This window comes from Gemmobacter fulvus, from assembly GCF_018798885.1.
Lineage (GTDB): Bacteria > Pseudomonadota > Alphaproteobacteria > Rhodobacterales > Rhodobacteraceae > Gemmobacter > Gemmobacter fulvus.
On sequence record NZ_CP076361.1, the window covers coordinates 3293369 to 3350463 of the forward strand.

Consider the following 57095-nt stretch of genomic DNA (forward strand, 5'->3'; position numbering starts at 1 on the left):
CCTATGCCTGGCACCAGCTCAACGCTTCGCTGAAAGACTGACCCATGCCCGATTTGCTGATTGAACTCTTCTCCGAGGAAATTCCGGCGCGGATGCAGGGCCGGGCGCGCGAGGATCTGAAGAAACTGGTGACGGATGGTCTGGTCGAGGCCGGGCTGACCTATGACTCGGCTGGCGCCTTCTCGACGCCGCGCCGTCTGGTGCTCAGCCTCACCGGCCTGACCGCCGAAAGCCGCCCCGTGCGCGAAGAGCGCAAGGGCCCGAAAACCGATGCCCCCGCTGCGGCGATTGACGGCTTCCTGCGCGCCACCGGGCTGACGCTGGATCAGCTTGAGGCGCGCGACGAAAAAAAGGGCCAGACCTATTACGCCGTGGTCGAAAAGCCGGGCCGCAAGGCGGCAGAGATCGTGGCCGAGGTGCTGGACCGCACCATCCGCAGCTTCCCCTGGCCGAAATCCATGCGCTGGGGCACGGGCAGCCTGCGCTGGGTGCGCCCGCTGCATTCGATCCTCTGCCTGCTGTCGGACGAAGGCGGGGCCGAGGTCGTGCCGCTCACAGTCGACGGCATCGTGGCGGGCAACAGCACCGGCGGCCACCGCTTCATGGCCCCCGCCCGGTTCAGCGTGACCGGCTTTGACGATTACGCCGCCAAGCTGCGCCGCGCCTTCGTGATGCTCGACAGCGCCGAACGCGAGGCACATATCTGGAATGACGCGCAAAATCAGGCCTTTGCACGGGGTCTTGAGGTCGTGCCCGACGCAGGCCTGCTGACCGAAGTGGCCGGACTGGTCGAATGGCCGGTGGTACTGCTGGGCGCGATTGGCGAGGCCTTCCTCGGCCTGCCGCCCGAGGTGCTGCAAACCTCGATGCGCGAACATCAGAAGTTCTTCTCGGTGAAAAACCCGAAAACCGGCCGGATCGAAGGCTTCGTGACCGTCGCCAACCGCGAAACCGCCGACCACGGCGCGACCATCCTGAAGGGCAACCTCAAGGTGCTGTCGGCCCGGCTTTCAGATGCGAAATTCTTCTGGGAGAATGACCTGCGCGAGGCGAAAACCGGCATGGCGGCCTGGGAGGACGGGCTGAAAGCCGTGACCTTCCACAACAAGCTGGGCAGCCAGTCCGACCGCATCGCCCGCATTGCCGCTCTGGCGCGCGACATTGCGCCGCTGGTCGGCGCGGAGGCGGACCAGGCCGAACGCGCCGCGAAACTGGCAAAGCTCGACCTGCGCTCGGCCATGGTCGGTGAATTCCCCGAACTGCAAGGCACCATGGGCCGCTATTACGCGCTGGAGGCGGGCGAACCCGAAGCCATCGCCAACGCCGCCCGCGACCATTACTCGCCGCTCGGCCCCTCGGATGCCGTGCCCAGCGATCCCGTCTCGGTCGCCGTGGCGCTGGCCGACAAGATCGACACGCTGACCGGCTTCTGGGCCATCGACGAGAAACCCACCGGCAGCAAAGACCCCTTCGCCCTGCGCCGCGCGGCGTTGGGCGTGATCCGGCTGGTGCTGGGGAATGGGGTGCGGGTTGGGTTTGAGTCAGTATTTGCGAAAGCAATTCTCGACCTCTTGGATCGAGCGTTCGACAAGTTGGCGTCTGGCACACAAGAGGAATGGATTGCTCGTTGGTCCAATCGGGAAGGCGGTAGCATCGAGCACGCTGCCGCAATGCTCAGGAACTTCAAGAAATTCCTTGTCGTAGATTTGGCCTCACGTTCCCTAGAGGCACAGGGCAAATTTGATGAAGCGTCGGCGCTCAAAGAAACGCATAAGATCAATTTTGAAGCCGAGCGCGATGAAGTTAGCCTCCTCTCATTCTTCCATGACCGCCTCAAAGTCTTCCTCCGCGACCAGGGCATCCGCCACGATGTGATCGACGCCTGCCTCGCCATGCCCGGCAATGACGATCTCACCCTCTTGGTGAAACGCGCCGAAGCCCTGCAAACCTTCCTCAAGACCGAGGATGGCACCAACCTGCTGCAAGGCTTCAAACGCGCCAACAACATCCTGACCCAGGCCGAGGCCAGGGATGGCGTGGAATATTCCTTCGGCGCCGATCCGAAATTCGCCGAAACCGACGCAGAACGCGCCCTCTTCTCCGCCCTCGACGCAGGCGAGGCCGCAATCAAACCGGCAATGGCCCAGGAAGATTTCGCCGCCGCCATGGCCGCCATGGCCCAACTGCGCGCCCCGATCGACGCCTTCTTCACCGCCGTTCAGGTGAACAGCGACAATCAGATCGTGCGCCGCAACCGGCTCAACCTGCTGCACCGCATCCGCACGCTGGTGGCCCAGGTGGCCGATCTGACCAAAGTCGAAGGCTGACCGCCCCGGCGGGCTTTCATCTTGGTCCAAATATCCTGGGGGTCCGGGGGCAAAGCCCCCGGCCTTTCCGTAAAAACCTACCGGTCGTTCCCGCCACGGCCCTTGGCAAACCACCGGACCTTGTGCAAATGACGCCTCGCCCCCACTATCGCTTGCACCACCTTGCGATAAGCGTATTCTGCCCGCGAACCAAAGGGTGCCGCAGTGCAGAAACACGATCTTCTTACCGATTTCACCACCATCACCCCCTCGGCCCGGATCACCACGCCCAGCCACGGCTGGCGCGCGAAATGTCTGCAACGGCTGGTTCGCCTTGATCTTCCGGTGCCGGGCACGGTGGCGCTGCCTGCGGCAACCGTGCGGGCCATCGCCTCGGGGCAGATGGTGGATTGCCCGGCGATCCTCGCGCATTTCGGCAGCGACCCGCTGATTTCGGTGCGCCCTTCGCCGGAGAACCCCGATTGGGGCGGCCCCGCCACCATTTTAAACATCGGCTTCAACGCCGCGCGCCATGCGCGGCTGGCTGAAACCCATGGGCAGGCGGCGGCAGATGCGCTGTATCTGCGTTTCGTGCAGGGCTATGCGATCCATGTGGCGCGGCTGGACCCGGACATGTTCGAAGGGGTGGAGCCCTCTGCCCAGTCGCTGCGCGATGCGCTGCGCAGCTATCAGTCTGAAATGGATGAGGCCTTTCCCGAAGATCCGGCCCGGCAACTGGCCGATGTGCTGCGCTCCATGGCCCGCGCCTGGGAAGGCACGACCGCCCGCCTGCTGCGTCAGGCAAAGGGTGCGCCTGCCGAAGCGGCGCTGGGGCTGGTGGTGCAACAGATGGCGCAGGGCATCGGGCAGGGCATTTCCGGCTCGGGTGTCATGCAGTTTGTCGATCCGGTCACGGGTGATCCGCTGATCAAGGGGCGCTATCTGGGGCAAAGTCAGGGCCGCGATGCGCTGTCGAAAACCGAAGCGATCTATCTGACGCGTGACAAGCGCGGCCCGTCGCTGGAGGATCTCGCGCCCGAGATTTTTGCCGCGCTGACCCGCCACGGCGCAATCTGCCGCCAGAAGCTGCGCGAAGAGATGCAGATCGAATTCACCATCGAGGACGGGCATCTGTCGGTTCTGGATGCGGTCAAGGTGGCGCGCTCGTCGCGGGCCGGGCTGAAAATCGCGGTGGCTCTGGCCAAGGATGGCGTGATCACCCCCGAAGAGGCGGTGCTGCGGGTGGAACCGCGCGCGCTGTCGGAACTGCTTCACCCGCAGGTCGATCCGCGCGGCGCAAGGGATGTGTTCGTGCGCGGCATTGCGGCGTCGCCGGGCGCGGCCACCGGGCGGATCGCGTTTTCGTCGCAGGCGGCGCAGGCCTTTGCCGCGCGGGGTGAGCCCTGCGTGCTGGTGCGGCGTGAAACCGCGCCCGAGGATATTCGCGGCATGCATTCGGCAGTGGCCGTGCTGACCGAGCGCGGCGGCATGACCAGCCACGCGGCGGTGATCGGGCGGGGGCTGGGCCTGCCCTGTATCGTGGGTGCATCCGATATCCGTCTGGATACAAAGGATAAAAAGCTCGTCGCCCGCGATGGCCGCCTGTTTCGCGAAGGTGATATCATCACCGTGGATGGCACCACCGGCGAGGCGCTGGTGGGGGCCACCGACATGCTGCCCCCGGCGCAGGATGATGCGTTCCGGCAATTGCTGGCCTGGGCCGATGGCTTTCGTGACATCGGCATCCGCGCCAATGCCGACACCCCGACCGATGCGCAGACGGCGCGCGATTTCGGCGCGCAGGGCATTGGCCTCTGCCGCACCGAACATATGTTCTTTGACGAAGACCGTCTGGTCGCCATGCGCGAGATGATCTTTGCCGATACGCCCGCCGACCGGGCCGCCGCCCTGACGCGCCTGCTGCCGATGCAGCGCGCGGATTTCGGGCAGCTGTTCGAGATCATGTCGGGCCTGCCGGTCTGCATCCGGCTGTTCGACCCGCCGCTGCATGAATTCCTGCCACATTCCCGCGAAGGTCTGCGTGAGTTGGCCGAGGCGCTGGACCGTCCGCTGTCCGAGGTGACGCGCCGGGCCGAGGCGCTGGCCGAGTTCAACCCGATGCTTGGGATGCGCGGGGTGCGGCTTGGCGTGGTGCTGCCGGAAATCTATGACATGCAGGCCCGCGCGATTTTCGAGGCCACGGTGGAATCGGTGCGCAAGGGCGCGCCGGTGGTGCCCGAGATCATGATCCCGCTGGTTTCGGCGCGGCGCGAGGTGGAGCTGGTCAAGGGCCGCATCGACGCGCTGGCCGCCGCCGTGCGCAGCAAGACCGGGGTGGCCTTCGACTATCGGCTGGGTGTGATGGTGGAAACACCGCGCGCGGCGCTGCGCGCGGGCGAGATTGCGCAACATGCCGCCTTCCTGTCATTCGGGACCAATGACCTGACGCAGATGACCTATGGTCTGAGCCGGGATGATGCGGGACGTTTCATGAACACCTACGTTCAGCAAGGTGTCTTTCCCGAAGATCCGTTCCATATTCTGGACGTGGACGGGGTGGGGGAATTGCTGCTGATCGGGGCGGAACGGGGCCGTGCGACTCGGGCAGACCTGACCCTCTCAATTTGTGGTGAACATGGCGGAAATCCCGAATCAATCGCCTTCTGCCGTAAGGCCGGCTTCGATTATGTGAGCTGTTCGCCCTACCGTGTGCCCTTGGCCCGGCTGGCGGCGGCGCATCTGGCGCTAACTGACCCAAGGTAACAATTTTATGTGCAATATCAACGCGCAGCCTTGTATCGGTGCAAGATTCCACTTGCAGTTTTTAAAAGTGCTTCGGCTGATTTCCGCGCAAAATTAACCGATTCATTGTGGCAATTTTGCCACAAGACTGGACTCACAGGGTATTTCTGGTCTAAGCCCCGCGACTGTTGCCGGTGACAGGGGTGTTTTTCCCGTCGCGGGCGGCGCTGAAATAGACCGGGAACACACGTTAATGCGCTTGCTACAAAGCTGGACGGCGGCCGCTGCGGCCTCGCTTGTCCTGGGAGGAGCGGCCTTCGCCGATGTCACGGTGAGCCAGTCGAACGATCCAACAGCCTCTTTGGGGGGGAGGATGACCTCGCTTCTGGGGGTGGAACGGACGGCACTGGATCAGGTTGCGCCGATGCGGCTTGCCGCGCTGGCCGATGGGGTGGCGACACCCCGCAAAGTGAAAAAGACAGCTCTGCCAGAGATTTCCGAGCCGAAGCTCATCCGCTACGATTCGTCGTTTGTGGATACCGCGCCGACGGCTTCGGGGGATGCACAATGGCAGTGCCTGACCAACGCGCTGTATCACGAGGCGCGGGGGGAAACCATCAAGGGGCAGTTCGCGGTCGCCGAAGTGATCCTGAACCGGGTCGACAGCCCGGCCTATCCGCGCTCCGTCTGTGGCGTGGTCAATCAGGGCGGCGGCGGCGGGTGCCAGTTTTCTTTCACCTGTGATGGCAAATCCGACCGGGTGAGCGAAAAGGCCGCCTGGACCCGGGCGGGCAAGATTGCCCGGCTGATGCTGGACGGCGCGCCGCGCGCGCTGACCCAGGGGGCCACGCATTTTCACACCGTGGGCGTGCGGCCCAGTTGGTCGCGCAGCTTTGCGCGCACGGCGGCCATTGGCGCGCATCTGTTCTATCGGCCCTGAGCGGGTCAGAACCGCCGCAATGTCGGGTCTTGGGCCTTGCCTGCCGCTGGCGGGCAGGGCATAGCGCGGCGGATGCGGCTAGAGTCGCCTCAGTTCTGCGGCCCGGAGGGCGACCATGACCAGCGATATCCGCCTTGCTTTTGCACATCCCGAAGAGCGCGCCGCCGCCTCGGCCAGTGCCGATCCGCGCGACCGCATTTCCTTGCGCGACCATATTGTCGAGGCCGATATCGGTGCCTTCCAGCAAGAGCGCGGCCATAAGCAGCGGCTGCGCTTTGATGTGGTTGTCGAGGTGCGCCCGCATCCGGCCCCGGTCGATGACGATGTGGACCGGATCCTGTCGTATGACCGGATCACCGAGGCCATCGCCGCCGAACTGGCCGAAGAACGGCTCAACCTGCTGGAAACGCTGGCCGAAAAGGTGGCAGAGCGGGTGCTGGACGAACCGCAGGCAATGCGCGCCTTCGTGCGGATCGAAAAGCTGGATCGCGGTCCGGGGGCGCTTGGGGTGGAAATCGTGCGTTCGCGTGCCGCTGCACCGCTGAACGCGCTGGGGCAGGATGGCGACATGACGGCGCTGCATCCGCTGGTGGCCTATTTTGATAATGCGACGATTGCCGCCGCCGATCTGGCAGCGCGGCTGGATGCCTTGCAGGCGCGGGGCCTGCCGGTGATCCTGACAGTGGGCCTGCCCGATTTTCCGCGCGCGACCACAGGGCACAAACCGACGCAGCGCCGCATCGACCTGCTGGCCATCGAACAGAACGCCTGGACCCTGGCTGCGCGCGATGACCGCTGCGTTGTGGTGGCGACCCGGACCGAGATCGACTGGGCGATGAAACATGGCAAGATGATCGTCTGGGCGCCTTCGAAGCTGGTGCTGGACGCGGTGGACGGTCCGCATTCGCGCGAGCCGGTGGCGCTGGCGCTGTGGCTGGCCGAGTTGACGGCGGCCGAGCGGATGGTTGTTCACGGCGATGTAACACTTCCGGCAGGAAGCCGCGTGAGGGTTGAGCGCGGCTGAGCAGCGGGCTTGCCTGATCTGCGCCTTGGGCCTAATCGAATGCGCATGACCTATTATCGCCCCATCCCGATGCATGATGCCGCCCGGCCCGCCGATGCCCTGACATTGGCGGGGGGCTGGCTGTGGTTCAGCTTTGTCGAAGTGCTGGAACGCGGGGCAGCACCCCGTCTGATGCCCGCGCGCGATCTGCCCGAGGTCGTGCGCCAGCGGCTGACCACGCCGCGCGCCGCCTTTGCCGGGTTGACGCTGGACCGGCCGCGCCTGATGGGCATCCTGAATGTGACTCCCGACAGCTTTTCGGATGGCGGGCAGTTCCTTGCGCCCGAGGCGGCGGTGGCGCAGGGCCGCATGATGGCCGGGGCCGGGGCCGAGATCATCGACGTGGGCGGCGAAAGCACACGGCCCGGTGCGGCCGAGGTGGCAGTGGCCGAAGAAACCGCCCGCACTGCGCCGGTGATTGCCGCGCTCAGGGCCGGCGGGATCGACACCGCCATTTCGATCGACACACGCAAGGCGGCGGTGGCCCGGGCGGCGCTGGCGGCGGGGGCGAGCTTCGTCAACGATGTGTCGGCCTTCACCTATGATGCGGCGATGGCGGCAACGGTGGCCGGGGCGCAGGCGCCCGTTTGCCTGATGCATGCGCAGGGCACGCCGCAGACCATGCAGGCGGATCCGCAGTATGAGGATGTGCTGCTGGATGTGTATGATTTTCTGGCGGCCAAGGTCGCCGAGGCCGAGGCGGCGGGCATTCCGCGCGATAGGATCATGGTCGATCCCGGCATCGGTTTTGGCAAGACGCTGGATCATAACCTGACGCTGATCCGAGGTCTGAGCCTGTTTCACGGGCTTGGCTGCCCGATCCTGCTTGGGGTCAGCCGCAAGAAATTCATCGGCACTCTGGGCGGTGAGGCGGATGCCGCCCGGCGCGCGCCGGGGTCAGTCGCCGTGGCGCTGGCCGGGGTGGCGCAGGGCGCGCAGGTGTTGCGCGTGCATGATGTCTGGGAAACCCGGCAGGCCATGACCTTGTGGCGGTCGGTCACGGGCGAAATTCTGGAAGGAGCGCGGGCATGAGCCGCAAACTGTTTGGCACCGATGGCGTGCGGGGCCGCGCCAATACCTATCCGATGACCGCCGAAATGGCGCTGCGCCTTGGCGCGGCGGCGGGGCGGTTTTTCCGCCGTGACGGCAGTTCCGCGCATCGGGTGGTGATCGGCAAGGACACGCGCCTGTCGGGCTATATGCTCGAAAACGCGCTGACGGCGGGGCTGACCTCGACCGGCATGAATGTGCTGCTGCTGGGCCCGGTGCCGACGCCGGCGGTCGGCTTTCTCACCCGCTCCATGCGGGCGGATCTGGGTGTGATGATTTCCGCCAGCCACAATCCGCATCAGGACAATGGCATCAAGTTCTTTGGCCCCGACGGGTTCAAACTGTCGGACGAGGCCGAGGCCGAAATCGAGGCCATTCTGGCCGGGGATGTGCCGCCGGCCAAGCCGGAGAACATCGGCCGGGCCAAGCGGATCGAGGATGGGCGCGGGCGGTATCAGGAATATGCCAAGACCACCTTCCCGGCAGGGCTTCGGCTGGACGGGCTGAAAGTGGTGATCGACTGCGCCAATGGTGCCGCCTACAAGGCCGCCCCCGAAGTGCTGTGGGAACTGGGCGCCGAGGTGATCCCGGTGGGGGTCACGCCCAATGGCACCAATATCAACGACCGGTGCGGATCGACCTATACCCAGACCGCAGCCGAGGCCGTGGTGGCGCATGGCGCGGATGTGGGGATCTGTCTGGATGGCGATGCCGACCGGGTGATGATCCTTGATCAGGCCGGGCGCGTGGCCGACGGCGATCAGATCATGGCGCTGCTGGCGGGCCGCTGGGCCGAAGAGGGGCGGCTGGCCGGGGGTACGCTGGTCGCCACCGTGATGTCGAACCTCGGGCTGGAGCGGTATCTGAACGGACGTGGCCTGCATCTGGAGCGGACGGCGGTGGGTGACCGTTATGTGGTCGAGGCGATGCGGCGCGGCGGCTTCAATCTGGGCGGCGAACAGTCGGGCCATATCGTGATGACCGATTACGCCACCACCGGCGACGGCCTGATTGCCGGGCTGCAATTCCTGTCGGAAATGGCGCGCACCGGCGTGGCTGCATCGGAACTGGCGCAGACCTTTGAAACCGTGCCCCAGCTTCTGAAGAACGTGCGCTATGGCGCGGACAAGGCACCGCTGTCCGAAGTGTCGGTGAAGGCCCGCATTGCCGAGGCCGAGGCGCGGCTGAACGGCAAGGGGCGGCTGCTGATCCGCAAATCCGGCACCGAGCCACTGATCCGCGTGATGGCGGAATGCGAGGACGAGGCGCTGCTGCGGCAAGAGGTGGATGGCATCGTGGCGGCGGTCGAGGCGGCGGTTCTGGTATGATGGCGCCGGATGTCACGCTGGTCTTTGACCGGGGGTTTCTGCGCCCGTCGCTGATTGCCGCCTATTCGGTGCTGAAACACCGGCCAAAGGATGTGACGCTGCGCTTTCTGGTGACAGAACCGGTGCCAGACCTGATCCCGGCGCTGACCCGTCTGCGCGCGGCCTTTCCGGGGGCCGAGATCCTGTCGCAGCAGGTCGATGTGCCGCCGCTGGAAGTGGGCGGGCATGTGTCGCCCGCCACGCTGGCCCGGCTCGCCCTGCCACGGTTGCTGGAGCGGCCGACGCTTTATATCGACGGTGATACGATGATCCGCCGCGATATCGGCCCGGTCTTTGCCACCGATCTGAAGGGGCTGCCGGTCGCGGCCTGTCTGGATACCGGCATCCGCAAGGCGCTGTGGCATCGCAAGCGCGGCAGCCGCCTGATCTCGCGCAAATCGGCGCGGCATCTGGCCGATCTCGACAAGATCGCCGGACTGGTTGACCCCGAAACCTATATCAACGCCGGGGTGTTCCTGTTCGATCTGCCGCGCATCCGCGCGCTTGGGCTGGATGTGCCGATGGGAGATGCGGCAGGGGCGGTGGCGCTGCGCAAGCAATATGGGCTGCGGTTCAACGATCAGAACTGGCTGAACAAGGTGTTCAAGGGACAGATCGCGCCGCTGGACCCGATCTGGAACGCGCTCTGGGGCAATCGCGCCACTGGGCGGTCACCGTTTCCGCCGGAAGAGCAGGCTCGCTTTGCCGAGTCGCGCCGCGATCCTGGGCTGGTGCATTTTACCGGACGGCTGCGGCCCTGGGATATCCGCTATCCGATCTTTTACCCCAAGCGGCGGCCCTGGCTGGCCGAATACAAGGTCTTGCAGGCCGAGGCCGAGCCGGTTCTGGGCCTGTGACGCGCCGCCGATGAAATCGAAAAAGGCCGGGGATTACCCCGGCCTTTCTTGTCATGGGTGCGCAGATCAGTTGCGCGAACGGTCGACCATCTTGCCCTTGGAGATCCAGGGCATCATGTCGCGCAGTTTCTTGCCGACCAACTCGATCTGATGCTCGTCGTTCGAACGGCGCGACGCCTTGATCGTCGGCTGACCCACCGAGTTTTCCACCATGAAGTCACGCACGAACTTGCCGGTCTGGATGTCGGTCAGCACGGCTTTCATGCGGGCCTTGGTTTCCTCGTAGGGCAGGATGCGCGGGCCAGAGACGTATTGGCCATATTCGGCGGTGTTGGAGATCGAGTAATCCATGTTGGCGATGCCGCCTTCATAGATCAGGTCGACGATCAGCTTCACTTCGTGCAGGCATTCGAAATAGGCCATTTCCGGCTCGTAGCCCGCTTCGACCAGGGTTTCAAAGCCCATGCGGATCAGTTCAACAAGGCCACCGCAGAGCACGGCCTGTTCACCGAACAGGTCGGTTTCGCATTCCTGACGGAAGTTGGTCTCGATGATGCCCGAACGCCCGCCACCGATGGCCGAGCAATAGGACAGCGCGATTTCCTGCGCCTTGCCGGTCGCATCATTGTGCACCGCGAACAGGCAGGGCACGCCGCCGCCCTTGGTGTATTCGCCACGCACGGTGTGGCCCGGGCCTTTGGGGGCCATCATGATGACGTCGATGCCGGGTTTCGTCTCGATCAGGCCGAAATGCACGTTCAGGCCGTGGGCAAAGGCAATCGCCGAGCCTTCTTTCAGGTTGTCATGCACATATTTCTTGTAGGTTTCGGCCTGAAGTTCATCGGGCATGGTGAACATGATCACGTCACACCAGGCTGCCGCTTCGGCAATGCCCATCACCTTCAGGCCTTCGCCTTCGGCTTTCTTGGCCGAGGGCGAGCCGTCGCGCAGGGCAACCACAAGGTTTTTCGCGCCGCTGTCGCGCAGGTTCAGCGCATGGGCATGGCCCTGGCTGCCATAGCCGAGGATGGCGACCTTCTTGTCCTTGATCAGGTTGATGTCGCAGTCACGATCATAATAGACGCGCATTGGGGCGTTCCTTGTTTTGCCGTTATGCTGGGCAGAATACGGAAAGCGCCTTGTCGTTCAGTGCAAAAATCTCTGAATGATCGTGTTGTGTCGAAAAATCATGCGTTATATTGTTTAATATAGAAATTTTCATTCACGCCGCGATGCGATGGGCGCAGAGATCGTGCAGGCTCAGCCTCTGGGGCAGCTGGCCCGGCCGCCGCATCAGCCGGGCTTCGGTGGGCAGCGGGATTGACGATATTTCACGCATGATGCAAAATTCATGTGCGGTTGTGGCGCTTGGTGGAATGGTCATGCTTGATGATACGGATCGGCGGCTGTTGCGCCAGCTTCTGGCGGAACCCAGTCTGGGCACATCGGATCTGGCCGAACGGGCCGGGCTGACCACCGCAACCTGCTGGCGGCGGCTGGAAAAACTGCAGGCGGCAGGGGTCATCACGGCGCGGCAAGCGGTGATCGACTGGCGCGCGCTGGGATATGCGGTCGAGGTGTCGCTGCGCTTCACGCTGGACAAGACCGAACCGCGCGCCTTTGACGAATTTCTGGAGGCGGCGCGGCAGGTGCCCGAGGTGATCGGGATCGAGACGTTTCTGGGGCGCGTCGATGTCCGGCTGAACGTGATTGCCCGCGACATGGCGCAGTATCAGGAGATTTATCGCCGCCGCATCCTCACCCTGCCGCATATCGCCGATATCGAGGCGCTGATGCTGATTGCCACCATCAAGGATTCCGCGGGGTTGCCGCTGTGATCGACCTGGACGATATCGACCGGGCGTTTCTGCGCGATCTGGCGCGCGATGGCACGTTGGCCGCAGGCGAGCTCGGCCGTCGCCACGGGCTGAGCCAGCCTGCCGCCTGGCGGCGGGTGAAGCGGATGGAAGAGGCCGGGGTTCTGGCCGGGCAGCGGGTACTGGTCGACCGCGCGGCGCTGGGGTTCGGGGTCACGGTGTTTCTGGGCATCAAGCTGGCCACCAAGGGCCGGGTCAGCCTTGAGGATTTTGAACGCGCCGTCACCGCCATCCCCGAGGTGCAGGTGGTGCAGCATGTGCTGGGCCTGTTCGATTACCGGCTGCGGGTGGTGGCTCGCGACATTGCCGATTTTGAACGGGTGCTGCGGCGGCGGATCATGACGCTGCCGGGGGTGGGGCAGGTGGAGGCCAATGTGGTGCTGACCGAAGAGGCCCGACCCGGCCCCTTGGGCTGACCCGGTGGCGGCGCGATAAACAGCTTTGCGGTTTTCCGTATAATCCGTGTCGGAAACCGGGGGACTGGCGCCGCGCTTCTGCGCTAGGATCGGCGCAATCAGCATGGGAGGCTTTGATGCCCGGACTTCGCCCCGACGTGGATCCAGATGGTTTGCAGGAATTCTCGGTCGTGTTCACCGACCGCTCGCTCAACCATATGTCTGCGAAATTTCAGACAGTTATGCGCGAAATTTCATCCATGCTGCGCGAGGTTTATCACGCCGAGGCGGTGGCTCTGGTGCCCGGTGGCGGCTCTTATGCGATGGAGGCGGTGGCGCGGCAGTTCGGCAGTGGGGCCCATGCGCTGATCGTGCGCAACGGCTGGTTTTCCTATCGCTGGACCCAGATTTTCGAGGCGGGCGGCTTTGCCGGGCAGACCACGGTGGTGATGGCGCGGCCTGCGGGCAATGGCGCGCGCGCGCCCTTTGCACCGCCGCCGATCGACGAGGTGGTGGCCCGGATCCGGTCGGAAAAGCCGGATGTGATCTTTGCGCCGCATGTCGAAACCTCGGCCGGGTTGATCCTGCCCGATGACTACATCACTGCCATGGCCGCCGCCGCGCATGAGGTCGGCGCGCTGATGGTGCTGGATTGCATCGCCTCCGGCGCGATCTGGGTGGATATGCAGGCGACCGGCGTGGATGTGCTGATCTCGGCCCCGCAAAAGGGCTGGTCGGCGTCGCCTTCGGCCGGGCTGGTGATGATGTCCGCCGCGGCGGTGGCGCGGCTGGAGGCGACGAGTTCCAGCAGTTTCGCACTGGATCTGAAGAAATGGCGCGCGATCATGGCCGCCTATGAGGGGGGCGGCCATGCCTATCACGCCACCCTGCCGACCGATGCCTTGCTGGGCTTCCGCGATGCGATGGCCGAAACGCAGGCGCTTGGCTTTGACAGCCTGAAGGCCGCGCAATGGCAGCTTGGTCACGGCGTGCGGGCGATGCTGGCGGCCAAAGGGGTGCAATCGGTGGCCGCTGACGGCTTTGGCGCGCCGGGTGTGGTGGTGAGCTATACCGATGACCCGGAGATCCAGACCGGCCGTAAATTTCTGGCCGAAGGCTTGCAGATCGCGGCGGGCGTGCCGTTGCAGGTGGGCGAGGGCAGCGCGTTCCAGACCTTCCGCCTCGGCCTGTTCGGCCTTGATAAACTGACAGATGTAGAGGGCACGCTGGCCCGTCTGCGCCCGGTCGTCGACAAACTGCTGTAAGCCGAAGCCCGGCCTTTTGATAGCGTGTCAAAAGGCCGGGATCTGATCCGGATGCCGCCCTGTTCTGCGGTGCAGCACCATGTCGCAAAAACCCATATCTGCGGTGTGCCATTGTATACCTGACAGGCGTGGCCGCGTTGTGCCCACCAGCGCCACCGGATCTTCTGCATGGCGCGAATGGCGGATGGAATGCCGGTCCTGCGCAAGATCACGGTGCTGGCGGCCTGATTCCCGGCCTCAGGGCCGATCCGCCGAAAGATGCCCGATTGCTGGGCGCTCGCGCCCCGAAATGCCCGGATCCTGTGCAGATTCGCGGTAATTGACCCCCATAGACACCTGATTCTGCGGGCACTTTGGCGAAGGCGGCCCGGTGTGATCCATGCGGTTAGCGCTATCGGAAACGAAAAGCGCCGCTTTGCAGCGTCCAAGTGTCGTTTTATTTCCCGTAGCAAAGCTTTGACGCAACGACACTAAGGCCAGTGACAAGCCCGTTGCAATGCGGCGTCGGTTTCGCTTAAGTCGAATGAATACAAAAGCGCAGGACGACCTGCCGGATACACAGGGAGACAGGGGTGGCCACAGTGACCCTCAGCGACGATTTCGTCGTATTCGACCATGTTCAAAAAAGTTATGATGGCGTTTCGCTGGTCGTCAAAGATCTTAATCTGAAGATCGGCAAAGGCGAATTTCTGACGATGCTCGGGCCGTCCGGCTCTGGCAAGACCACCTGCCTGATGATGCTGGCGGGGTTCGAGACGGCCACGAATGGCGAGATCCGCCTCGATGGCCGCAACATCAACCTCGTGCCGCCGCACAAGCGCGGCATCGGCATGGTGTTCCAGAACTACGCGCTGTTCCCGCATATGACCGTGGGCGAAAACCTGTCCTTCCCGCTGGAAGTGCGCGGCATGGGCAAGGATGAACGCGAAGCCAAGGTCAAGCGCGCGCTCGACATGGTGCAGATGTATTCCTTCATTAACCGCCGTCCGGCCCAGCTTTCGGGCGGGCAACAGCAGCGGATCGCGCTGGCACGGGCCCTGGTGTTCGACCCGTCGCTGGTGCTGATGGACGAACCGCTGGGCGCGCTGGATAAACAGCTGCGCGAACATATGCAGTTTGAAATCAAGCACCTGCACGAAAGCCTCGGCATCACCGTCGTCTATGTCACCCATGATCAGGGCGAGGCGCTGACGATGAGCGACCGCGTGGCGGTGTTCAACGATGGCAAGATCCAGCAGCTTGCCCCGCCCGCCGACCTGTATGAACGCCCCGAGAACAGCTTTGTTGCGCAGTTCATCGGTGAAAACAACAAGCTGCCCGGCACCATCGAAGAGCTGAGCGGCGACAAGGCACTGGTGCGCCTGTCCACCGGCGAGCTGATCGACGCGACACCGGTCAATGTGACGGCGAAAGGCCAAAAGACCCTCGTGTCGATCCGGCCGGAGCGGGTGGAGTTCAAGCCCGAAATGATGCCGCCCGGCGCGCATATGATCGGCGCGGATGTGATCGAGGTCATCTATATGGGCGACATCCTGCGCGCCCGCCTCAAGGTGGCCGGGTCCGATGATTTCGTGATGAAGATGCGCAACACGCTGGGGCAGACCAAGCTGGAGGCTGGCCAGAAGATCAGCATCGGCTGGCACCCGCAGGACGCGCGTGCGCTGGAACCAATGTGAGATTTCTGGCGGATCTTCCGCCGGAATGCCGCAAGGACGCGGCCCGATAAAAAGTCCTGTCAACCTGGGAGACAACGAATGAAGAAACTTCTTGCCCTGTCCACTGCCCTGACCGCTGTGGCCGTATCGGCCTCTGCGGATGTCACGGTCATGTCCTGGGGCGGCTCCTACGGCACCAGCCAGATGGAAGCCTATATCAAGCCCTATATCGCCGAAACCGGCGTCAAGGTCACTATGGTGGATGCCGACAACCCGGCAACCCCGGTGAAGGCGATGGTCGAGGCGAACAACGTCACCGTCGATGTGGCCGACGTGGAATATGCCGATGCGATCCGCCTGTGCGATGAAGGCATGCTGGAAGAAATTGATCCGGCCATCCTGCCCGCCGCCCCCGATGGCACCCCGGCGACCGAAGACTTCCTGCCGGGCGCGCTGACCGATTGCGCCGTGGCAACCATCGTGTTTTCGACCGTGTTCGCCTATGACAGCTCCAAATTCCCGGAAGGCCCGAAAGCCATTTCCGACTTCTTCGATCTGGAGAAGTTCCCGGGCAAACGCGCGATGCGCAAGGGTGCGAAAGCCAACCTTGAAATGGCGCTGATGGCAGATGGTGTGCCGGCGGCGGATGTCTATGCCACGCTGGAAACCCCCGAAGGCGTGGACCGCGCCTTTGCCATGCTCGACAAGATCAAGAAAGACACGATCTGGTGGGAAGCCGGTGCCCAGCCGCCGCAACTGCTCGCCGATGGCGAAGTGGCGATGACCACCGCCTATAACGGCCGGATCTTTGCCGCCGCCGTGTCGGAAAACAAACCGTTCAACGTGGTCTGGGATGGCCAGGTCTATGAATATGACCTGTTCGTGATTCCGAAGGGCGCGCCCAATCTGGAAGACGCGAAAAAGTTCCTGGCCTATGCCACGGATACCCAGCGCCTTGCCGATCAGGCCAAATGGATCAGCTATGGCCCGGCGCGCAAATCCTCCGGCCCGCTGGTCGGCATGTTCATGGATGGCAAGACCGAAATGGCGCCGCATATGCCCACTTCGGCGGCCAACCTGACCAATGCGCTGGCCTCGTCCTATGAATTCTGGGTCGACCGCGATTCCGAGCTGAACGAGAAGTTCAACGCCTGGCTCGCCGCCAACTGATGGCCTTTCGGGCCGGGGCTTGCCCCGGCCCGCGTTTTGCCCCGGCCCGCAGCTTTCGCGCATGTCTTGCGCCTGTCCGGTGACATTTCAGCCTTCCCCGCATCAGCCTTCCACAAGGACTGACAATGACCGATATTTCCGCATCTCTTACCACCGCAGATGGCCGCCCGCTGAAGGCGGCGCTGGCCGCAGCGCAAGGCCGCGCCCGCCGCAAGGCATTTTTCCTGGTGGCCCCGCTGTTGCTGTTCGTGGTGATCACCTTCATCCTGCCCATCGGCCAGATGCTGCAACGCTCGGTCTATCACGATGGCTTTTCCAAAGCGGCCCCCAACCTCGCGGCCTGGTTCGAGGCCAATGCCTCGGATGTGGCACCCGATGAGGCCGCCTTTGCCGCACTCGCCGCCGATCTGGCGCAGATGAAGGCCGACAAGACCGCAGGCGAGGCGGGCACCCGCATCAACTATACCGTGCCGGGCACCCGCTCGCTCTTCACCTCGGCGGCGCGGGGAGCAGACAAGCTGACCCCGCCGTTCAAGGAGGCGCTGCTGGCACAGGATGCGAAATGGGGCCAGCCGATCATCTGGCAGGCGATGCGCGCCGCCGCCTCGCCCTATACCACCGATTTCTACCTGATCGCGACCGACCGCGCCCGCGCCGATGATGGCTCCATCGTGCAGGTGCCGGAAAATGAACGGATCTATCTCTGGCTCTTTGGCAAGACCTTCATCCTGTCGGGCCTGATCACCTTCATCTGCCTCCTGCTCGCCTTCCCGATCGCCCATCTGCTGGCAACCCTGCCGATGGCGAAATCCAACCTGCTGATGATCCTCGTGCTGCTGCCGTTCTGGACCTCGCTTCTGGTGCGCACCACCTCCTGGATCGTGCTGCTGCAAGGGCAGGGCGTGGTGAACAATGTGCTGGTCTCGCTGGGCGTGGTCGGCGACGATGGCCGCCTGTCGATGATCTACAACCAGACCGGCACGATCATCGTGATGACACATATCCTGCTGCCCTTCATGGTGCTGCCGCTCTATTCGGTGATGCGCACGATCAAACCGGCCTATGCCCGCGCCGCACGCAGTCTGGGCGCAACCAGCTGGACCACCTTCCGCCGCATCTACCTGCCGCAAACCCTGCCCGGCATCGGGGCGGGCGCGCTGTTGGTGTTCATCCTGGCCGTCGGCTATTACATCACCCCGGCACTGGTCGGCGGCGCCAGCGGTCAGCTGATCTCGAACCTGATCGACTTCCACATGGACAAATCGAACTGGTCGCTGGCGGCCGCCCTCTCGGCCATGCTGCTGGCCGGGGTGCTGGTGCTCTACTGGCTTTATGATCGCCTTGTTGGCATCGACAAACTGAAACTCGGGTAAGACGCGCCCGCGCCTGCCTTTCATCTTGGCCCAAATATCCTGGGGGTGCGGGGGCCAGCCCCCGTCGCCGCCCACCACAGGAGATCCCGATGGCTCTTCCCGCCTATGCCGATCCGCTGGAGCGCATCTGGTATTACACCTATCATGCGATCTGCATCACGATCTTCGTGTTCCTCATCGCACCGATCCTGATAGTGATGCCGCTCAGCTTCAACGCCGAGCCGTATTTCACCTTTACCGAAAAGATGCTGACGCTCGATCCCGACGGCTATTCGCTGCGCTGGTATGATCTGCTGCTGACCTTCGGCATGTCCGCCCCCGATCTGCCGCGCGATGGCACCTGGTGGTCGGATGTCTGGCAGAATGCCACCTGGGTGAAGGCGGCCAAGAACTCGATCATCATCGGCTTCTGGTCCACCATCGTGGCCACCGTGCTGGGCACGCTGGCAGCGCTTGGCCTGTCGCGGCCGGAGATGCCCTATCGGCGGCTGATCATGGCCATCCTGATCTCGCCGATGATCGTGCCGATCATCATCATCGCGACCGGGTTGTTCTTCTATTACTCGGATCCCTGCGCGCCGCTGGGCTGGGTGGGGATTGACCTGAACTGTGGTCGCCTGACCTCGACCTATACCGGCGTGATCCTCGCCCATGCCACGCTGGGGATCCCCTTCGTGATCATCACAGTGACGGCGACGCTGATCGGTTTCGATCAGTCGCTGAGCCGAGCCGCGGCCTCGCTCGGGGCCTCGCCGCAGCGGACCTTCTTCAAGATCATCCTGCCGCTGATCCTGCCGGGCGTGGTGTCGGGCGCGTTGTTTGCTTTCGTCACCTCGTTTGACGAGGTGGTGGCCGTGCTGTTCATCGCCGGGCCGGAACAGCAAACCATCCCGCGCCAGATGTGGAACGGTATCCGCGAGGCGATCAGCCCGGCGATCCTGTCAGTCGCCACGATCCTCGTGCTGATTTCGATCTGCCTGCTGGCCACCGTCGAAGTCCTGCGCCGCCGGTCTGAACGGTTGCGCGGTGTGACACCGCAGTAAGCGGGGTCACAGGGATGTCCTGAAAACGCCCGGTCCGAATGGACCGGGCGTTTTCAGGACTGAAGGGCACGGGGCAGCCCCGTGCGGACGCATCACAGGGCGCGGTTGTGTGGGCTGGCGGCGGGGCTGTGAGTATTTATGCAAAATGCAAGTTATGGCCGCAAAGCGGGGCGGCTCAGGGCAGGATGGTGAGCCAGAGCCAGATGGTGCCGATGGAGCCTGCGGTGGCCAGCAGCACGCTGGAGGCGGTAACCCGTTTGGCGACGCCATACATATGGGCAAACAGATAGGCATTGACCCCGGGTGCCATCGCCCCGGTCAGAACGGCAGAGCGGAGTTGATCGGTGTCGAGGCCGAAGACCCGTGTGCCCAGAAGATAGGTGAGGCCCGGGTGCAGCAGCAGCGACAGGGCCATGACCATGGCGATGGCGCGGCCATCGCCTTCGGGGCGGTAGCGCAGCAGCACGCCGCCGAGGCCGAACAGCGCCGTGGGAATGGCCGCCCCGCCGACCATTTTCAGCGCATCCCAGGCAAAGCCGGGCAGGGGCAGGCCGCTCAGGTTCACCGCAAAACCGGCGCTGATGCCCAGCACCATCGGTTGCGTGAAGATGGCGCGCAGGACCTGACGGGCCAGCCGATGCGCGGGCAGGCCCTGACCGTGGCTGCGTGCCAGTTCCATTGCCATGATGCCAGTCGCATAAAGCAGCGGCGAATGGATGGAGATGATCGCAAAGTTGCCCGCCAGCGCCGCACTGCCATAGGCGCGTTCGGTGATCGGCACGCCGAGCAGCAGTGAGTTCGAGAACATGCAGGCAAAGCCGATGGCCACGGCATCGGTGGCGGGCCGACCGAGCAGGCGCGCGCCAAGAAAGCCGAGGCCGAAGCCCGCAAAGGCCCCGGCGTAAAAGCTGGCAAACAGCGCCGGATCATAGGCGGCCACCAGATCGAGCCGCGAAATCGACAGGAACAGCAGCACCGGCACGGCGATGCTTTGCGCGAACCGCATCAGCGCATCCACCGCCGCATCGGACAGAAGGCCGGTGCGCGCCGCGATCCAGCCGCCGCCGATGACCAGAAACACCGGCATGATGACATCCAGCAGGGCGTTCATGGCGCAGGCAGTTCCAGGATCATGCCGTCATAGGCGGGGCAGATATGGTCGGGCAGTTCGGCGGCGAGCGTCGCATAATCCAGATCGAGGTGCATATTGGTCAGCACGCCGCGGGTGGGTTTGGCCCGGGACATCCATTCCAGCGACAGTGCCAGATGCGCATGGGTCGGATGCGGTTTGCGGCGCAGCGCATCCAGCACCCAGATCTCCAGCCCGATCAGCAGGGGCCAACTCGTCTCGGGGATCGCCACCACATCGGGCAGATAGGCCAGACCGCCGATGCGGAACCCCAGCGCGTCGATGGAGCCGTGATCGGCCAGAAACGGCGTCAGCGTCACCGGCCCCCCGGCGCCCTGAATGGTGAAGGGGCCGTCGATCGTGTGCAGGTCGAGGATTGGCGGATAGGGCGAGCCTTCGGGTTGGACAAAGGCATAGGCAAACCGGTCCAGCAGCGCGCCCTGCGTCGGGCCGTCTGCCCAGACCGGCAGGCGGCGGCGCAAGTTGAACACGATCTGTCGCAGATCGTCGATACCATGCACATGATCGGCATGGCTATGGGTATAGGCCACGGCATCCAGCGTGCCGATCCCGGCATCCAGAAGCTGGTCGCGCATGTCGGGCGAGGTGTCGATCAGCACGCGGGTGATGCCCTCGGCCCCGATCCGTTCCACCAGCATCGAACAGCGGCGGCGGCGGTTTTTGGCATTGGTCGGATCGCAATCGCCCCAATCGCCGCCCAGCCGGGGCACGCCACCGGAGGAGCCGCAGCCAAGAATGGTGAAACGATACATCAGGCGGCCTGTGCCCGGTCAGCGGCCTTGGTGAACAGCCGGTCGAAATTGGCGGTGGTGGCGGCTGCGAACTCCTCGACGCTCAGCCCGAACAGGGCTGCTCCGGCCTTGGCGGTGAAGGCGGTATAGGCGGGTTCGTTGCGTTTGCCGCGATGGGGCACGGGGGCAAGATAGGGGCTGTCGGTTTCCAGCAGGATCCGGTCCAGTGGTGCAGCGGCGAAAATGTCGCGCAGCTCCTGGCTTTTGGGAAAGGACGCGATGCCGGACATCGACAGATAGAAGCCCAGATCCAGCGCCGCGCGCGCCAGTTCGGCAGAGGAGGAGAAGCAGTGCATCACACAGGCATAGGGCTGGTGTCGCCAGCCTTCGGTCAGGATGCGCGCCATGTCGTCATCGGCGGCGCGGGCATGGATGATCAGCGGCAGGCCGGTGTCCTGCGCCGCCTCGATATGCAGGCGGAGCGAGGCTTTCTGCACCTCGGCGCTCTCGGCGGTATAGTGGTAGTCGAGGCCGGTTTCGCCGATGCCCACGAATTTCGGGTGTTTGGCCAGCGCCACCAGCTGATCCACCGTGACCAGCGGGTCTTCATGCGCCCGCATCGGATGGATGCCTGCGGCGTAGAACACGCCTTCGTAGGCCTCGGCAATGGCGCGCACGGCGGGTTCGCTGTGCAGCCTGGTGCAGATGGTCACCATGCGGCGCACCCCGGCGGCCCGGGCGGCGGCGATGATACGCGGCAATTCCCCGTCAAAATCCGGGAAGTCGAGATGGCAATGGCTGTCAACGAGGTCGGGCAGGGTCATGCGGGCTCACCTTGAGGCGAGCGTGCCCGCCGTCTCTTCGATCCTGAGAAGCATATCCATCAGAAGCGCGGCAGGGTCAAGGTTGACCGCCTTGCCCCGACGCGCCCGCGCCGACAGGCTTTGCGCCAGATCGGCCCATTGGCGGGCGGCCCAAGGGTCGGGGGACAGCCGCGCCAGCAGTGCCGCCTCGCCTTGGCAGGCCTCGGGTGGGGTGGTGCCAAGCGTGCCTGCGCGGGCCAGACGGGCCAGCAGCAGATCCATCAGCGTCAGTGCCAGATCAAAGCGCGGCTCGTTGCCCTTGCCGCTGCCGGTTTCGGCAAAGGCCAGCAAGCGGGGCCGATCCATGCGGGGCAGGCCGCCGAACAGCGCGATCAGAGTGCGGTAAAGCGCCATGCCCTCCAGATTGGTGATGCGCATGGCCTCGCCGACCGAGCCGCCCGCCAGTTCGGCCATCGCTTCGGGGGCGTCGATCACGGCCCCGGCCTGCGCCAGCGCCTCGGCCATCGGGCGCGCGGGCAGGGCGGTCAGCCGCAATTCGCGGCAGCGCGAGCGGATGGTGGGCAGCAGGCGGAAGGGCTGGTGCGAGATCAGGAAGAACGTGACGCCGGCAGGCGGTTCCTCCAGCAGCTTCAGCAGCGCATTGGCGGCATTGGTGTTCAGCTCGTCGGCGCTGTCGACAATCGCCACCCGGCGACCGCCATCGGCGGCGGCCATGGTGAAGAATTCCTTCAGCTTGCGGACCTCTTTCACCAGAATGTCCTGCGCCGGGGCCTTTTCTGTTTCGTTCAGGCCGCGTCGCAGCAGATAGGCACGCGGATCCGACAGGGCGGCCAGACGGCGGGTGACGGGGTGATCGGCGGGCACGTCCAGCGTGGCGGGCGGCGGTGGGGCGAACATGCCGCCATCATGTTCGGGCGTGGCCAGCAAAAACCGCGCCAGCCGCCAGGCCAGCGTCGCCTTGCCCACGCCGCGTGGCCCGGTGATCAGCCAGCCGTGATGCAGCCGCCCGGCATTGAAGCTGTGCAGAAAATCGGCCTGTGCCGCCTCGTGCCCGATCAACTGCGCGGTTTCGCGCGGATGCGGCGCGCCTTCGATCCGGTCGGGTTCCGGGAAATCGCCAAGATAGACGGACGGCATCCTAGAGCCCCAGATGCGCGCGGGCGCAGGCCAGCACATCCGCCGCCACCGCCTCGGGCGGGCGGGCGCCATCAATCACGCGGAACCGTGCGGGATGGGCCTTTGCCAGCGCCAGAAAGCCGCTGCGCATCGCGCGTTGCAGATCCAGCCCCATATCCTCGAACCGCTGTTCCGGGCCAGACCGGGCCACGGCGCGCGACAGGCCCAACGCGGGATCAATGTCGATCAACAGCGTCAGATCCGGCTCCAGCCCGATCATCAGCGCATGCAGCTGATCGACGGTCGCCGCCAGATCGCCGCGCGAAATGCCCTGATACATGCGGGTGCTGTCGGCAAAACGGTCGGTGATGACCACATCGCCCCGGTCCAGCGCCGGGCGGATGGTCTTTTCCATATGGTCGCGCCGGGCGGCGGTGAACAGCAGGATCTCGGTTTCTGCCGACCAGCGGGCGGGATCACCCTCCAGCACCAGACGGCGGATCTCTTCGGCCCCCGGACTGCCACCGGGTTCGCGGGTCAGCGCCACGCTTTGCCCCATGTCACGCAAAGACGCGGCCAGAAGCCGCGCCTGAGTGCTTTTGCCCGAACCGTCGATGCCCTCGAAACTGAGGAAACGCCCTTGCACCATTCAGCTCGCCGGGGTTTCGGCGGGGAAGAAGCGCGCCATCAGCACCTGTGCCGCCGTGACCAGCTTCTTGCCAAAGCCACCCTTGGGCACATCGGCCTCGGCCACCAGCGGGATGCGGGCATCCGGCAGATCGGGGATATGCACCAGCAGTTCCGCAATCTGTTGCCCCTTGGTGATCGGGGCGTTGATAGGGCCTTTATAGACCACTTCGGCGGTCATCTGATCCTGCGCCAAGGCGGGCAACAGCCGGGTCACGTCCGTCGCGGGCACCAGACCCACGCGGTCGGCATCGCCCAGCCAGACATCGGCCTCGGCCACGCGGGTGCCACCCTTGACGATGGTTTTCAGCGAAAACTGCCGAAAGGCCCAGTTGACGATCCGCTCGCTTTCTTCGGCGCGGGCCTTTTCGGACGGCAGGCCGGTGATGGCAAACACCACGCGGCGGTCGCCCTGCACGGCCGAGCCGACAAGCCCGTAGCCCGCTTCCTGCGTATGGCCGGTTTTCAGGCCATCTGCGCCGATATTCAGCTTCAGCAAGGGGTTGCGGTTGAAGCGGTTGGCTTCGGAGCGGTTGGCATAGTTGAATTCGGTCTGCGCGAAGATCGGGTAATATTCGGGGAATTCGGTGATCAGGCGGGCGGCGAGGATGCCCAGATCCTCCATGCTCATCCGCTGGGCCGGATCGGGCCAGCCCGAGGCATTGGCGAAGGTCGAGCTTTCCATGCCCAAAGCGCGGGCGCGTTCGGTCATCTGGCGGGCAAAGGCCTCTTCTGTGCCCGCCAGCCCTTCGGCCACCACCACACAGGCATCATTGCCGGAGTTCACGATCATGCCATGGATCAGGTCATTGACGGTCGGGCGGTCCAGCTCGTTCAGGAACATGGTCGAGCCACCCATCGCCTTGGCGCGGGACGAGACGGCAAAGGTGGTGTCCATCGTCACGCGGCCATCGCGCAGCGCCTCGAACAGCATGTTGATGGTCATCAGCTTGGACATCGAGGCGGGGGGCAGCGGCTGATCCGCGTTCTTGTCCATCAAGACGGTGCCCGTGGTGATGTCATAGACCCAGGCGCCGGTGGCCTGGGTTTCAAAGGCATGGGCAGGGCCGAACGCCGGAAGGCACAGGGCAAAAACGAGGCTGAGGCGCTTGAACATGGGGATTCCCGTATCTTGTGAGGGCCGCACCTCTGCGCGGCCCCATGCGGTCATTTCGAGATGACATAGGCGTCGGTAAAGCCGAGCCCTTTCACTTTTGCGAGAAGGGCCGCCTTGTCACTGCCGGATGCAACAACGGACCAATGCGATTTGCCCTGGGTCTGACCGGGGCGGATGCTGGCCTGAACCCCAGCCTTGCCCAGCGTATCGGCAGCACGTTTGGCATTGGCCTCGACCGAGAAAATCCCGATCTGCAACAGATGCGCGCCCGCTGCGGCTTTTGCAGCCGGTTTTGCGGCGGGGGCCTGCGGCGCTGCGGCGGCCAGCGGGGCCGCGCTGACCTCGGGGCCGGTGATCGAGGCGCTGGCATTCGCCGTCGGGCTGGCCGGTGTCTTGGTGCTGTCTGCCGCAGCGAGCGTGCCGGGAACGGTGGTGTTCACGGTTTCGGCGGCATCGAGGATCGGCTTCTTGGCATCGGTTGCTGCCGGGGCCTCTTCGCGGCGCAGTGCGGTCACGTTCACCTTGCCGGGCTGGCCCGCCAGCAGGCCAAGCGCCGCCGCCGCATCGGACGAGATCTGCAGCTTCGGCCCCGGATTGTCGCGTTCCCGCCGGAACAGCGCCCCGATCACGAATTTGCCATTGGCGGTATTGCGCAGGATCACGCGTTCGGGATCTTTCGCATCGGGCGAGGCCACCCAGACGCCACCCAGCGACGGCCGCCCATCCCAGAGCGCCTGATCGGTGACCTGAAACACCTCCGGCGCCTCGACATCGCGGTCAACCAGCCGAACCGATGTTGCGCTTTTCTCGGGCGCGGACCCGGTGGTCTGCGCGCCCTCCGGTTTGTCCTTCGCCGCGAAAAGCCCGGCCCCTTCCTGACAGGCAGCGAGTGTGCCTGCCGCCATTGCCGCCAAGATCAGATGTCTGACCGCTGCTCTTGCCATTCCAAGCCCCCGTATCGCGCGCCTTCTGTCGTGCCGCGCTTGCCCTTGCCCCGCCGGTGGCGGGTGATCCTGCCCGTATCGCCTCGCGGCGCTGCCGCATCATACAGGCAGGACGCACCCGAGAAAAGGGTGCAGGCGCGCTTCGGCGGAAATCGCCAGTCAGGCCTGATCCGCCTCACCGGCACGGCGTCGGGCAAAGGCCCGGCGCACCACCACATAGAAGGCGGGCACCATGAAAATCCCCACCACGGCAGACGAGGTCATGCCGCCCAGAACACCGATGCCGATGGCGCGCTGCGCCGCTGCACCCGCCCCGGTGGCGATGGCCAGCGGCAGCACGCCCAGCATGAAGGCGAAGGTTGTCATCAGGATCGGGCGCAGACGCTGCCGGGCGGCGGTTGCGGCGGCCTCGGCCAGGTCCATCCCCTGATGGTGCAGGGTTTGGGCGAATTCCACGATCAGGATGGCATTTCGGGCGGCAAGGCCGATGGTCGTCAGCAGACCGACCTTGAAATACACATCATTGGATTGCCCGAAGATCAGCGCTGCCCCCAGCGCGCCCAGAATACCGACCGGCACTGACAGCATCACCGCAAAGGGCACGGTCCAGCTTTCATACAAAGCGGCAAGGCACAGGAACACCACCAGCGCCGACATGGCGAACAGCAGTGGGGCCTGATTGCCCGACAGGCGTTCCTGATAGGACAGGCCGGTCCAGGCCACGCCAAACCCGCCCGGCAGATCGGCGGCCAGGGTTTCCATCACCTCCATCGCGTCGCCGGAACTGGTGCCTTCGATCGGCGCGCCCGAAAGCTCCAGCGCGCGCGCGCCGCCAAAACGGTCCAGACTGGGCGAGCTTTCATCCCAGACCTGCGTCATGAAGGCGGCAAAGGGCACCATCTCGCCACTGGAATTGCGGGCATACCAGCCGTCGATATGTTCGGGCTGCATCCGCCATTCCGCCTCGCCCTGCACGATCACCGGCTTCAGCTCTGCCCCCAGCGGGAAGTCATTGACCTCGCGCCCCGAGAAGATCACCGCCAGCATGGAATTGACCTCGGACAGGCTCAGCCCCATGGCGCGGGCCTTCTGCTGGTCAATGTCCAGCCGCAGGGCCGGGCGGAAGGTGGTCTCATGCCCCCGGAACGATCCGGTGCGGCCATCCTCGGTGGCTTTCGCCACCAGATCCACAGCTGCAGCCTGCAAGGCGGCCTGGCCATTGCCCGCCTGATCCAGAAGATACATGGTAAAGCCGGAGCTGTTGCCAAGCCCCTGAATGGCGGGGGGCTGGGTGAACACGATCCGCCCGGCGCGGTGCGTGGCAAACCGCGCATTGGCATCCTGCGCCAGCTGTGCCGCCGTGACGCCCGGCCGTTCGGAGAACTCTTTCAGCTTGATGAACAGCATGGCGGTGTTCTGGCCGCTGGACCCGAACGAAAAACCAAGCGCGCCATAGGCCGAGTCGATGGCATCGGCGCGCTCTTCCAGCAGATATTGCTCCACCTCCTGCACCACGGCCTCGGTCTGGGCGGTGGTTGATCCTTCCGACAGGCGCACCTGTGCCATCAGCACGCCCTGATCCTCTTGCGGAAGGAAGGACGAGGGCAGATGCTGATAGAGCCAGCCCGCCCCCGCACCGATGCCGACCAGCAGCACGATCATGCGGAACGGGCGGCGCAGCAGGCGGGTGACCACCGCAGCATAGCCATTGGTCGAGGCATCGAGACCGCGGTTGAACCAGCGCGCCGGGGCAATGCCGCCGCCATGTTGGCGCGGGCGCAGCAGGCTGGCGCACATCGCGGGGGTCAGGATCAGCGCCACCGCCAAGGACAGCATCATGGCCGAGATGATGGTGACGGAAAACTGCCGGTAGATCACCCCGGTGGAGCCGGACATGAAGGCCATCGGCAAAAACACCGCCGACAGCACCAGCGCGATGCCGACCAGAGCAGGCGTGATCTGCCCCATGGATTTCGATGTGGCGGCGCGGGCATCCAGCCCTTCCTCCTCCATCACCCGTTCGACGTTTTCCACCACCACGATGGCGTCATCCACCAGCAGGCCGATGGCCAGCACCAATGCGAACATGGTCAGCGTGTTGATGGTCAGCCCGGCGGCGGCCAGAATGCCAAAGGTGCCCAGCAGCACCACCGGCACGGCGATGGTGGGGATGATCGTCGCGCGCCAGCTTTGCAGGAACACAAGGATCACAAGGAACACCAGCACCACCGCCTCGGCCAGCGTGTGATAGACCTTTTCGATGGAGCTTTCGACAAAGGGCGAGGTGTCATAGGGATAGGCGACCTCCACCCCTTCGGGCAAAGCCGCGCTGACGCGGGTGAGGGTGGCGCGCACCGCCTCGGCGGTATCCACCGCATTGGCCCCTGTGGCGAGGTTGATGCCAAAGCCCGCCGCCGGAAGCCCGTTGAACCGCGAGACGGAGCCATAGGTTTCCTGACCGATCTCCACCCGCGCCACATCGCCCAGAAACACCGTCGATCCGTCTTCGGTGGTGCGCAGGATGATCCGCTCGAATTCCTCGACGGAGGCGAGCTGCGATTGCGCCGACAGCGCCACGGTCAGTTGCTGGCCCGGCGTCACCGGCAGGCTGCCAAGGCTGCCCACGGTCACAGTGCTGTTCTGTTCCGACACCGCCGAGGTGATATCGGCCGCCGTCACCTGATATTGCGCCATCTTCAGCGGATCGAGCCAGATCCGCATCGCATAACCCGATCCGAAGGCGTTGATCGAGCCTACGCCCTCGGTGCGCAGCACGGCATCCTCGACCACCTGAGTCATCAGATCGCCCAGTTGCAATGAGGTATAGCGCCCGTCGCGCGACACCAGCGCCCCCACCATCAGGATTGACGAGCTGGAGCGGGTGACGCTGATCCCGCGGCTGACCACGGTATCGGGCAGGCCATTGGTGATCAGCTGCAATTTGTTCTGCACCTGGATCTGCGCCATATCCGGGTCCACACTGTCATCAAAGGTCAGCGAGACCGAGCCGCGCCCCGAGGCGGAGGAGGACGAGGTCATGAACAGCAGCCCGTCCAGCCCGGTCAGCCCGTCTTCGATCACCGTCGTCACCGAATTCTCGGTCGTTTCTGCCGAGGCACCGGGATAGGTGGCGGTGATGCGGATCGTGGTCGGCGCGATGTCGGGATATTGAGAGATCGGCAGCGTGGTCAGGCCCCAGGCCCCGGCCAGCATGGTGATGATGGCCAGCACCCAGGCAAACACCGGGCGGTTGATGAAAAATTCGGCCATGATTATTCAGACCCCGCCGCCGCTTTGGGATCGGCAGACCCCGTATCGGCGGGGGCGACATCGCGCACCACGCCATTCGCGTCGATGGTCACCGGCACCGGGGCCACATCGGCGCCCTCGCGCAGGTTGCTCAGCCCGTCGATGATCAGCTGATCCCCCGGCTCCAGCCCCGCCGTCACGATCCAGGCATTGGCATGGGTGCCGTTGGCTTCCAGCTTGCGCTGCACCGCCTTGTTGTCGGGGCCCGCAATCCAGGCCGTCAGCGCGCCGTCCCGCCCGCGTGTGGTGGCGCGTTGCGGCACCAGAAAGGCCTCGACCGTGCCCAGAACCACCTCGCCGCGCAGGAACATGCCCGGCAGGATGCGGCGGTCGGGGTTGTCAAAGCGAAAGCGGATATCCTGCGTGCCGGTGCTGGGCGACACAGTGACAGAGGGCGCGATCAGGGTGCCGCCGCTGTTGTGCGACTGGCCGTTTTCCAGCGTCAGCGTCACTTCCAGCGTCTCGTTCGGTTTCAGCTCGCCACGTTCGATCTGGTCCTGAATCGACAGGATACGCGCCGAAGGCTCGAACATATCGACATAGATCGGGTCCAGCCGCGTGACGATGGCCATGGCATCGGCTTGCCCCGCCGTCACCAGATCCCCCACCGAAATCTGCGCCACGCCTGCGATGCCTTCGATCGGGCTGGCCACTTCGGTCCAGGATAATTCGGTTTCCGCGATCTTCAACGCCGCCTCTGCGCTGAGCACATCGGCGCGGGCCTGCGCGGCGGTGGCCTCGGCGCTTTCCACCGTAGCGCGGGTGGAGCCGGACCCTTCCAGCTTTTTCGCCCGGTCCAGCGCCGCCTCGGCCACCGGCACCGCCGCTTGTGCGCGGGCAAGCGCGGCGCGGGCCGATTGCGTGGCGGCCTCATAGCTGGTGCGGTCCAGCCGGAACATCGGCGTGCCGGGCGAGATCGGCTGGCCGGGGGAATAGAGAATGTCGGTCACCACACCGCCGACCCGGGGGCGGATCTCGGTCTGCTCAAAGGCGACGGCACGACCGGGCAGGGTGTAGCTGCGTTTGACGGCGGCGCGCTGCATGTCGATTACGCCCACCTTGGCAGGGCCACGCGCCGCCCCGGCGGGGGGTGTTTGCGCCTGCACGGCGGATGCGGCCAAGGCCAGCAGGACTGCCACGATTTTCAGGCCGGGCCTGTAAAACTGCTTCATTGGTCTTTTTCCCCGTTCCTGTCCGTTCTGTGCCGCGCGCTGGCCGCCAACCCCGTGCAACAGCTAGGCTTCGCTGCGGGCTTCGGCAATGCGCGCAGGCGACAATCCCGCGAAACCGCAGGCCACCAAGGCGATGAACGCCGCAGGCGGGCGGTTCCGTCGTTATAATCCGACCAATCTGCGAATATCTTGTGGCGTGGCCCCCTCGGCGCGAAAGGTGGCCAGCGCGCGGGCGTCATCGCGCTTGGCCAGCCGCTTGCCCTGCGCATCGCGGATCAGCCGGTGATGGTGATACTGCGGCAGCGGCAGGCCCAGCAGGCGCTGCAACAGCACATGGATCGCCGTCGCCTCGAACAGATCCGCGCCGCGCACCACTTCGGTCACGCCCTGCGCCGCATCATCCACGACCACGGCAATGTGATAGGATGTGCCGATGTCGCGCCGGGCCAGAACGATGTCACCCACCGTTTCCACCATCTGATCGCGGTTCCGGTGATGCGGGCCCGCATGGTCCGACCCGGTTTCGGCAAAGGTCAGCGGCCCGGCCAAAGCCATCGCCGCCGCCATATCCAGCCGGATCGCGACCCCTGTAGGCGGCTGATGCCGCCCGCGGCAGGTGCCCGGATAGACCGGGCCATCCGGCCCGATCACGATGGCTCCTTCCTGCGGCGCCGACAGCGCGGCCTTGATATCGCCCCGCGTACAGGTGCAGGCATAGGTGACGCCAAGCGCCGTCAGGCGGTGGATCGCCCCGGCATAGTCCGCCAGCCGGTCGGATTGCCGCAGCACGGGGCGGGGCCAGTCCAGCCCCAACCAGCGCAGATCATCATAAATCGCCGCCTCATAACCGGCGCGGCAGCGTGCCCGGTCGATATCCTCGATCCTCAGCAGCATCTGCCCCCGCGCCGCCGCAGTCAGCGCTGAAAACGCATGGCCCAGATGCAGCGGGCCGGTGGGCGACGGGGCAAAGCGGGTTACGACGCCAGCCATTGGGTGAACGACTCTTTGGCGCGGTCGGTATAGGCCTTGTAGCGGTCCTTGCGGCCCCGGCGCCCGCCCTTGGCGTCAATCGGCGGGAACAGCCCGAAATTGACGTTCATCGGCTGGAAGGTCTTCGCGTCAGCCCCGCCGGTGATATGGGTGATCAGCGCGCCCATTGCCGTATCGGGCGGCGGCGGCGGCAGCTCGCGGCCGAGGATCTGTGCGGCGGCCATCCGCCCCGCCAGAAGCCCCATCGCGGCGCTTTCCACATACCCCTCGACCCCAGTCACCTGACCGGCAAAGCGGATATTGGGGCGGCTTTTCAGCCGCATCTGCGCATCCAGCAATCTGGGTGAATTGAGGAAGGTGTTGCGGTGAATACCGCCAAGCCGCGCAAAGGATGCCTCGTGCAGGCCCGGAATCATTTTGAAAACAGCGGTTTGCGCGCCATATTTCATCTTGGTCTGGAAGCCCACGATATTATAAAGCGTGCCCAGCTGGTTGTCGCGGCGCAGCTGCACCACGGCATAGGGCTTCACCCCCGGCGTATGCGGATTGGTCAGCCCCACCGGCTTCATCGGGCCAAATCGCAGCGTTTCGCGCCCGCGTTCGGCCATCACCTCGATCGGCAGGCAGCCGTCAAAATAGCCCGCCGTCTCGCCCTCGTGGAACTCGGTCTTGTCGGCGGCCAGCAGCGCATCAATGAAGGCCTCATACTGCGCCTTGTCCATCGGGCAGTTCATATAGGCGGTCTGCTCTTCCAGCGTCTCGCCCTTGTCATAGCGCGACTGCATCCAGGCGACCGACATATCCACGCTTTCGGCATAGACAATCGGCGCGATGGCATCGAAGAACGCGAGGCTCTCGGCTCCGGTTTCGGCGCGGATGCTTTCGGCCAACGCGCCCGAGGTCAGCGGGCCGGTGGCAATGATCCAGTGGCCGTCCTGCGGCAGGTCGCGCACCTCGCCATAGGCGATGGAAATCAGCGGATGCGCCCGCAGCCGGGCCGTCACCGCCTCGGCAAAGGGATCGCGGTCCACGGCCAACGCGCCGCCCGCAGGCAGCCGGTGCAGGCGGGCGGTTTCCATGATCAGCCCCTGCGCCGCGCCCATTTCCCAATGCAGCAGGCCCACGGCGTTGCGTTCGTCATCGTCCGAGCGGAACGAGTTGGAACAGACCATTTCGGCAAACATGCCGGTGCGATGGGCAAAGGTGCCGACCTCTGGCCGCATTTCATGCAGCACCACCGGCACGCCCATCTGGGCGGCCTGCCAGGCTGCTTCTGATCCGGCCATTCCGCCGCCGATGATATGGAGTTTCTCTTGCATCCCGGCGATGTAGCCCCGTCAGCGGTTCAGATCAAGGCAATGCGTTCCCGTTGCGCCGGATCGGGGTAGGGACGATACAACCCGACATCCAGCCGGACAATCATCTGATGCATCTGGTCATAGCGCCTGAGCGCGGTGTCATCACTGCCACCAAGGGCGGCAAAGGCGGCATCCAGTTGCGCAAAGCCCTCCACCTCGATCTCCAGCAGGAAATCGGTGTGCAGCCCCGAGGCCAGCCCGAATTTGCGCCGCATCAGCCGCCAGCCGCCGATCAGACCCGCCGTCTGAAGATGGCCCAGCCAGGCGTCCACCGCCACGGCAAAGGCCAGCGCCCGCGCGTCCGACTTCAGTTCGATCATGCAATGATACAGGTTCATGCCAGCCCTCCTGCCAGAAGGTCAGAACAGCATGGCCAGATTGCCAAAGCGTAAATGCCGCAAAGAAAAAGGGCCGTCCCAACAGGGACGGCCAAGGTTGGCCCTGATGCGCAGCGGAGTGCGCGCACCGGGCCCTGAGCAGCGCAGACTGCGCGATAATCGTTACAGAACCTCTTTCCAGCCGGCGCGATACAGCGCAAAGCGCCCCCCGCCCAGCAGGATCAGCGGCAGCGCCATCAGCACGACGGCCAGGACTTCTGCCATAGCCACCTCGGCCACAAGCGAGGCGCGCAGATGGAGGAACATTGCGGCAAGGTAGAGTGTCAGCCCGATCAGGGTGACAACCCGCGTCCGCACGCCGAAGGCCAGCCAGATGGCAATGGTCACCAGCACGGCATTGAGCGCGACCAGCAGGCTGCCACTGATGCCGATGAACGGATCAAGCGGGGTGCCTGCCTGCGCGACCAGAATGGAAACCTGTGATAAACCCTGTGCACCGAATACTGCCGCCAACACAAGCCTGAGCGCACATTGCCCAAGCGCGATCATATTCGCCATTGATTTGCCCTCGGTGGGTTGCCTGTTGCGATCTTTCGCCGCTTCGGCAAGCTCTACCTAAAGGAGAGTTTTGGGAATGCTCAAAAATGCGAAACTATGGTTTGCATTTTTGCAAAGCTCTTATGACAGGGCGCGGAAACAGCCCACAATCCAGTCTGCGGCGCGGTGGATTGCCAGATCGCCGCGCCGGGATTCATGGAATTTCAACCATAGATCAGCCTGATAGACCTGGCTGTGCGGGATCGGCTCCAGATCCGGGCGGGTGCTGGCCAGCACATCGGGCAGGGGGCCGGACTGGCGCAGCTTCACCATGGCGTCGGCGGCGTGTTCCAGCTTGGGCAGGCGCATCACAGGTGGCACGCCGAAATGTGTCCAGCCGATCTGGATGCCGCCAAAGCCATCGACCGCCGGTTCCAGCGCCACCCAGCCACTGCCGGGGGCGGCCTCGCGGTGGCGATACAGCCGATAGGTCAGATGCCCGGCGCGGCGGGCGATCAGGCGGCCTTGCTCCGGGCGGCCATAGGACAGCACGATGTCACAGGGGCCAAGCCCGGTTTCAAAGGCACGCGACAGGAAATTGAGCTCGGTCCGGGCAGGCAGGTCACCGTCACCGCGCAGGCCGGGCAGCAGAACATGGCTGGTCACCACATCCGGGCAGCCGATGGTGATGCGCGCCACCTGATCGCTGCGGCCTGCGCGCAGATTGTTGCTTTCGACATGCAGCTTGCGCTCGAACTCATCGACGATGCCCAGCAGGGGCAGCATGTCGGGGTTCGCCTCCCAGCCATCCGCGCGTTTGAAGAACACGGGGAAGCCATAGGCCTCGCTGATCTTTTCAATCCGGCGCGAGACGGTCGCCACATTGCTGCCCAGCACCCGCGCCACCGCCGACATGGTGCGGTGCCGATGCAGGTGGATCATGTAGCGATAGTCATCCCAGGAATTCATGCGCAGCCTTTTGGTCAGGCTACATGACCTAGGATATTCAACCCGAGGGTGAAAGGGGCTGTGCAGACAAGAAGATGTGAGTGGCGAGACTTCGCCACCCACCTCGGCAATTATGCGCCGGTGGCCTGATCGTCGGCTTGGTCCGGCCCCTGATCGGCCACACGCGCGACCGAAACCACCTCTTCGTCGCCGCCGGTGTTGAACACCCGCACCCCGCCCGCCGAGCGGGAGCGGAAGCTGATCTGCGCCACCGGCACCCGGATGGATTGCCCCGTCGAGGTGGCCAGCATGATCTGATCGGCCAGTTCAACCGGGAAGGAGGCGACCAGCCGACCGCCGCGCATCGCCCCGTCCATCGCCTTGACGCCGACACCGCCGCGCCCGCGCACCGGGTAATCATGGCTGGACGACAGCTTGCCCGCGCCCATCGCGGTGATGGTCAGGATGAGATCCTCATTCGCCGACATTTCGGCAAATTCTTCCAGGGACAGCGATCCGGCCTCGACGCTTTCGTCATCTTCGCTGGCCGACTCGTCCTCGACCAGACCCTCTTGCGCCCGGCGCATCTTGAGGAAGGCCGCGCGTTTTTCCGGCGTGTAGTCAAAGTGCCGGATGACCGACATAGACACCACGCTGTCGCCCTCGGCCAGACGCACGCCCCGCACGCCGGTGGATTCCCGGCTGGAGAATACGCGCAGATCGGTGGTGGGGAAGCGGATGGCCCGGCCAAGCGCCGTGACCAGCATCACGTCATCGCCATCGTTGCAGGTGCGCACATTGATCAGCGTCACGCCTTCCGGCAGCTTCATCGCAATCTTGCCGTTGCGTTTCACATTGGTGAAATCGGCCAGATTGTTGCGCCGCACATCACCATCCGACGTGGCGAACACGATCTGAAGATTGTCCCATTCCGCCTCAGGCGCATCCACCGGCATGATCGCGGCGATCGAGACGCCGGTTTCGATCGGCAGGATGTTGACGATGGCCTTGCCCTTGGCGGTGCGCCCCGCCAGCGGCAGACGCCAGCATTTCAGCTTGTAGGCCATGCCGTCGGTGGTGAAGAACAGAAGATGCGTATGGGTATTGGCCACGAACAACGTGGTCACGACGTCATCTTCCTTGGTGGCCATTGACGACAGGCCCTTGCCGCCACGGTTCTGTGCGCGGAACTCCATCAGCGGGGTGCGTTTGATATAGCCGCCCGAGGTGATGGTCACGACCATATCTTCGCGTTCGATAAGGTCTTCGTCTTCCATATCACCGGCCCAGTCGATGATCTCGGTGCGGCGCGGCACGGCGAAAGCCTCTTTCACCTCGCGCAGCTCGTCCGAAATGATCGCCATGATCCGGTCGCGCGAGCCGAGGATTTCAAGGTAATCCTTGATCTTCGCCGCCAGCGCTTCCAGCTCGTCGGTGATTTCCTTGACGCCCATCGCGGTCAGGCGTTGCAGGCGCAGCTCCAGAATGGCGCGGGCCTGGATCTCGGACAGGTTATAGGTGCCGTCCTCGTTCACGGTATGCGTCGGATCGTCGATCAGGCGGATGTAATCCACGATGTCATGCGCAGGCCAGCGCCGCGTCATCAGCCGTTCGCGCGCCTCGGCCGGATCGGCGGAGGAGCGGATGGTGGCCACGATCTCGTCCACATTGGACACGGCGACCGCCAGACCACAGAGGATATGGCTGCGTTCCCGCGCCTTGCGCAGTTCATAGGCGGTGCGGCGGGCCACGACATCTTCGCGGAAGCCGATGAAATAGGTCAGAAAGTCGCGCAGCGCCAATTGCTCGGGGCGACCGCCGTTCAGCGCCAGCATGTTGCAGCCGAACGAGACCTGCATCGGGGAAAAGCGGAACAGCTGGTTCAGCACCACATCCGCCGTGGCATCGCGCTTCAGCTCGATCACCACCCGCACGCCGATCCGGTCGGATTCATCAGCGATATTGGCGATGCCTTCGATCCGCTTGTCGCGCACCAGTTCGGCGATCTTTTCGATCATCGTGGCCTTGTTGACCTGATAGGGGATCTCGTCAAGGATGATCGCCCAGCGGTCCTTGCGCACCTCTTCGATGCGGGTCTTGGCCCGGATGATGACCGAACCACGCCCCTCCAGATAGGCCTTGCGCGCGCCGGAGCGGCCAAGGATCTGGCCGCCGGTCGGGAAATCGGGGGCCGGAATGATCTCCATCAGTGCTTCGGAGGACAGATCCGGATTGTCGATCAGCGCCAGCGTGCCGTCGATCACCTCGCCCAGATTGTGCGGCGGGATATTGGTGGCCATGCCGACGGCGATGCCGCCCGCGCCATTGACCAGCATGTTCGGGAACCGCGCCGGAAGCACCGTCGGTTCCTTGTCCTTGCCGTCGTAATTGTCCTGAAAATCGACGGTATCCTTGTCGATATCGGCCAGAAGGAAGGCGGCGGGCTTGTCCATCCGCACTTCGGTATACCGCATGGCGGCGGCGTTATCGCCATCCATCGAGCCGAAGTTGCCTTGCCCGTCCAGCAGTTTCAACGACATGCTGAACGGCTGCGCCATCCGCACCAGCGCGTCATAGATCGCGCCATCGCCATGCGGGTGGTATTTCCCCATTACATCGCCGACAGGCCGCGCCGACTTGCGATAGGGTTTGTCGTGGGTGTTGCCGGTTTCCGACATTGCATAAAGAATACGCCGATGCACAGGTTTCAACCCGTCGCGCAAATCCGGGATGGCACGGCTGACGATCACGCTCATCGCGTAATCGAGATAGGCCGTTTTCATCTCGGACTCGATGGAGACTTGCGGGCCATCGTAATGGCTGCGCAGATTTTCTTCCATGTTTTCAGTGTCTTCCGGTTGGTCGGTCACGGGGGCCGCCTTCTGTGGTGGGGGCCTTTGCACAGACCCTAGATGTTGTTGGCAGCACTATAGACCATCGCGGATATAGGGTGCAACGGGGCAATGCCGCACAGGTTGGCAGCCACTGATATTGACTGACAACAGACTGTTTTCATTGATTAATAATCCGAATCGCGCATCCTGATCGAACAAGAAGAAACCATGGAGGTGTCTTATGGAGCGGCGCGAAACGGAACTGATGCTGAAGGGGTATGGCCTGACCACGGCAGAGCTGTATTACCGGATGCCGGATTATCGCAGCGTTCTCAACAGCTTCATCTGGCAGGAATATGATCTTGCCCCGGATTACCCGAAGCTGTTCCACTTCATCGAATTCTGGCAGGACAAGATCGAAGGTCCGCTGCATTCGGTGCGCTTCACCCACCGCAAGCTGATCAGCCCCGGTGAGTGGCGCAATGTGGTGGGAGAGTTCCGTCTGCATTGACGGGCGGCGGCACGCATGGCGCGCGCCGTCAGGGATCAGGCGGCGCGGGTGGCCCCGGCGCGCAGGATCATGCCGAACAGGTCGCGCGGATCATCCGGGTCTGCGATCATGTCCAGTTCGGCAAAAAGCCCGGTGGCCCGCAGCTTGGAGTGGACATAGCGCAGGGCGCTGAAATCCTCGATGGCAAAACCCACGCTGTCGAACAGGGTGATCTCGCGCGCATCACGGCGGCCCTGATCACTGCCGGTGATCACCTGCCACAATTCGGTGACGGGGTGGTTTTCGGGCAATTGCTGGATCTCGCCCTCGATCCGGGTCTGCGGCGGGTATTCGACAAAGATCTGCGCGCGCAGCAGGATGTCGTGATGCAGCTCCGTCTTGCCGGGGCAATCGCCGCCGACCGCGTTGATGTGCACCCCTGCGCCGACCATATTGTCGCTGAGGATGGTGGCCAGCTGTTTGTCGGCGGTGCAGGTGGTGATGATCTGAGCGCCCAGGATCGCCTCTTCGGGCGAGGTGCAGGACACCACGGTCAGGCCACGCCCGGCCAGATTGGTCGCGCATTTGCGGGTCGCCGCCGGGTCGATGTCATAAAGACGCACTTCGGTGATGCCGCAGATCGCCTTGAAGGCCAGCGCCTGAAATTCGGCCTGCGCGCCATTGCCGATCATCGCCATGGTGGTGGCCCCCTTGGGGGCAAGCCATTTCGCCGCCATGGCCGAGGTTGCCGCCGTGCGCAGCGCCGTGAGGATGGTCATTTCCGACAGCATCAGGGGATAGCCCGTCGCCACATCGGCCAGAAGGCCAAAGGCGGTGACGGTTTGCAGCCCCTTCTTCATGTTGGCGGGATGGCCGTTCACATATTTGAACCCATAGGTTTCCCCATCCGAGGTGGGCATGAGTTCGATCACGCCGACATCGGAATGGCTGGCCACGCGCGGCGTTTTGTCAAACAGCGGCCAGCGGCGGAAATCGGCTTCGATCTCGGCGGCGAGATCGGCCATCATCCGCTCGATCCCGATGTGAAGAACCAGCCGCATCATGTTGTCGACGCTGACAAAAGGCACAATCGCCTGACGGGAGGGGGTATGGGTCATCTCTGTCTCTCAGGTAAAGCTGCGGGTCGGGCGGTCAAAGACTTTCTTGCCCATGAGCGAACCGACCAGATCCACCATCAGCTTGGCGGTGCGGCCGCGGTCATCCAGAAACGGGTTCAGTTCCACCAGGTCGAGCGAGGTGACAAGCCCGGATTCATGCAGCAGCTCCATCACCAGATGGGCCTCGCGGAAGGTGGTGCCGCCCGGCACGGTGGTGCCGACAGCCGGCGCGATGGACGGATCAAGGAAATCGACATCGAGGCTGACATGCAGCATCCCGCCCGCCTCACGCACCTTGGTCAGAAAGCTGCGCAGGGGGGCGACGACGCCCTGTTCATCCAGCACGCGCATGTCGTTGATGGCAATGTCATGTTTCAGCAGCGCCGCATGTTCGGCAGGATCGACCGAGCGGATGCCGTAAAGGCAGATCCGGTCTGCCGGAATCGGTGCCGGGAAGGGCGGGAAATCCTCGAACCCGTCGCGCCCGGCAATATAGGCGACCGGGGTGCCGTGCAGATTGCCGGATACCGTGGTCATCGGTGTGTGGAAATCGCTATGCGCATCCAGCCAGAGCAGGAACAGCGGCCGCCCTTGACGGCGGGCAAAGGCCGCAGCACCGGCCACCGACCCCAGTGCCAGCGAATGATCGCCGCCCAGAATGATCGGCATGGCCCCGGCGCTGAGGGCGTCATCGGTGCGGTCGGCCAGAATCTCGGTCCAGCCCAGCGTTTCGGCCAGCTGATCCACCGCAGGATTGGCGCAGGTGACGGGCGGCAGCGCGGGCAGGGCCACATCGCCCCAATCCTCGACCCCGTGGCCCAGATCGCGGATCGCATTCACAAGGCCTGCAACGCGGTAGGCGGCTGGCCCCATCAGGCAGCCGGGGCGGCGCTGGCCGGAATCGATCGGGGCGCCAATGAGGATGGTCTGGGTCATGTCTCGTCTCCTGTTGGCCCAAGATGTTTTCATCTTGCGGCAGGTTCCAGCGGCATTATGATCGTTTTGTGTAACACATCACGCAAAGCGGCGGGAGAATTTGTCAGGATGGATGAAACCGATCAACGCCTGATCGCAGAGCTGCGGCGCGACGGGCGGGCCTCGCTGTCGGAACTGGCCGACAAGCTGGAGATGAGCCGTGCGACCGTGCGCGCCCGCATGGAACGGCTGACGGCGCGGGGCGAAATCGCCGGGTTCACCGTGGTGACGCGTGCCGATGTGACGGCGGCCCCGGTGCGCGGGCTGATGATGATCGGCATCGAAGGGCGGGGCGGCGAAAAGATCATGGCGCGGCTGTCCGGCCTGCCTGCGGTGATGGCGGTGCATTCCACCAATGGCAAATGGGATCTGATTGTGGAACTGGCGACGCAGACCCTGCTGGAGCTGGATGACGTGATTCACCGCATCCGCAATATCGAAGGCGTTATCACATCGGAAACGAATCTTCTGCTATCAACACGCAAGGCGGGGCGGCGATAGGGCGCACTTTCGGCCCATGGCGGGGCCTGCCGCATTGGCATATGGTGGCGCGAACAGGGAGACGCGCATGATCGTAGAACTTGGGCATTTCGCGCTGGTGCTGGCGCTGGCGGTGGCTGTGGTGCAAAGCACCTTGCCGCTGGTGGGCGCGCAGAAACGGTGGAGCGGCTGGATGGCGGTGGCCGAACCTGCGGCGGTGATCCAGCTTCTGCTGATCGCGCTGGCCTTCGGGGCGCTGACCTATGCCTTTGTCACATCGGACTTTTCGCTGCGTCTGGTGGTGCTGAACAGCCATACCGACAAGCCGATGCTCTACAAGGTCTCGGGCGTCTGGGGCAACCATGAGGGGTCGTTGCTGCTCTGGGTGCTGATCCTCGCGCTGTTCGGGGCCTGCGCGGCGGTGTTTGGCGGTAACCTGCCGCCGACGCTGCGGGCGCGGGTGCTGGCGGTGCAGGGGGCGATTGGTGTCGCGTTTCTGACGTTTCTGCTGTTCACCTCCAATCCGTTCCTGCGGCTGGCGGAACCGCCCTTCAATGGCGATGACCTGAACCCGCTGCTGCAAGACCCCGGTTTGGCCTTTCACCCGCCCTTCCTCTATCTGGGCTATGTCGGGCTTTCGATGGCGTTCAGCTTTGCGGTGGCCGCGCTGATCGAGGGGCGGGTGGATGCCGCTTGGGCGCGCTGGGTGCGGCCCTGGACGCTGGCCGCCTGGATCTTCCTGACCATCGGCATCGCGCTGGGATCGTGGTGGGCATATTACGAACTCGGCTGGGGCGGCTTCTGGTTCTGGGATCCGGTGGAAAACGCCAGTTTCATGCCCTGGCTGATCGCGGCGGCCCTGCTGCATTCGGCCATCGTGGTGGAGAAGCGCGAAAGCCTGAAGGCCTGGACGATCCTGCTGGCTATTCTGGCCTTCGGCTTCAGCCTGATCGGCACCTTCATCGTGCGTTCGGGGGTCATCACCTCGGTCCATGCCTTTGCCAATGACCCGGAACGCGGCGTGTTCATCCTGCTGATCCTCGGGGTGTTCATGGGCGGGGCGCTGACCCTGTTCGCCGCCCGCGCCGGCGCGATGGAGGCGAAGGGCGTGTTTTCGATGATCAGCCGCGAAAGCGCGCTGGTGGCCAACAACCTGCTGCTGGCGGTGGCCTGTTTCGTGGTCTTTGTCGGCACGATCTGGCCGCTGGTGGCCGAACTGCTGTGGGACCGCAAGCTGAGTGTCGGCGCGCCGTTCTTCGACGCCGCCTTCACCCCGTTCATGGTGGCGCTGGCGGTGCTGCTGCCACTGGGCGCGATGCTGCCGTGGAAGCGGGCGCAGGCGGGGCGCGCGATGCGTCCGCTCTGGGGCGCGCTGGCGCTGGCGCTGGCGTTGGGGGCTCTGGTGTTCACGCTGCAAACCGGGCGCTCGGTTCTGGTGCCGCTGGGCGCTGTGCTGGGGGCCTGGGTCGTGCTCGGCGCTCTGGTCGATCTGTGGACCCGCGCCGGACGTGGCGGCATCGGCGCAAAACTGGCGCGGCTGACCCGTCTGCCGCGCGCCGATTGGGGCAAGGCCACTGCCCATGCCGGTCTTGGGGCCACCATCTTTGCCGTGGCGGCGATGAATGGCTGGGCGTCCGAGGTGATCAAGGTGGTGCAGATCGGCGAAAGCTTTGATCTGGCGGGTTATAAGGTGCAGCTCAGCAAGGTCGAAGAGGTGCAGGGGCCGAATTACCTGTCGACCACGGCCTCGATGCTTCTGAGCAAGGATGGGGCAGAGATCGCGGTTCTCCACCCGGAAAAGCGCGTCTATCCGGTGCAGGCCATGCCGACCACCGAGGCGGCGCTGGATCAGGGCATGTGGCGCGACATCTATCTGGTCATCGGTGATCCGCAGCAGAATGGCGGCTGGGCGGTACGCGGCTATTACAAACCCTTTGCCAACTGGCTGTGGATCGGCTCGGGGCTTATGGCGCTTGGCGGGCTGCTGTCGCTGACCGACCGGCGTTATCGGGTGGCGGCGGGCGCGCGCCGTGCCACGCCGGCCCCGGTTCCGGCGGAGTGATGCGATGCGCCTGATCCTTGCCCTCTGCCTTACCCTCTTGGCCGCTCCGGCCTTCGCGGTGCAACCCGACGAGGTTCTGTCGGACCCCGCGCTCGAGGCGCGGGCGCGCGAGGTGTCACAACTGCTGCGCTGCCCGGTCTGCCAATCGGAAAACATCGACGATTCCAACGCCGATATCGCCCGCGATCTGCGGCTTCTGGTGCGCGAGCGGCTGCTGGCAGGCGACAGCAATGACGAGGTGCTGGCGTTCGTCGTGGATCGTTATGGCGAATATGTGCTGTTCCTGCCCGGCGCCTCGGGGTACAACCTGCTGCTCTGGCTGGCCGGACCCGCGATGCTGCTGGTTGGTGGCGGGCTTGCCCTCCTGTATCTGCGCCGCAGGCGGCCCGAGACGGCATCGGCCAGCCTCAGCGCCGAGGAAGAGGCGCGCCTGCGCGAAATTCTCAAGCAGTGACGTGCCGTTCTGCTTTTCCCCGATGCCGCAGCCAGTAAGCTGCACACAAAGGGGAGGATGCGATGTATTCCACGATCACGGTAACCGAAGCGGGTGGCGTCGCCACGCTGACGCTGAACCGGCCAGAGGTGATGAACGCCCTGTCATCGCAGATGCGGGTCGATCTTCTGGCCGCAATACGGGATGTGCAGACTCGCGCACGGGCGATTGTGTTCACCGGGGCAGGGCGGGCGTTCTGCTCCGGTCAGGATCTGGCCGATGCGATGGGGCTGGGGCCGGATCTGCCGCTGGAACAGATCCTGCGCGACGAATACGAACCCCTGCTCAATGCCATCTATGATTGCCCGGTGCCGACCATCGCCGCGGTCAATGGCGCGGCCGCCGGGGCCGGGGCCAATCTGGCACTGGCCGCTGATGTGGTGATCGCCGCAGAAAGCGCCAGTTTCGTGCAGGCCTTCACCCGGATCGGCCTGATCCCCGATGCGGGCGGCACCTGGTGGCTGCCCCGGCAGATCGGCGCCGCGCGGGCCATGGGGGCCGCGCTCTTTGCCGACAAGATCATGGCGCGGCAGGCCGCAGACTGGGGCATGATCTATGAGACGGTGGCCGATGCCGACTTTGCCACCCATGTCGCAGCCCGCGCCACCCATCTGGCCCAGGGGCCGACGCTGGCCTACCGGGCGGTGAAACAGGCGCTGCGCGGCGCGCTCAGCCGGGATCTGTCCGCGCAACTGGCGCTTGAGGCGCAATTGCAGGGCGCCATGGGCAAGACCGCCGATTTCCGCGAAGGCGTCGCGGCCTTTCTGGAAAAGCGCAGCCCGCAGTTTCGAGGCGCATAACCGCCAGACGTTGCCTCTCCCCCATGGGGGAGAGGCGGGCACATATCAGGCACCGCGGGCGAGGGCGGCCACGCCAGTGCGCGCCACTTCACGCAGGCCCAAAGGCCGCATCAGATCGGCAAAGGCGTCGATCTTTTCCGGCGTGCCGGTCATTTCGAACACAAAGCTTTCCAGCGTGCTGTCCACCACATTGGCACGGAAGATCTCGGCCAGACGCAGCGCCTCGATCCGCGCATCGCCCTTGCCCGCCACCTTGATCAGCGCCAGTTCCCGCTGCACCGCCGGGCCTTCCACCGTCAGGTCATGCACATCATGCACCGGCACCATGCGGGCCAGCTGCGCCTTGATCTGCTCGATCACCTGCGGCGTGCCGCGCGTGACGATGGTGATGCGCGAGCGATGCCCCTCATGGTCCACCTCGGCCACGGTCAGGCTCTCGATATTGTAACCCCGCCCGGAAAACAGTCCGATCACGCGGGCTAGAACCCCGCTTTCATTGTCGACGAGCACGGCCAGAGTGTGCTGTTCGATCACTTCGGCATTCGGGTCGCGCAGGTCATAGGCGGAATGGCTCGTCGAGCCTTTTTTGATATTGAGCGGCGACATCGCCTCTCCCTTCCATTTCATCTTGGCAAAAATATCCCAGGGGTCCGGGGGCTGGCCCCCGGTCGCTCAGGTCTCACACCAGCACGGCGCCCTTGGCTCCGATCACACCCTGCGTATCCGCCTCGCCCAGCAGCATCTCGTTATGCGGCTTGCCCGAGGGGATCATCGGGAAACAGTTTTCGTGCTTCTCCACCCGGCAATCAAAGATGAACGGGCCGTCATAGCGGATCATCTCCATGATCGCATCATCCAGATCCTTCGGATCGCTGATCTGGATCCCCTTGCAGCCAAAGGCCTCGGCCAGCTTCACGAAATCGGGCAGGCTCTCGCTCCACGAATGCGAATACCGCTCGCCATGCAGCAATTCCTGCCACTGGCGCACCATGCCGAGACGTTCATTGTTCAGGATGAACTGCTTGACCGGCGCGCGGAACTGCATGGCCGTGCCCATTTCCTGCATGTTCATCAGCCAGGACGCCTCGCCCGCCACGTTGATCACCAGCGCATCGGGATGCGCCACCTGCACCCCGATCGAGGCCGGCAGGCCATAACCCATGGTGCCGAGCCCGCCGCTGGTCATCCAGCGGTTCGGGGCCTCGAAGCCCAGGAACTGCGCCGCCCACATCTGGTGCTGGCCCACTTCGGTGGTGATATAACGATCCATGCCCTTGGTCAGCGCCTCGAGCCGTTGCAGCGCGTATTGCGGTTTGATGACCTTCGACGAATTCTGGTAATCAAGGCAGTTCACGGCGCGCCATTCGGCGATCTGTTTCCACCATTTCGCCAGCCCGTCCTTGTTCACCTTGCGGCCGCGCGATTTCCAGATGCGCAGCGCATCCTCCAGCACATGCCCGACATCGCCGAGGATCGGCACATCCACCCGGATCACCTTGTTGATCGAGGAGGCGTCGATATCCACATGCACCTTTTTGGAATGCGGGCTGAAATCGGCTATGCGGCCGGTGATCCGGTCATCGAAACGTGCGCCGATATTGATCATCAGATCACAGCCGTGCATCGCCAGATTGGCCTCGTAAAGCCCGTGCATGCCCAGCATGCCCAGCCAGGCCTTGCCCGAGGCCGGATAGGCCCCCAGACCCATCAGGGTCGAGGTGATTGGAAAGCCGGTGGCCTCCACCAGTTCACGCAGCAGCTGACTGGCGGCGGGGCCAGAGTTGATCACGCCGCCGCCGGTATAGAACACCGGGCGTTCGGCGGTTTCCATCAACTCCACCAGACGGGTGATCTGCTCGATATCGCCTTTGACACGCGGCTGGTAATGGCTGACCTTGGCCTTTTCGCGCGGCATATAGGTGGCCTGCGCGAATTGCACATCCTTCGGAATGTCGATCAGCACCGGGCCGGGGCGGCCCGAGGTGGCCACATGGAAGGCCTGATGGATGGTTTCGGCCAGTTTCTCCGTGTCCTTCACCAGCCAGTTGTGTTTGGTGCAGGGGCGGGTGATACCCACGGTATCGGCTTCCTGAAAACCGTCGGTGCCGATCATGAAGGTCGGCACCTGGCCCGACAGAACCACGATCGGGATGCTGTCCAGCAGGGCATCGGTCAGGCCGGTCACCGCATTGGTGGCCCCGGGGCCAGAGGTCACCAGCGCCACGCCCGGCTTGCCGGTGGAGCGGGCATAGCCTTCGGCCATGTGGATCGCGCCCTGTTCGTGCCGCACGAGGATGTGGCGGATGTCGTTCTGCTGAAAGATCTCGTCATAGATCGGCAGCACAGCCCCGCCCGGATAGCCAAAGACCACCTCGACGCCCTGATCCTTCAGCGCCTGCACGATCATTCTCGCGCCGGTCATGGTGCCCGTATTCGCTCGTGTCATCTTTCCGTCCTCTCGCCGCCCGCGTGCGGCCCCTGTTGCGCAACAAAAAGCCCCCGGTGTTACTCGGGGGCGCATGGGGAACCTGATGGTCTACCGTTACCGGCCCATGCGCGTTTTTCCTACGATAACAAGAAGCGCCCACATCTTCTTTCCCCTTGGAGGCCAATCCTCCGATTGGGCCGGACATTAGGAGCGCCGGGCGGGGGCGTCAATGGCAAAAATTCACTGAAAATGTCGTTTATTGCGTGAATATTGAACTTTAATTACAAAAATAACCGAAATGGCGACACAAGACGCAATCTGCGCAGTGGCGCACAGGCTTTGCGCGGCGCTGAGTCGATTGCGGGGCTGGACCAGCGCGGCAAAACCGGCAAAGTGACGGGCGACAGGGTCAGTGCAGCGATGCCCCGGCCCGCAGCCCAGAAGGACATACAGATGAAGCTTTATTACTCTCCGGGGGCCTGTTCGCTGGCCTCGCATATCCTGCTCAAGGAAGTGGCGGCGGACCATGCGATCGAAAAGGTGGATCTGCGCGCCAAGACCACCGAAACCGGGGCGGATTTCACTTCGGTGAACCCGAAAGGCTCTGTTCCGGCGCTGGCGCTGGACAGTGGAGAGGTGCTGACCGAAGGTGTGGCGATCATGCAATTCGTGGCCGACACGGGCGGCGTGGCCGAATTGTCGCCGCCGGTCGGTTCGTTGGCGCGGGCACGGCTGCAAGAGGCACTGAACTTCATCTCCTCCGAAGTCCACAAGGCCTATTCGCCGCTGTTCCGTGGCCCGAGCGAAGAGGCGAAACCCGCCATCCTTGAAAACCTGACCCGCCGTCTGGGTCAGGTCGAAGCGATCCTCGCGGATGGCCGCGCCTATCTGACCGGGCCGGAGTTCAGCGCGGCGGATGCCTATCTGTTCACCGTGACCAACTGGTCGGGGATGCTGAATGTCGATATGTCGGCCTATCCGGCGCTGGCGGCGCTGCGGGACCGCGTGGCGGCACGCCCCTCGGTGCAAGCGGCAATGAAGGCCGAAGGCCTGATCTGAGAAAACCACTGCCTTTGCCCGGCGGGGCAAGGGCAACCCGCCCTATGGGCACGTCAGGCAGGCGCCTGTCCGGGCCTGGCTTCGGGCAGAGCGATGCGGGCCACCTGTTCGGCAATCGGATCCACCGACAGCGGATGCAGTTCGGCGCGGTGATCGGCGGGATCACCGATCTGTTGCCAGGCCCCGGCCTTGTAGATCTCCAGCGCGTCAAACCCGGCCTTGTATCCCATCTTGCGCGACCCTGGCACCCAATAGCCGAGATAGACATAGGGCAGACCGGCCTCGCGCGCGATTTCGATGTGATCGAGGATCAGATAGGTGCCAAGGCTTTGTGGCGTCAGATCCGGGTCATAAAAGCTGTAGACCATCGACAGCCCGTCATCAAAGACATCTGTGAGGCTGACGGCGGCCAGCGTGCGGTTGCGCCCGCCATCCGGGGCCGCGCGGGTATATTCGATCACCCGCGACCGGATCGGGGTTTCTTCGATCATCGCGGCAAATTCGAACACATCCATATCGGCCATGCCGCCATCGGCGTGGCGATGATCCAGATAGCGGCGGAACAGCGTATACTGATCCTCGGTCGCCCAGGGCGAGGTCGGATTGCGGCGCAGCAGCGCATTGCGTTTCTGGATGCGTTTCTGCGTGCGCGAGGGGGTGAAATCTGCCACCCGGATCCGCGCCGACAGGCAGGCCGAACATTCCGCACAGGACGGGCGATACAGCACATTCTGACTGCGCCGGAAGCCCTGTTTTGACAGCGTGTCATTCAGCTTTTGCGCATGTTCGCCTTGCAGCGCGGTGAACAGTTTACGCTCCATCCGCCCTTCGAGATAGGGGCAGGCCTGCGGGGCCGTCACATAAAACTGCGGCGCGATGGGAAGGGTGTGGCGCATGACCGTAAATGAGGAGGGTTTCTGGCGGCGAGGTTAGCAAGGCCAAAGCCCGCCGCCAAGCGTCCTGTTGCGAAAACTTCATGCAAAAGGCGCAGGATTGTGCCTTATCGCGGCCGATTGATCGCCACGGTGCCCAGAATGTGGTCGGTCAGGCCTTGCCCCCGGGCCGAGGTGAGCATCAGGAACCCCGACAGGATCTGCACCAGCAGCGTGCCGATGGACAGGGTATAGCCCAGCGTGTGCAGAAATGCGGTCGCCAGATCGAAGCGTTCGCCATTGCGGGTCAGCATGACCACATTCATCAGGCGCATCCCCGGCGTGGCCGATCCGCCTGCCAAGGTCAGCACGCGGTAGGTGAAGCTGATGAACAGATACAGCAGCGGCAGAAAGAACAGCGCCGTGAACACGGTGAACGGCACGATCACGGCAGTGATCAGCGCGATCAGGATCGTATCCACCACCCAGGCGAGGGCACGTTTGGTGGGCACGCCGGCATAGAATTCGGCCTGGCGGTCGGGGTCGGGCAAATGGGTGTCGGACAGCGCAAACATGAAAGGGCCTCTGAAAGCTGGGAGGGGGGGCCGGATGCGGCCCCCGTCGGGATCAATATGCGGGGATCAGTATGCCCCGGCCTTGGGCGCTTCGGCAACGGCGGGTTCGGTCACGGGTTCGGCGGCCTTGCGGGCGCGGTCATCCATGAAGCTGTCGAACTCCTGCTTGTCCTTGGCGTCGCGCAGGCGTTGCAGGAAGGATTCAAAGGCTTCCTGCTCGTCTTCCAGCCGTTTCAGCATCTCGGACTTGTAGGCGTCAAAGGCGCTGTTGCCAGAGCTGCGACCGGCAGCCGAGAAGGGGCCGCCGAAACGGGTGGCACGGCGGGACGAACAGGCGGATTTGCTGAACATGCGTTTGCTCCAGATCATATAGGCAAGAAGGGCGAGGCCAACGGGCCAGACGAACACGAAACCAAGGATCATCGCGGCGAACCACGCCGGACGGCCCTTGCTGTCGAGCCAAGCTTCGGCCCGGCGCAGGATGTTCGGGCGGCCGCTCATCGCGGCGGAAGGATAGGCAGTATACATAAGCGGTCTCCCGGTTGCGTTTCTATGTGAATGTCTTTCACATGATGGGAGATGCGCATTGCGGGCGCTGGCTTCAAGAGGCGATGTGAATGTTTTTTACATCACCGTTTGCGGGCGCTGCCGTGGCCTTAATGGGGCACGCTTTTCGACAGGGTGTTGATGATCACCACACCGCCCACGATCAGCACCAGACCCAGCACCGCCCAGAGATCCAGCACCTGCCGGAACACGACATAGTTCACCATGGCGATCAAGACGACGCCCATGCCGCTCCAGACCGCATAGACGATGGCCACCGGCAGCACCTGCACCGTGATCGACAGGCAGAAAAACGCCACCGCATAGCAGGCAGCCATGCCGAGCGTGGGCCAGAGGCGCGAAAACTGCTGCGTCATTGGCAGCAGCGAGGTGCCGATCACCTCGAATCCAATGGCAATGCCAAGAATGGTATAGGTGGCGATCTGGCTCATGGCGTGGCTCCGCAATGGGTAAGGGCGATCAGATGGGCATACAGGGCGGCAGGGTCACAGCGGGCAGGGACGGGCACGGCATAGATCTGCGCCAGCCAGTGACCATCGGCGGCAAGGCGCACCGCCTCCAGCGCCGCCGTGCCATCGGTTTCTTGGTGGCGGGCAAGGCGGGCGGTGATCCAGTCGCGCCAGATCTGCGCCAGCGCCGGGTCGCTGAGGCAGGTCAGGGACAGCGATGCCCAGGGCGAGACGCCCCGCGCCGGATCGGGCGGCGCGAAACTGCAGGCGACATAGGCGCGGGTGAACTGACCATAACCGCCCTGATCGGCAGCAAGGGCGGTGTCGATCTCGGCCTCGATCCGCTGCAAGAGATCGGCGCAGGTGGCCTCGATCAGCCCCTGTTTGCTGCCGAAATGGTGAAACAGCGCGCCTTTGGTAACCCCGGCCGCCGCCGCCACGGCAGGCAGCGACAGCGCCATGACACCCTGATCCACCGCAATGCGCGCCGCCGCATCCAGCAGGGCGCGGCGGGTCTGGTCTGGCGTCTTGGGGCGGCGGTGGGCGTCAGTCATCAGAAGATACCTTTGGGTATGTTTATACATACCGCCCGGTATCTTTTGGGTCAAGCACCCGGTCAGGTGGTGAAATCGGCCAGCTTCGCCCCGGTGATGCGCAGCAGATCCTGCGGCGCGATCGGGAAAATATGCCGGGGCGTTCCGGCAGCGCCCCAGATCACCGGAAAGTCGAGCAGACGCGGGTCAAAGAATTCGGGGCTGGGGCTCAGATGGCCCAGCGGGCTGACGCCGCCAATCGCAAAGCCGGTGGTGGCGCGCACCTGCGCCGCATCGGCGCGGCCCAAAGGCTCGGCCGCAAGGGCCGAGGCCTTGGCCGCATCCACCTGATTGCCGCCTGCGGTCAGGAACAGATAAAGCTGCCCGCTGGTTTGCCCGGCAAAGAGGATGGATTTCACGATCTGATCCAGCGCACAGCCTGCCGCCTCGGCGGCCTGCTGCGCGGTGCGGGTTTCGCCGGGCATTTCCAGCGGCGGCGCGGTGATGCCTGCGGCGTGCAGGGCGGCGGTGACACGGGCAAGGCTTTTGGACATGGGCAGACTCCGGTTTGGCTCTGGGTAATCGGTTGACCGGGCAAAAGGAAGATGGAGCTGCGGCTTGCGAGGGCGTTGACGGCTGCCGCATGGCCGGGCCATGGTCGCGCCATGACATATGCGCCGTTTGCCTCCCGCCTCAGCCGTTCCCCCATCGCCTTTGACACCGCCGCCGGGACGGATGGCGTGGCCGGATTTTCCGACCTTTCGCCCGAGCTGCGCGCGCTGCTGAGCGGGACTGCGGGCTGTTCGCCCTATCTGAAAGGGCTGATGCAGCGCGAGGCAGAGTGGCTGCGCGCGGCGCTGTCCGTCGCCCCCGAAACCGCCCTTGCCGAGGTGCTGGCCGGGCTGGAGCCTTTGGCGCTGGATCTGCTGGGCAGCGGTCTGCGGCAGGCCAAACGGCGCGTGGCGCTGCTGACCGGGCTTGCCGATCTGGGCGGCGTCTGGCCGCTGGAGGCGGTGACCGGCGCGCTGTCGGCGCTGGCCGACCGGGCGGTGGATCTGAGCCTGAAGCGGCTGGTGGCCGAAGAAATCCGGCGCGGCAAATTGCCCGGCCAGACCGCCGAGGATGCCGAAACGGCGGGCGGCATGGTGGCGCTGGCGATGGGCAAGGGCGGCGCGGGCGAGCTGAACTATTCCTCCGACATCGACCTGATCTGCCTGTTCGATCAGGATCGCTACGGGGCCGACTGGCAAGAGGCGCGGGCCGGGTTTATCCGTGTCACACGCAAGATGGCGGGGCTGCTGTCGGATATCACCGGCGAAGGCTATGTGTTCCGCACCGATCTGCGCCTGCGCCCCGATGCGGCGGTGACGCCGGTCTGCATCTCGATGGCGGCGGCCGAGGCCTATTACGAGGCGCAGGGCCGCACATGGGAACGCGCGGCTTACATCAAGGCGCGGCCTGCGGGCGGGGATCTGGCGGCGGGCGCGCGGTTCCTGCGGGCGCTGGTGCCGTTTGTCTGGCGCAAACATCTGGATTTCGCCGCGATTCAGGATGCACATGACATGCGGCTGCGCATCCGCGACCATCGCCGCCTGCACGGCCCGATCAGCCTTGAAGGCCATAACATGAAGCTGGGCGTGGGCGGCATCCGCGAGATCGAGTTCTTCACCCAGACCCGGCAGTTGATCGCAGGTGGCCGCGACCCGGATCTGCGCGACCGCACCACGGTCGGCAGTCTGGCGGCGCTTGCGGCAAAGGGCTGGGTGCCGGGCGATGTGGCCGAAGATCTGACCGGCCTCTACCGCGCACACCGCGAGATCGAGCATCGTTTGCAGATGGTGGCGGATGCGCAGACCCATGACATGCCGCAAAGCGCCGAAGGTATTGCGCGGATCGCCTATTTCTGCGGCGAGACGGATGTGACGCGCTTTCGCGCCGATCTGAAGGCGCGGCTGGAGCGGACGGATGCGCTGGCCGAAGGCTTCTTTGCGCCGGGGCAGGCCGAAGAAGGGCCAGAGCTGTCCGATACCGCGCGGGGCATCGTCGAGGGCTGGCGCAATTACCCGGCCCTGCGCTCCGAACGCGCGGTGCAGATCTTCAAACGCCTGCGCCCGGCGCTGCTGCGCGCCTTGCAGAAGGCCGCCAACCCGGACGAGGCGCTGCTGGCGCTGGACGGCTTTCTGGCCGGGCTTCCCGCCGGGGTGCAATTGTTCTCGCTGTTCGAGGCGAACCCGGTGCTGATCGACCTCATCATCGACATCGCGGGCACCACACCGGCGCTGGCCAAATACCTCAGCCGCAATGCCAGCGTGCTGGATGCGGTGATCGGCGGCTCGTTCTGGGAAGGCTGGCCCGGTACCGTGCCATTGCGCGCCGGGCTGGCGGCGGCACTGGCCGACGTGCCTGATTACGAACGCAAGCTGGATACCGCCCGGCGCTGGTTGAAGGAATGGCATTTCCGCGTCGGCGTGCATCACCTGCGCGGGCTGACCGACGCGTTCGAGGCCGGAAAAAGCTATGCCGATCTGGCCGAGGCGGCGGTCTCGGCACTGTGGCCGGTGGTCTGCGCCGAATTCGCCCGCAAACATGGCCCGGTGCCGGGGCGCGGGGCGGTCGCGCTCAGCATGGGCTCTCTGGGGGCAGGGCGGCTCAACGCCGGGTCGGATCTGGATCTGATCGTGATCTATGACGCGGCAGGGGTGGAGATGAGCGAAGGGCCGCGCCCGCTGGCCGCCCGCCCCTATTACGCGCGGCTGACCCAGGCCATGGTGACGGCGCTGACGGCGCAGATGGCCGAAGGACGGCTTTACGAGGTGGACATGCGGCTGCGCCCGTCGGGGCGGCAGGGGCCGGTGGCCACCTCGGTTGAAAGCTTCCGCGCCTATCAGATGGATGAGGCCTGGACCTGGGAACATCTTGCCCTGACCCGTGCGCGGGTGCTGGCCGGAGAGCCGTCGCTGGCCGCTGATGTGGAGCGGGTGCGGCGCGAGGTGCTGGCCGCCAAGGCCGGCGGGACGGAGGTTCTGCGCAATGTGGCCGAGATGCGGGCGCGGCTGCAACTGGCCAAACCGCCCTCGGGTGCCTGGGAGGCGAAGAACGGCGCGGGCCGGTTGATGGACATCGAATTGCTGGCGCAGACCGCGACCCTGCGCGCCGCCGATCCGGCGCGGCGGGTGGAACAACAGCTGCGCGCGGGGGTAAAGAGCGGTTTTCTGTCGGTTTCCGACGAGACGGTTCTGCTGGATGCCTACAGGCTGCTCTGGCGGGTGCAGGCAGGCACGCGGCTGTTGACCGAGCGGGAGCTGGAGCTGGACAGGCTGGGCGAGGGGGGCCGGGCCTTTCTGGTGCGCGAAACCGGCGCGGCGGATGGTGCGGAACTGTCGGCGCGGCTGGCAGCGGCGGTGCAGGCCGCCGCCGCCGTGATAGAGGCGCGATTGGAAGAGAAGGGCGGCAATGCAGCTTGATCAGGCGGACCCCAAAGGGCTGGTGCGCGAAAGCTATGCGATCGAGGGGATCAGCGCCGGGGAATGCCGGTCCATTTTCATCGACTGGGCGCTGAGCCTGCCAATGGCCGCTGCAACGTCGGCGGCGCTGGCCACGCTGATCGCCCATTATGGCCCCGGGCGCGAAGACCATCCGATGACCGAGGTTCTGCGCGCGGCACTCACAGCCCCCGACACACCGCGCCGCCGGGGCGGGCGCGCCGGGCGCATGACGGCCAGGCCGGATTAACGCGGCAGGGCGGCGGCTTCGGCAGCCAGGGCGGTGATGCCCGCCCAGTCGCCTCTCTCCATCAAGCCCTTGGGCGCAACCCACGAGCCGCCGACGCACAGCACATTGGACAGGCTGAGGTAATCCCGTGCATTGGCAAGGCTGATCCCCCCCGTCGGGCAAAAGCTGACCTGCGGCAGCGGCGCGCCAATGGCCTTCAACGCCGGTGCGCCGCCATTGGCCTCGGCCGGAAAGAACTTCTGCACGGTATAGCCACGCTCCAGCAGCGCCATCACCTCGGAGGAGGTCGCGGCCCCGGCCAGCAACGGCAGGTCATACTCCTCACAGGCGTCAAGCAGCCGGTCGGTGGCCCCCGGCGCGACACCAAACACCGCACCCGCCGCCTTTGCCGCCTTCACATCGGCAGGGGTCAGCAAGGTGCCCGCGCCGACCACACCGCCCGGAACCTCGGCCATGGCGCGGATCACATCAAGCGCAACCGGGGTGCGCAGCGTCACTTCCAACGCAGGCAGCCCGCCTGCCACCAGTGCCTCGGCCAGGGGTCGGGCAAAGGCAAGATCGTCGATCACCAGAACCGGCACCACAGGGGCGAGGCGGCAGATTTCGGCGGCTTTGGCAGAGGCTTGTTGCGGGGTCATATCGGCTCCTTGATCCCGGCGTCAGGCACGGGGGGTGAATGCGGAGCCTCCGGCGGGGATATTTTAACCAAGATTAAAGGAAAGCGGAGGGTCGGCACCCTGCCTCGGGCCATTGGCTGTGCCATCCGGGGGAGACAGGGTGCTTTCACCTTGGGCGATCATCGGCGTCCCCGCCTGTACCGCACCCCATATTCCCCCGAAACCCTTTCATCTTGGTTAAAATATCCTCGCCGAAGGCAAGAAAACTCAAAGCTCGCGCCCCGCAGGGTTTGAGCGACTACACGACCACGGCGGCGCCTTCGGTGGCATTGCCGACATTGCGGCGGAAGGCCTCGAACAGCTCGCGCCCCGTGCCATGGGCATTGGCTGACAGGTCGGCGCGCACAGGGTCGCGGCTGTCGAAGTCTTCGGCCAGCACGGTCAGTGTGCCTGCATCAGCATCAAGGCGGACCAGATCGCCGTCGCGCAGCCGGGCCAGCGGGCCGCCCATGGCGGCTTCGGGGCTGACATGGATGGCGGCGGGCACCTTGCCCGAGGCGCCTGACATGCGGCCATCGGTGACCAGCGCCACCCGCAGGCCACGATCCTGCAGCACCGACAACGTCGGAGTCAGCGAGTGCAGTTCTGGCATGCCATTGGCGCGGGGCCCCTGGAAGCGCACAACTACCACCACATCCGAAGTAAACTCGCCCGCCTTGAAGGCACGCTTCACATCTTCCTGATCGTGGAAGATTCGGGCGGGGGCTTCGATCACATGGCGGTCAGCGGCAACCGCCGAGACCTTGATGACGCCGCGCCCGAGGTTTCCGGTCAGCTGTTTCAGCCCGCCGGTGGCGGCGAAGGGGGCGCTGGCAGGGCGCAGGATGCGGTCATTGAGCGTGTCTGCCGCGCCATCCTCCCACACCAGCTTGCCGTCGCGCAGCTTCGGTTCCTGCCGGTAATGGCGCATGTCGTCGCCTGCGATGGTCTTGGCATCGGGGTGCAGCAGCCCGGCATCGAGCAATTGGCCGATCATGTAGCCAAGGCCGCCGGCGGCGTGGAAATGGTTCACATCGGCCAGCCCGTTCGGATAGACCTTGGCCATCAGCGGCACCACATCGGAAATATCGGCAAAATCCTCCAGATCGAGGATCACGCCTGCGGCCCGGGCCATGGCAGGCAGGTGCAGCACCAGATTGGTGGAGCCGCCGGTGGCCATCAGCCCGACAAGCCCGTTCACGAAGGCGCGTTCGTCCAGCACCTCGCCCACCGGGCGGAAGTCATTTCCCTGTGCGGTGATCTGGGCAGCACGTTCCACGGCGGCGAGGGTCAGCGCCTCGCGCAGCGGCGTGCCGGGATTGACAAAGCTGGAGCCGGGCAGGTGCAGGCCCATGAATTCCATCAGCATCTGGTTGGTATTCGCAGTGCCGTAGAAAGTGCAGGTGCCCGGCCCGTGATAGCTGGCCATTTCGGCGGCCATCAGCGCCTCGCGCCCCACTTCGCCGGTGGCGAATTTCTGGCGGATCTTGCCCTTTTCGTCATTCGGCAGGCCGGAGGTCATCGGGCCTGCGGGCACGAAGACGGCGGGCAGATGCGAGAAGGTGGCCGCCGCGATGATTAGGCCCGGCACGATCTTGTCGCAGACGCCAAGGAATACCGCCGCGTCAAAGGTGTTGTGTGACAGCGAGACCCCTGCCGCCAGCGCGATCACGTCGCGCGAAAACAGCGAAAGCTCCATCCCGGCCTGTCCCTGGGTGACGCCATCGCACATGGCGGGCACGCCCCCGGCCACCTGGGCGGTGGCCCCGGCGCGGCGGGCGGCCTCGCGGATCAGGCGGGGATAATCTTCATAGGGCTGGTGCGCCGACAGCATGTCATTATAGGCGGTGACAATGCCGATATTGGGCAGGCGCGCCTCGGCCAGAGCGGCCTTGTCGGTGCCCATGGCGGCATAGGCATGGGCCTGATTGCCGCAGGCCAGATGCGCGCGTGCCGGGCCTTGCTGTGCGGCTGCGCGCATCCGGGCGAGATATTCGCCCCGCGGTCCTTCGGATCTGGCGCGGATACGGTCTGTCACACGGGCGATGGTGGCGTTGAGCGTCATGGCTTGCTCCCGTTGAGGCGGCTTTGCATTGGTGTAGCAGAACTTGTTAGCGCTAACAACCCCGCAGCCCATCAAGGCCGTCTCTTTCCCTCTGGCCAGTTTGACGCCTGAGGGGCGGAAGGTCAATTCCGAAGCGCCCCGGCCCCGAGGCCGTCTGTGGCAGCGCCAGAGCCTGAAAGCCCCAGCAATACCCCGGTGTTGACCCCGGTTTATCCCATTTCAGCCATGATCCGCCGTCATGGTCACATCATCGAGAGCGGGATTTTCCCGGAGGGTGACATGAAACAGGCAATGAAAATTCTGGTGCTGCTGGGACTGGCGTTCGGGCTTTCGGCCTGTGCCGGTGGCAGCATGGTCTCGCGCAATGCGGTGCCGGACAGTGCGCTGTCCGTGGCCACCAAAAGCGGGCCGGTGGCCCTGGTGCCGCAATATGACGTGCAGGCCGTGCGCGTTGCGGTGCCGCGCGATCTGCGGGTGTCGGAAGCCAATATGTTCTATCCGCTGGCCGATATCGTCTGGCGGGGCGAGGCGCGGGGCGATCGTCATGCGCAGGTGCGCGCCATCGTTCAGGAAGGGCTGGCTG

General features: G+C 64.6%; 52 protein-coding genes (2 of these 52 running past the window's edge). 24 read left to right on the forward strand and 28 right to left on the reverse strand.

The genetic code is table 11. The features are described 5' to 3' along the window. The 8 genes from KM031_RS15985 to KM031_RS16020 form a co-directional block, all read left to right on the forward strand. Positions 1–41 carry the 3' end of a DUF6446 family protein gene (locus tag KM031_RS15985; RefSeq protein ID WP_215504465.1) on the forward strand. Its footprint begins 433 nt before the window's first position, so the window shows 41 of its 474 coding nt (coding positions 434–474); its start codon lies beyond the left edge, outside the window; it ends in the stop codon at positions 39–41. Between the two features lie 3 nt (positions 42–44). Next, complete coding sequence (gene glyS, locus KM031_RS15990; protein ID WP_215504464.1) at positions 45–2327, forward strand: glycine--tRNA ligase subunit beta; 2283 nt, start codon at positions 45–47, stop codon at positions 2325–2327. A gap of 204 nt (positions 2328–2531) precedes the next feature. Continuing rightward, positions 2532–5069 carry a putative PEP-binding protein gene (locus KM031_RS15995; RefSeq protein WP_215504463.1) on the forward strand — a complete coding sequence of 846 codons (2538 nt, stop codon included), beginning with the start codon at positions 2532–2534 and terminating at the stop codon, positions 5067–5069. Positions 5070–5301: 232 nt separating this feature from the next. Next, positions 5302–5988, forward strand: coding sequence for a cell wall hydrolase (locus KM031_RS16000; protein WP_215504462.1), 687 nt, complete (start codon positions 5302–5304; stop codon positions 5986–5988). Between the two features lie 115 nt (positions 5989–6103). Then, complete coding sequence (locus KM031_RS16005; protein ID WP_215504461.1) at positions 6104–7012, forward strand: dihydroneopterin aldolase; 909 nt, start codon at positions 6104–6106, stop codon at positions 7010–7012. Between the two features lie 45 nt (positions 7013–7057). Then, positions 7058–8083 (forward strand): dihydropteroate synthase, encoded by a 1026-nt coding sequence (gene folP / locus KM031_RS16010; protein WP_215504460.1) that lies wholly within the window; start codon positions 7058–7060, stop codon positions 8081–8083. Next, on the forward strand, positions 8080–9429 hold the full coding sequence (glmM, locus tag KM031_RS16015) for a phosphoglucosamine mutase (RefSeq protein ID WP_215504459.1): 1350 nt from the start codon (positions 8080–8082) through the stop codon (positions 9427–9429). Before folP ends, glmM begins: the two co-directional genes overlap by 4 nt. Next, complete coding sequence (locus KM031_RS16020; protein WP_215504458.1) at positions 9426–10325, forward strand: glycosyltransferase family 8 protein; 900 nt, start codon at positions 9426–9428, stop codon at positions 10323–10325. The genes glmM and KM031_RS16020 overlap by 4 nt, the downstream gene beginning before the upstream one ends. Positions 10326–10391: 66 nt before the next feature. Here the strand turns inward: KM031_RS16020 and ilvC are convergent, their stop codons facing one another. Then, entirely contained in the window at positions 10392–11414 is a 1023-nt protein-coding gene (ilvC, locus tag KM031_RS16025; RefSeq protein ID WP_215504457.1) for a ketol-acid reductoisomerase, read from the reverse strand. 293 nt (positions 11415–11707) lie between these two features. Here ilvC and KM031_RS16030 point away from each other — a divergent pair, with 293 nt between their 5' ends. The 7 genes from KM031_RS16030 to KM031_RS16060 all read left to right on the forward strand — a co-directional run bounded on the left by KM031_RS16030 (position 11708) and on the right by KM031_RS16060 (position 19103). Beyond that, on the forward strand, positions 11708–12163 hold the full coding sequence (locus KM031_RS16030) for an Lrp/AsnC family transcriptional regulator (RefSeq protein WP_215504456.1): 456 nt from the start codon (positions 11708–11710) through the stop codon (positions 12161–12163). Further along, a complete protein-coding gene (locus tag KM031_RS16035) occupies positions 12160–12618 on the forward strand; it encodes an Lrp/AsnC family transcriptional regulator (protein ID WP_215504455.1) in 459 nt (152 codons plus the stop codon). Before KM031_RS16030 ends, KM031_RS16035 begins: the two co-directional genes overlap by 4 nt. A 116-nt stretch (positions 12619–12734) precedes the next feature. Further along, positions 12735–13862, forward strand: coding sequence for an aminotransferase class V-fold PLP-dependent enzyme (locus tag KM031_RS16040; protein WP_215504454.1), 1128 nt, complete (start codon positions 12735–12737; stop codon positions 13860–13862). A 572-nt stretch (positions 13863–14434) separates the two neighbouring features. After that, complete coding sequence (locus tag KM031_RS16045) at positions 14435–15538, forward strand: ABC transporter ATP-binding protein (protein ID WP_215504453.1); 1104 nt, start codon at positions 14435–14437, stop codon at positions 15536–15538. Between the two features lie 78 nt (positions 15539–15616). After that, complete coding sequence (locus tag KM031_RS16050; RefSeq protein WP_215504452.1) at positions 15617–16687, forward strand: ABC transporter substrate-binding protein; 1071 nt, start codon at positions 15617–15619, stop codon at positions 16685–16687. A 125-nt stretch (positions 16688–16812) separates the two neighbouring features. Continuing rightward, entirely contained in the window at positions 16813–18060 is a 1248-nt protein-coding gene (locus tag KM031_RS16055) for an ABC transporter permease (RefSeq protein ID WP_215504451.1), read from the forward strand. An 89-nt stretch (positions 18061–18149) separates the two neighbouring features. Further along, positions 18150–19103 carry an ABC transporter permease gene (locus KM031_RS16060; protein ID WP_215504450.1) on the forward strand — a complete coding sequence of 318 codons (954 nt, stop codon included), beginning with the start codon at positions 18150–18152 and terminating at the stop codon, positions 19101–19103. 175 nt (positions 19104–19278) lie between these two features. Here KM031_RS16060 and KM031_RS16065 read toward each other — a convergent pair whose 3' ends face one another. The 15 genes from KM031_RS16065 to gyrA all read right to left on the reverse strand — a co-directional run bounded on the left by KM031_RS16065 (position 19279) and on the right by gyrA (position 37164). Beyond that, positions 19279–20214 carry an AEC family transporter gene (locus tag KM031_RS16065; protein ID WP_215504449.1) on the reverse strand — a complete coding sequence of 312 codons (936 nt, stop codon included), beginning with the start codon at positions 20212–20214 and terminating at the stop codon, positions 19279–19281. After that, entirely contained in the window at positions 20211–21005 is a 795-nt protein-coding gene (locus KM031_RS16070) for an MBL fold metallo-hydrolase (RefSeq protein ID WP_215504448.1), read from the reverse strand. Before KM031_RS16070 ends, KM031_RS16065 begins: the two co-directional genes overlap by 4 nt. Continuing rightward, positions 21005–21808, reverse strand: coding sequence for a TatD family hydrolase (locus KM031_RS16075; RefSeq protein WP_215504447.1), 804 nt, complete (start codon positions 21806–21808; stop codon positions 21005–21007). Before KM031_RS16075 ends, KM031_RS16070 begins: the two co-directional genes overlap by 1 nt. A 6-nt stretch (positions 21809–21814) precedes the next feature. After that, positions 21815–22945 (reverse strand): DNA polymerase III subunit delta', encoded by a 1131-nt coding sequence (locus KM031_RS16080; RefSeq protein WP_215504446.1) that lies wholly within the window; start codon positions 22943–22945, stop codon positions 21815–21817. A gap of 1 nt (position 22946) precedes the next feature. After that, complete coding sequence (gene tmk / locus KM031_RS16085; RefSeq protein WP_215504445.1) at positions 22947–23573, reverse strand: dTMP kinase; 627 nt, start codon at positions 23571–23573, stop codon at positions 22947–22949. After that, a complete protein-coding gene (locus KM031_RS16090) occupies positions 23574–24728 on the reverse strand; it encodes a D-alanyl-D-alanine carboxypeptidase family protein (protein WP_215504444.1) in 1155 nt (384 codons plus the stop codon). Between the two features lie 50 nt (positions 24729–24778). After that, complete coding sequence (locus KM031_RS16095; RefSeq protein ID WP_215504443.1) at positions 24779–25672, reverse strand: SPOR domain-containing protein; 894 nt, start codon at positions 25670–25672, stop codon at positions 24779–24781. A gap of 159 nt (positions 25673–25831) precedes the next feature. Beyond that, positions 25832–28942, reverse strand: coding sequence for an efflux RND transporter permease subunit (locus KM031_RS16100; RefSeq protein ID WP_215504442.1), 3111 nt, complete (start codon positions 28940–28942; stop codon positions 25832–25834). A gap of 2 nt (positions 28943–28944) precedes the next feature. Continuing rightward, positions 28945–30153 carry an efflux RND transporter periplasmic adaptor subunit gene (locus tag KM031_RS16105; protein ID WP_215504441.1) on the reverse strand — a complete coding sequence of 403 codons (1209 nt, stop codon included), beginning with the start codon at positions 30151–30153 and terminating at the stop codon, positions 28945–28947. A gap of 162 nt (positions 30154–30315) precedes the next feature. Beyond that, positions 30316–31143 carry a tRNA glutamyl-Q(34) synthetase GluQRS gene (gene gluQRS, locus KM031_RS16110; RefSeq protein WP_215504440.1) on the reverse strand — a complete coding sequence of 276 codons (828 nt, stop codon included), beginning with the start codon at positions 31141–31143 and terminating at the stop codon, positions 30316–30318. Beyond that, positions 31128–32462, reverse strand: coding sequence for a methylenetetrahydrofolate--tRNA-(uracil(54)-C(5))-methyltransferase (FADH(2)-oxidizing) TrmFO (trmFO, locus tag KM031_RS16115; RefSeq protein WP_215504439.1), 1335 nt, complete (start codon positions 32460–32462; stop codon positions 31128–31130). Before trmFO ends, gluQRS begins: the two co-directional genes overlap by 16 nt. 26 nt (positions 32463–32488) lie before the next feature. Then, the gene (locus tag KM031_RS16120) at positions 32489–32839 is read right to left on the reverse strand and encodes a DUF6614 family protein (RefSeq protein ID WP_215504438.1); all 351 of its coding nucleotides are present in this window, start codon (positions 32837–32839) and stop codon (positions 32489–32491) included. 162 nt (positions 32840–33001) lie between these two features. Beyond that, positions 33002–33397, reverse strand: coding sequence for a hypothetical protein (locus KM031_RS16125; RefSeq protein WP_215504437.1), 396 nt, complete (start codon positions 33395–33397; stop codon positions 33002–33004). A gap of 120 nt (positions 33398–33517) precedes the next feature. Further along, positions 33518–34345: a LysR family transcriptional regulator gene (locus KM031_RS16130; RefSeq protein WP_215504436.1), complete on the reverse strand. Its 828-nt coding sequence runs from the start codon at positions 34343–34345 to the stop codon at positions 33518–33520. A 110-nt stretch (positions 34346–34455) separates the two neighbouring features. Next, positions 34456–37164: a DNA gyrase subunit A gene (gene gyrA / locus KM031_RS16135; RefSeq protein ID WP_246566974.1), complete on the reverse strand. Its 2709-nt coding sequence runs from the start codon at positions 37162–37164 to the stop codon at positions 34456–34458. A 235-nt stretch (positions 37165–37399) separates the two neighbouring features. On the opposite strand from gyrA, the gene KM031_RS16140 reads away from it, so the two are divergent. After that, positions 37400–37669, forward strand: coding sequence for an usg protein (locus KM031_RS16140; protein WP_215504434.1), 270 nt, complete (start codon positions 37400–37402; stop codon positions 37667–37669). A 35-nt stretch (positions 37670–37704) separates the two neighbouring features. Here KM031_RS16140 and ocd read toward each other — a convergent pair whose 3' ends face one another. Together ocd and rocF are read right to left on the reverse strand one after the other, a co-directional pair. Beyond that, on the reverse strand, positions 37705–38766 hold the full coding sequence (gene ocd, locus KM031_RS16145) for an ornithine cyclodeaminase (RefSeq protein ID WP_215504433.1): 1062 nt from the start codon (positions 38764–38766) through the stop codon (positions 37705–37707). 9 nt (positions 38767–38775) lie between these two features. Further along, the gene (gene rocF / locus KM031_RS16150; protein ID WP_215504432.1) at positions 38776–39702 is read right to left on the reverse strand and encodes an arginase; all 927 of its coding nucleotides are present in this window, start codon (positions 39700–39702) and stop codon (positions 38776–38778) included. A 108-nt stretch (positions 39703–39810) separates the two neighbouring features. Here rocF and KM031_RS16155 point away from each other — a divergent pair, with 108 nt between their 5' ends. From KM031_RS16155 to KM031_RS16170, 4 genes are all read left to right on the forward strand, one after another. Continuing rightward, positions 39811–40242 (forward strand): Lrp/AsnC family transcriptional regulator, encoded by a 432-nt coding sequence (locus KM031_RS16155; protein ID WP_215504431.1) that lies wholly within the window; start codon positions 39811–39813, stop codon positions 40240–40242. A gap of 67 nt (positions 40243–40309) precedes the next feature. Further along, complete coding sequence (locus tag KM031_RS16160; protein ID WP_215504430.1) at positions 40310–42283, forward strand: heme lyase CcmF/NrfE family subunit; 1974 nt, start codon at positions 40310–40312, stop codon at positions 42281–42283. Positions 42284–42287: 4 nt separating this feature from the next. After that, positions 42288–42737 (forward strand): cytochrome c-type biogenesis protein, encoded by a 450-nt coding sequence (locus tag KM031_RS16165; RefSeq protein ID WP_215504429.1) that lies wholly within the window; start codon positions 42288–42290, stop codon positions 42735–42737. 62 nt (positions 42738–42799) lie between these two features. Then, on the forward strand, positions 42800–43576 hold the full coding sequence (locus KM031_RS16170; RefSeq protein ID WP_215504428.1) for an enoyl-CoA hydratase-related protein: 777 nt from the start codon (positions 42800–42802) through the stop codon (positions 43574–43576). A gap of 45 nt (positions 43577–43621) precedes the next feature. Here KM031_RS16170 and ilvN read toward each other — a convergent pair whose 3' ends face one another. Beyond that, positions 43622–44182, reverse strand: coding sequence for an acetolactate synthase small subunit (gene ilvN, locus KM031_RS16175; RefSeq protein ID WP_215504427.1), 561 nt, complete (start codon positions 44180–44182; stop codon positions 43622–43624). Positions 44183–44255: 73 nt separating this feature from the next. Beyond that, entirely contained in the window at positions 44256–46022 is a 1767-nt protein-coding gene (locus tag KM031_RS16180) for an acetolactate synthase 3 large subunit (RefSeq protein ID WP_215504426.1), read from the reverse strand. A 435-nt stretch (positions 46023–46457) separates the two neighbouring features. On the opposite strand from KM031_RS16180, the gene gstA reads away from it, so the two are divergent. Then, positions 46458–47063 carry a glutathione transferase GstA gene (gene gstA / locus KM031_RS16185; RefSeq protein WP_215504425.1) on the forward strand — a complete coding sequence of 202 codons (606 nt, stop codon included), beginning with the start codon at positions 46458–46460 and terminating at the stop codon, positions 47061–47063. A gap of 53 nt (positions 47064–47116) precedes the next feature. Here the strand turns inward: gstA and KM031_RS16190 are convergent, their stop codons facing one another. The 6 genes from KM031_RS16190 to KM031_RS16215 form a co-directional block, all read right to left on the reverse strand. Beyond that, a complete protein-coding gene (locus KM031_RS16190; protein WP_215504424.1) occupies positions 47117–47959 on the reverse strand; it encodes an arginyltransferase in 843 nt (280 codons plus the stop codon). A gap of 104 nt (positions 47960–48063) precedes the next feature. Then, on the reverse strand, positions 48064–48510 hold the full coding sequence (locus tag KM031_RS16195) for an RDD family protein (RefSeq protein WP_215504423.1): 447 nt from the start codon (positions 48508–48510) through the stop codon (positions 48064–48066). A 66-nt stretch (positions 48511–48576) separates the two neighbouring features. Further along, positions 48577–49038: a DUF2852 domain-containing protein gene (locus KM031_RS16200; protein WP_246566905.1), complete on the reverse strand. Its 462-nt coding sequence runs from the start codon at positions 49036–49038 to the stop codon at positions 48577–48579. Positions 49039–49166: 128 nt separating this feature from the next. Continuing rightward, on the reverse strand, positions 49167–49508 hold the full coding sequence (locus KM031_RS16205) for an SMR family transporter (protein ID WP_215504422.1): 342 nt from the start codon (positions 49506–49508) through the stop codon (positions 49167–49169). Beyond that, positions 49505–50080, reverse strand: coding sequence for a TetR/AcrR family transcriptional regulator (locus KM031_RS16210; protein WP_215504421.1), 576 nt, complete (start codon positions 50078–50080; stop codon positions 49505–49507). The genes KM031_RS16205 and KM031_RS16210 overlap by 4 nt, the downstream gene beginning before the upstream one ends. Before the next feature lie 62 nt (positions 50081–50142). Further along, positions 50143–50613, reverse strand: coding sequence for a YbaK/EbsC family protein (locus KM031_RS16215; protein ID WP_215504420.1), 471 nt, complete (start codon positions 50611–50613; stop codon positions 50143–50145). Between the two features lie 111 nt (positions 50614–50724). Between KM031_RS16215 and KM031_RS16220 the strand changes: the two genes are divergently transcribed. Then, on the forward strand, positions 50725–53523 hold the full coding sequence (locus KM031_RS16220) for a [protein-PII] uridylyltransferase family protein (RefSeq protein WP_215504419.1): 2799 nt from the start codon (positions 50725–50727) through the stop codon (positions 53521–53523). After that, positions 53513–53791 carry a hypothetical protein gene (locus KM031_RS16225; protein WP_215504418.1) on the forward strand — a complete coding sequence of 93 codons (279 nt, stop codon included), beginning with the start codon at positions 53513–53515 and terminating at the stop codon, positions 53789–53791. The genes KM031_RS16220 and KM031_RS16225 overlap by 11 nt, the downstream gene beginning before the upstream one ends. On the opposite strand, the gene eda is transcribed toward KM031_RS16225, so the two are convergent. Beyond that, positions 53788–54429, reverse strand: coding sequence for a bifunctional 4-hydroxy-2-oxoglutarate aldolase/2-dehydro-3-deoxy-phosphogluconate aldolase (gene eda / locus KM031_RS16230; protein ID WP_215504417.1), 642 nt, complete (start codon positions 54427–54429; stop codon positions 53788–53790). The genes KM031_RS16225 and eda overlap by 4 nt on opposite strands. Before the next feature lie 277 nt (positions 54430–54706). Continuing rightward, positions 54707–56512 (reverse strand): phosphogluconate dehydratase, encoded by a 1806-nt coding sequence (gene edd / locus KM031_RS16235; protein ID WP_215504416.1) that lies wholly within the window; start codon positions 56510–56512, stop codon positions 54707–54709. A gap of 279 nt (positions 56513–56791) precedes the next feature. Here edd and KM031_RS16240 point away from each other — a divergent pair, with 279 nt between their 5' ends. After that, positions 56792–57095, forward strand: partial view of a DUF6778 family protein gene (locus KM031_RS16240; RefSeq protein ID WP_215504415.1) — the start only. It continues 401 nt past the right edge of the window; only the first 304 of its 705 coding nucleotides appear in the window; it begins with the start codon at positions 56792–56794; its stop codon lies beyond the right edge, outside the window.

Excerpts from the sequence above, each read along its gene's own strand:
- glyS (WP_215504464.1), top strand. The coding sequence starts at position 45 with ATGCCCGATTTGCTGATTGAACTCTTCTCCGAGGAAATTCCGGCGCGG.
- KM031_RS16000 (WP_215504462.1), top strand. The coding sequence starts at position 5,302 with ATGCGCTTGCTACAAAGCTGGACGGCGGCCGCTGCGGCCTCGCTTGTC.
- KM031_RS16005 (WP_215504461.1), top strand. The coding sequence starts at position 6,104 with ATGACCAGCGATATCCGCCTTGCTTTTGCACATCCCGAAGAGCGCGCC.
- folP (WP_215504460.1), top strand. The coding sequence starts at position 7,058 with ATGACCTATTATCGCCCCATCCCGATGCATGATGCCGCCCGGCCCGCC.
- glmM (WP_215504459.1), top strand. The coding sequence starts at position 8,080 with ATGAGCCGCAAACTGTTTGGCACCGATGGCGTGCGGGGCCGCGCCAAT.
- KM031_RS16020 (WP_215504458.1), top strand. The coding sequence starts at position 9,426 with ATGATGGCGCCGGATGTCACGCTGGTCTTTGACCGGGGGTTTCTGCGC.
- ilvC (WP_215504457.1), bottom strand. The coding sequence starts at position 11,414 with ATGCGCGTCTATTATGATCGTGACTGCGACATCAACCTGATCAAGGAC.
- KM031_RS16030 (WP_215504456.1), top strand. The coding sequence starts at position 11,708 with ATGCTTGATGATACGGATCGGCGGCTGTTGCGCCAGCTTCTGGCGGAA.
- KM031_RS16040 (WP_215504454.1), top strand. The coding sequence starts at position 12,735 with ATGCCCGGACTTCGCCCCGACGTGGATCCAGATGGTTTGCAGGAATTC.
- KM031_RS16050 (WP_215504452.1), top strand. The coding sequence starts at position 15,617 with ATGAAGAAACTTCTTGCCCTGTCCACTGCCCTGACCGCTGTGGCCGTA.
- KM031_RS16055 (WP_215504451.1), top strand. The coding sequence starts at position 16,813 with ATGACCGATATTTCCGCATCTCTTACCACCGCAGATGGCCGCCCGCTG.
- KM031_RS16060 (WP_215504450.1), top strand. The coding sequence starts at position 18,150 with ATGGCTCTTCCCGCCTATGCCGATCCGCTGGAGCGCATCTGGTATTAC.
- KM031_RS16065 (WP_215504449.1), bottom strand. The coding sequence starts at position 20,214 with ATGAACGCCCTGCTGGATGTCATCATGCCGGTGTTTCTGGTCATCGGC.
- KM031_RS16070 (WP_215504448.1), bottom strand. The coding sequence starts at position 21,005 with ATGTATCGTTTCACCATTCTTGGCTGCGGCTCCTCCGGTGGCGTGCCC.
- KM031_RS16075 (WP_215504447.1), bottom strand. The coding sequence starts at position 21,808 with ATGACCCTGCCCGACCTCGTTGACAGCCATTGCCATCTCGACTTCCCG.
- KM031_RS16080 (WP_215504446.1), bottom strand. The coding sequence starts at position 22,945 with ATGCCGTCCGTCTATCTTGGCGATTTCCCGGAACCCGACCGGATCGAA.
- tmk (WP_215504445.1), bottom strand. The coding sequence starts at position 23,573 with ATGGTGCAAGGGCGTTTCCTCAGTTTCGAGGGCATCGACGGTTCGGGC.
- KM031_RS16090 (WP_215504444.1), bottom strand. The coding sequence starts at position 24,728 with ATGTTCAAGCGCCTCAGCCTCGTTTTTGCCCTGTGCCTTCCGGCGTTC.
- KM031_RS16095 (WP_215504443.1), bottom strand. The coding sequence starts at position 25,672 with ATGGCAAGAGCAGCGGTCAGACATCTGATCTTGGCGGCAATGGCGGCA.
- KM031_RS16100 (WP_215504442.1), bottom strand. The coding sequence starts at position 28,942 with ATGGCCGAATTTTTCATCAACCGCCCGGTGTTTGCCTGGGTGCTGGCC.
- KM031_RS16105 (WP_215504441.1), bottom strand. The coding sequence starts at position 30,153 with ATGAAGCAGTTTTACAGGCCCGGCCTGAAAATCGTGGCAGTCCTGCTG.
- gluQRS (WP_215504440.1), bottom strand. The coding sequence starts at position 31,143 with ATGGCTGGCGTCGTAACCCGCTTTGCCCCGTCGCCCACCGGCCCGCTG.
- trmFO (WP_215504439.1), bottom strand. The coding sequence starts at position 32,462 with ATGCAAGAGAAACTCCATATCATCGGCGGCGGAATGGCCGGATCAGAA.
- KM031_RS16120 (WP_215504438.1), bottom strand. The coding sequence starts at position 32,839 with ATGAACCTGTATCATTGCATGATCGAACTGAAGTCGGACGCGCGGGCG.
- KM031_RS16125 (WP_215504437.1), bottom strand. The coding sequence starts at position 33,397 with ATGGCGAATATGATCGCGCTTGGGCAATGTGCGCTCAGGCTTGTGTTG.
- KM031_RS16130 (WP_215504436.1), bottom strand. The coding sequence starts at position 34,345 with ATGAATTCCTGGGATGACTATCGCTACATGATCCACCTGCATCGGCAC.
- gyrA (WP_246566974.1), bottom strand. The coding sequence starts at position 37,164 with ATGGAAGAAAATCTGCGCAGCCATTACGATGGCCCGCAAGTCTCCATC.
- KM031_RS16140 (WP_215504434.1), top strand. The coding sequence starts at position 37,400 with ATGGAGCGGCGCGAAACGGAACTGATGCTGAAGGGGTATGGCCTGACC.
- ocd (WP_215504433.1), bottom strand. The coding sequence starts at position 38,766 with ATGACCCATACCCCCTCCCGTCAGGCGATTGTGCCTTTTGTCAGCGTC.
- rocF (WP_215504432.1), bottom strand. The coding sequence starts at position 39,702 with ATGACCCAGACCATCCTCATTGGCGCCCCGATCGATTCCGGCCAGCGC.
- KM031_RS16155 (WP_215504431.1), top strand. The coding sequence starts at position 39,811 with ATGGATGAAACCGATCAACGCCTGATCGCAGAGCTGCGGCGCGACGGG.
- KM031_RS16160 (WP_215504430.1), top strand. The coding sequence starts at position 40,310 with ATGATCGTAGAACTTGGGCATTTCGCGCTGGTGCTGGCGCTGGCGGTG.
- KM031_RS16165 (WP_215504429.1), top strand. The coding sequence starts at position 42,288 with ATGCGCCTGATCCTTGCCCTCTGCCTTACCCTCTTGGCCGCTCCGGCC.
- KM031_RS16170 (WP_215504428.1), top strand. The coding sequence starts at position 42,800 with ATGTATTCCACGATCACGGTAACCGAAGCGGGTGGCGTCGCCACGCTG.
- ilvN (WP_215504427.1), bottom strand. The coding sequence starts at position 44,182 with ATGTCGCCGCTCAATATCAAAAAAGGCTCGACGAGCCATTCCGCCTAT.
- KM031_RS16180 (WP_215504426.1), bottom strand. The coding sequence starts at position 46,022 with ATGACACGAGCGAATACGGGCACCATGACCGGCGCGAGAATGATCGTG.
- gstA (WP_215504425.1), top strand. The coding sequence starts at position 46,458 with ATGAAGCTTTATTACTCTCCGGGGGCCTGTTCGCTGGCCTCGCATATC.
- KM031_RS16190 (WP_215504424.1), bottom strand. The coding sequence starts at position 47,959 with ATGCGCCACACCCTTCCCATCGCGCCGCAGTTTTATGTGACGGCCCCG.
- KM031_RS16195 (WP_215504423.1), bottom strand. The coding sequence starts at position 48,510 with ATGTTTGCGCTGTCCGACACCCATTTGCCCGACCCCGACCGCCAGGCC.
- KM031_RS16200 (WP_246566905.1), bottom strand. The coding sequence starts at position 49,038 with ATGTATACTGCCTATCCTTCCGCCGCGATGAGCGGCCGCCCGAACATC.
- KM031_RS16205 (WP_215504422.1), bottom strand. The coding sequence starts at position 49,508 with ATGAGCCAGATCGCCACCTATACCATTCTTGGCATTGCCATTGGATTC.
- KM031_RS16210 (WP_215504421.1), bottom strand. The coding sequence starts at position 50,080 with ATGACTGACGCCCACCGCCGCCCCAAGACGCCAGACCAGACCCGCCGC.
- KM031_RS16215 (WP_215504420.1), bottom strand. The coding sequence starts at position 50,613 with ATGTCCAAAAGCCTTGCCCGTGTCACCGCCGCCCTGCACGCCGCAGGC.
- KM031_RS16220 (WP_215504419.1), top strand. The coding sequence starts at position 50,725 with ATGACATATGCGCCGTTTGCCTCCCGCCTCAGCCGTTCCCCCATCGCC.
- KM031_RS16225 (WP_215504418.1), top strand. The coding sequence starts at position 53,513 with ATGCAGCTTGATCAGGCGGACCCCAAAGGGCTGGTGCGCGAAAGCTAT.
- eda (WP_215504417.1), bottom strand. The coding sequence starts at position 54,429 with ATGACCCCGCAACAAGCCTCTGCCAAAGCCGCCGAAATCTGCCGCCTC.
- edd (WP_215504416.1), bottom strand. The coding sequence starts at position 56,512 with ATGACGCTCAACGCCACCATCGCCCGTGTGACAGACCGTATCCGCGCC.